Origin of the sequence: Streptomyces sp. NPDC005706 (genome assembly GCF_040631045.1) — a bacterium.
In the GTDB taxonomy this organism is placed as follows: Bacteria; Actinomycetota; Actinomycetes; order Streptomycetales; family Streptomycetaceae; genus Streptomyces.
In genome coordinates this window covers 55,518-113,188 of sequence record NZ_JBEXYS010000017.1, presented here as the reverse complement: position 1 = coordinate 113,188, position 57,671 = coordinate 55,518, and the positions used below count along the sequence as shown (strand labels likewise).

Below are 57,671 nucleotides of genomic sequence, written 5' to 3'. Positions count from 1 at the left end.
GGCGGCCGGCTCGATACTGCTCCAGCGCCTGCCGGCAGCGGGCGCTGCGGCGACGGGCGGCTTCGAACGTCACTGCTGCGGTCCCCACGGCCGGTGGCAGTGTCCTGCCGCCGGGGCTCGACTCCTTCGTCGGCCGGCAGCGCGAGCTCTCGTGCCTGCGCGCGCTCCTGAGGACTTCGCGCCTCCTTACGTTGACCGGTGCGGGCGGGGTGGGCAAGACCCGGCTGGCGCTGGAGTTCGCCAAGGGACTACCGAAGCGCTTCGCACGAGTCGACCTCGTGGAACTCGCCTCCCTCCAGGACGGCGCGCTGCTGACGCAGACCCTGGCCGCCGCGCTGGGGGTGGGCGAAGGAGCGGGCCGGCCCGGCGTCGACGTTCTGGTCCGGACGATCGGCGGCGCCCCCCGGGTGCTGATTCTGGACAACTGCGAGCATCTGGCCGAGCCGTGCGCCCGGCTGGCGGCAATCCTGCTGGGGCGCTGCCCCCGTCTGCGGATCCTGGCCACCAGCCGGGAGGCCCTGCGGGTGCCCGGAGAGAGCGTGTTCCGGGTCGGCGAGCTGTCCCTGCCGCCGGCCGACGCCGGAGACGATGTGACGGCCCTCATGCAGTCCGATGCCGTACGGCTCTTCGTCGACCGCGCCGCGAGCAGCTCCCCCGGGTTCACGCTCGATTGCGGCAACGGCCACCTGGTGGACGAGATCTGCCGGCGCCTGGACGGCCTGACGCTCGCCGTCGAACTCGCGGCCCGCCACGTCGGTGCGCTTTCGCTGAGCGACATCCTGGCGGGGCTGGACGACCAGTTCTCCCAACTGGACGTTCTGACCGGGGGAAGCCGAACCGGACCCCCACGCCACAGTGGGCTCGCCGCAGCGGTCGACTGGAGCCATCGACTGCTGGATCCGGCCGAGCAGGCGGTCTTCCGGCGTCTTTCGGTCCTCGTCGGCGGGTTTGATGTGGCTGCTGCGCAAATGGTCTGCGCCGGTGACGGCATAGGTCGGCGGCAGGTCTTCCGCATCCTGTGCGACCTGGAAGCGAAGTCGCTCGTCGTGCGTCTGCCGGGAGTGACGGCACCTACACGTTTCAGGCAGTTGAGTGCCATCCGCGTCTGCGCCCTGGACCGTCTGCGCGCATCCGGCGAGCTGCACGCCACCCTGCGCCGGGCGCTCGCGTGGCTGACCGAGCTGGCCGAGCGGGGCCGCGGGGACGTGTTCGCCGACCAGGCCGGCAGCCCGCTGGCGACGGAACGGGACAATCTCGCCTCGGTACTGGCCTGCAGCGCCGGCCACGGCGATGCCGTGCGGGTACGGCTGACACTGGAGCTGGCGCGTGTGCACTACCAGCAGGAACAGCCGTCGTCCGCCCGTGCGCTGCTCACTGGACTACTGCCGGGAGCCGGGGGCCGGGCACTGGGTGGGCAGGTGCCGGCGCTCGCCGCACGCGTGGCCTGCCAACAGGCTGATCCGGACGAGGCACTGCGCCTCGGCGAGCAGGCGGTGCAGAGCGAGCGGATGCGCCGTGACCCCGCCGGACTGGCCAACGCCCTGGACGCCCGGGCGGCGGCGCGGCTGTGCCGTGGTGAGTTCACCGAGGCCGTCGCGGATCTACGGGAGTGCCTTGAGGCCGTCGCTTCCCTTGGCAGGCCGCAGGACGCCGCCTGGTGCACCCATCACCTGGCGTGGGCGTTGCTCCAGGCCGGCGGGAAGCTGGAGGCCGACGAGCTGATGTCACGGTGCCTGCCCGTTCTGAGGGAGCAAGCGCCGTGGCCTCGGGCCGCGGCCGCGCTGCACACTGCGGGGGCCGTACGGCTGGCCCTGGGACAACTGCGCAGTGCGGAGACCTTGTTCGTCGAGGTGCTGCGGATCGTTCCGGGGGGCAGTTTCCACGCTCTGTACCCCGTGGAGGGCCTGGCCCTCGTGGCAGCGGAGAACGGTGACATGCAGCGTGCGCTGCGGCTGTACGAGGCGAGCGTGCGGGCGCGGCGCCGCTTGGACACCGAGCCCGAGGCTCCTTGGCGGCACATGATGGAACAAGCAGCGGCGCGTGCCCGGACACGGCTGTCGGCAGCGGCGCGGGAGACTGCTGTCGCCGGTGCCCGTGGGCTGCGTGGGGAGCGGCTGGTCGCGTACGCGCTCGGGGCAGGGAGCGGTGACCACCGAACGCGGCGTGATATCCGGGCCGCAGACGATCGGTTCCGGCTCACCGCAAGGGAGACCACGGTGGCTGAACTCGTCGCCGAAGGGTTGACCAACCGGCAGATCGCGGACCGGCTCGGCCTTTCGGTCCATACGGTCGCCACGCACCTTGACAAGATCCGCGACAAGCTGGGCCTGCGCTCCCGCACGCAGATCGCACTGTGGGCAGCCGCACGGACCGAGGCGGCAGGGTGACGGGGCCGGCCGACCCGGCTGCAAGCCACCAGGCTCGGTCCCCCCCGTCGGTGTGCAGTCCCGGCGTGCCGAGGTTGGACTGCCCGACCACGTTCGGCTGCACCCCTTCGCTCATGATCAGTCCGGCCGTGGCCCGCTGGGCGTAGCAGGTCGCCATCGACGGCGTCGCCAGACCGCCGGCGGCGGCACGGACACGAGGCATTGGAGCCATCACCAGCACCCGCAGTGCCAGCGGGCGGACGGCAGGCATGCCGGTTTACGTCGTTGCGCAGATAACCGTCCATGACCGTGAGCGCTGTCACGACAAGATCGTCATCATGTCCGAGGATCGGGCTGCTTTTGACGCATCGAGTGCCAGGAGATTTCCAAGGACCGCGTTGCCGCCACTGAGGGAGTCGTGCTGGTCGCCTCGGGCGTCGGACAGGGCCGAGGCCTCTGAGGGATCCGCTGCCGGTCCACTCCACCACCGTCGAGGCGCGGAGGCGCGGAGGCGCGGATGGGGTTCGCGGGGCGCAGGGCTTGGCCAGCGGCTAAGCGACTGCTTAGTATCTGCCCTGACGGGAACAGCCTGCCCGCGCCGCCCCTCACCCTCAGGAGTCCACCGTGATCCCACTGTTCTCCCTCTCCGGCAAAACCGCCCTCGTGACCGGGGGTTCCCGCGGCATCGGCCTGATGATCGCCCGGGGGCTGGTCGAGGCGGGAGCCAAGGTCTACGTCAGTTCCCGCAACGCGGAAGCCTGCGAGGAGGCCGTGCGCGGGCTCTCCGGTTCCGGCCAGGCGGTCGCGCTGGCCGCCGACCTGTCGCGCGAGGAGGAGTGCCACCGACTCGCCTCAGAGATCGGCGAGCGGGAGGAGCGGCTGCACATCCTGGTGAACAACGCCGGCGCCACCTGGGGCGCGCCCCTGGACGAGTTCCCGGTCAGTGGCTGGGACAAGGTGATGGACCTCAACCTGCGCAGCCCCTTCCTGCTCACCCAGGCCCTCCTGCCGAAGCTGCGCGCCGGCGGGTCGACGGAGGACCCTGCGCGGATCATCAACGTCGGCTCCATCGACGGTCTGCACGTCAGTCCGGTCTCGGCCTACTCCTACGCGGCCAGCAAGGCGGGCCTGCATCACTTGACCCGTGTGCTGGCCAAGGAGCTCGGGCCGCAGGGCATCACGGTGAACGCCATCGCGCCCGGTCCCTTCGAGTCGAAGATGATGGCCGCGACCCTGGACGCCATGGGCGAGGCGATCGCGCAGGCGGCTCCGCTGCGCCGGATCGGGCGGCCGGACGACATGGCGGGCGTCGCCGTCTATCTGGCCAGCCGTGCGGGTGCCTACGTCACCGGCGCCGTCATCCCCGTCGACGGCGGCCTGGGCACCACGGTCTGACCGGCCGGCGACACCTCTCCGCAAGGAACCCGAACCCGAGAAGAAGAGCACCATGGCCTCCCTCCTGCTTTCCCGCCGAGACCTCGACTTCCTGCTGCACGAGTGGCTCGACGTTGAATCCCTGACCGCGCGCCCCCGCTTCGCCGACCACTCGCGTGAAACGTTCGACGCGGTACTGGACCTCAGTGAGACGATCGCCGCCCGGCACTTCGCGCCGCACAACAAGAAGAACGACACCCAGGAGCCGCGCTTCGACGGCGAGCGGGTGCTCATCATCCCCGAAGTCGAAGAGGCCCTGAAGGTCTTCGCCGATGCCGGGCTGATCGGCGGAGGTATGGATCACGAGGTGGGCGGCATGCAGTTGCCCAGCGTGGTGGCCAACGCCTGCTTCGCCTGGTTCCAGGCAGCCAATGTGGGAACGGCCGCCTACCCCTTCCTCACCATCGGCAACGCAAACCTGCTGCTGGCCCACGGCACGCCCGGGCAGATCGACACCTATGTCCGCCCGATGGTCGAGGGCCGCTTCTCCGGCACCATGTGCCTGTCGGAACCGCAGGCGGGCTCCTCGCTGGCCGATGTGCGCACCCGCGCGGAACAGGCCGACGACGGCACCTACCGCCTGTTCGGCAGCAAGATGTGGATCTCGGGTGGCGACCACGAACTGACGGAGAACATCGTCCACCTGGTCCTGGCCAGGATCCCCGGCGGCCCGCCCGGGGTGAAGGGGCTCTCGCTGTTCATCGTCCCCAAGGTCTTGGTGGGGGCCGACGGGACGCTCGGTGAGCGCAACGACGTCGCCCTGGCCGGCCTCAATCACAAGATGGGGTATCGAGGGACGACCAACACGCTGCTGAACTTCGGTGAGGGCGCCTTCCGGCCCGGCGGGTCCCCCGGCGCCGTCGGCTTCCTGGTAGGGGAGCCCCACCGCGGACTGACCTACATGTTCCACATGATGAACGAGGCCCGCATCGGTGTCGGACTCGGTGCCACAGCGCTCGGTTACACCGGCTACCTGCACGCCCTGGACTACGCACGCACCCGGCCCCAAGGGCGCCCGCTCATGGCCCGGGACGCCACCACCCCTCAGATTCCGATCGTCGGGCATCCCGATGTCCGACGCATGCTCCTCGCCCAGAAGTCGTACGTCGAAGGCGCGCTGGCTCTCATCCTGTACTGCGGGCGGCTGCTGGACGACGAGCGCACCGCCCCGACCGCCGACGAACGGGCCAGAGCCGGATTTCTGCTGGACATGCTCACTCCCATCGCCAAGAGCTGGCCCTCCCAGTGGTGTCTGGAGGCCAACAACCTTGCCATCCAGGTCCACGGCGGCTACGGCTACACCCGCGAGTACAACGTCGAGCAGTTCTACCGGGACAACCGCCTCAACCCCATCCACGAGGGGACGCACGGCGTCCACGGCCTCGACCTGCTGGGCCGAAAGGTCGTCATGGACGGCGGCGCGGGGCTCCGCCTGCTCATCGAGACCATCTCGACGACGACCGCCCGCGCGGCGGCCGCGGACGACCAGGTCGCCCGCTTCGGACGACAGCTGGACGCCTCCCTCGCCCGCGTCGCCGCCGTGACACAGCGCCTGTGGGAGGCCGGGGACGCCGAGACCGCCCTCGCCAACGCCTCGGTCTATCTGGAAGCCGTGGGACACGTCGTGGTTGCCTGGATGTGGCTGGAGCAGATACTGGCCGCCGCCGGACACAGCGGCGCCTTCTACGAGGGCAAGCGCCGGGCGGGGCAGTACTTCTTCCGGTACGAACTGCCCAAGACAGAGGCGCAGTTCGCGCTGCTGGAAAGCCTCGACCGCACCACTCTCGACATGCCCGCGGACTGCTTCTGAGCTGGTCCCACCTTCCAGGCGTGGGTCTGGGCCGGTCATTCGTAAGATCGGCGGGACCCATGGGTTCTGGGTATGGCTGTGAGCTTGTCGCCGTTGGACGGCTCTGTGCGCGCTTCTCGGTCTGCCCGTCGCGGAAGTGACGCTCCACAGGCGTCCAGTCGCCGGGACGCTTGGACGGGGGCGCTTCTCGAACAGCCCTGACACGTCGTGATCGTTGCGACCGGCCGCACTTCCGCGGCACACCGTAAACCCGGGGCCGCCCTTGTCAACGACACCTGGGACGTGCTTGCCGGGGCGCGACGGCTGCAGGTACGTGATGGTCTACGACGACCAGGGCGGCAACCAGGCACTCGACGCGGTGGAGGCGCCCTCGTCCGAGGAGGCGTCACAGTCGAGATCGCCACACTCGAGGGCTCCATGGGGTCGCCAGGACCAGGGGGGGCCTGGAATTGGAACTCGTCGTGGACGGCTTCAAGTTCCATGAGCATCGTAGCTTCGATGCAGTCGTGGCCGACATGGGTAGCGATCCGGTTCAGGAGCTCTCCGCGGGGCTCTGGCCCCGGTCGTCATTGCGACGCCGACGTCGACGCAGACATACGCCGCGCCAGGCACTCGACATCGACTCGAATGGAAAGCCCGCCGAGATCACGTGACGCGCGTGCGCAGATGACTGGCGCGCCCGCCATAAAGTCAGCAACGGGTCAGTGTGAGCCCTCGAACACCCGGCGACAGCTGACCACACATGCCAAACGTTGTAGCCTCCGAACATCGCCCTTGACCTGCAAAAAGCAGGCAGGGAGCAGACGAATCGGGAGTTTCTTCGTGCTTCGTACCATGTTCAAGTCCAAGATCCACCGCGCCACCGTCACCCAGGCCGACCTGCACTACGTGGGATCCGTGACCATCGACGCGGACCTGCTGGACGCCGCCGATCTGCTGCCCGGTGAGCTCGTGCACATCGTGGACATCACCAACGGCGCCCGCCTGGAGACCTACGTCATCGAGGGGGAGCGCGGGTCCGGGGTCGTCGGGATCAACGGCGCGGCCGCCCACCTCGTGCACCCCGGGGATCTGGTGATCATCATCAGCTACGCTCAGGTCACCGACGCCGAGGCGCGGGAACTGAAGCCGCGGGTGGTGCACGTGGACGGCGACAACCGGATCGTCGAGCTCGGTGCCGACCCGTCGGCTCCGGTGCCCGGCTCGGACCAGCAGCGCAGCCCGCAGGCCGTTCGGGCCTGACCCGGGACGACGACCAGGAGCGTGCGTGCCCATGACTGACATCGAGATCCGCGACGACCGGGCGGCGGGCCGGCTGGAGGCCGTCGGCGACGGCGAAGTCGCCGGTCGCGTCGAGTACTTCGTCCTCGAGTCGCCCGCGCGCGCCCTGGTCCCGGTCCACACCATCGTCGAGCCGGCCCACGAGGGCAAGGGCATCGCCGGCTCCCTGGCCCGCGAGCTGTACGCCGTCGCCGAGCGCGAGGGCGTCCCCGTCGCCCCGCTGTGCCCGTACGTCGTGAAGTGGGCCGAACGCCACCCCGAGGTCGCCCCGCCGGCCGACCCGGAACTGCTCGCCGCCGCCAAGGACTGGCTGCGGGCCCACCCCGGCCGCTTCTGAGGCCGGCGGACCGGACCACCGAGGCTTCCGGCTCCACGATGCTCGCGCTTCTGCACACCTCACCCGTGCACGTCCCGGTCTTCGACGCCCTGCGCGACAGCGACCACCCGGAGCTGGAGCTACGGCACTTCGTCGACGAGGAGCTGCTGGAGCGGGCCCGGCGGGACGGCCCCGAGGCGGTCGGCGGGGATGTACGCCAGGTCCTCGGCCGCGCCGTGGGCGCCGGGGCGCGAGCGGTGCTGTGCACCTGTTCCACCATCGGCGGGGTCGCTGAGGCCCAGGCGGCCGCGGCCGGTGTGGCGGTGCTGCGGGTCGACCGGCCGATGGCGGCCGCCGCCGTGGCCGCGGGCCCGCGCGTCACCGTCCTCGCCGCCCTTCGCAGCACCCTCGGCCCCACCGCCGATCTCGTCGAGGAGGAGGCGCACCGGGCCGGCCGCCCCGTCTCCGTCCGCACCGTGCTGGTTGACTGGGCCTGGGACCACTTCACGGCCGGAGCCACCGAGGCGTACGTACAGCGGATCGCGGCCGCAGCCGACGCGGTCACCGACACCGATGTGATCGTCCTCGCCCAGGCCTCCATGGCCCCGGCCCAGCGCCTGACCTCGGCGCCGATTCCGGTGCTGTCCAGCCCCCGGCCGGGTCTGGCCGCCGGGGCCGCGGCCGTCGCGGCGGCGGTGCGAGAGCGCTGGGGCCGGGGCCGTTGAGTACCGGTCCGCGCCAGGCCAGGGGCTGTCGTCGCGGCGGCGGTGCGAGAGCGCTGAGTGCGGGGCTGCGCCAGGACAGAAGCTGCCCTCGCGGCGCTGGTGCGTGACCGCTGAGCACGACCAGGCTGTCCTCACGGCGCGGATGCGTGGCCGCTGGAGGCGGAGCGCCGCCGGGGCGGCGGTTCCGCGGTGGCCGTGCGGCAGCCGGCAAGTGCGAACCGCGCGCCCCGCGCCTCCACCCGGGCGCCTTCCGTGCCGCCGTCGGGTGAGTGGCCGAGCGGCGCTCGGGTAGGCGGGGGAGTAGTCCAGAGGCGACGACGTACAGCGACCGCCGGAGGCCATCCATGACGAGTCCGCACCCCGACCCCGTACCTCCCGGCCCGACCCCGGGCCCGGGTCCCACCCCGCCCGATCCGTACCCGAGCCCGGTACCGCCCCCCGCGCCGGGGCCCGAGCCGACGCCGCCGGGTCCGGGACCCGATCCCACACCGCCTCCGGCACCCCCGGCCCCCGGGCCGCCGGAGCCCTCACCGTCCCCGATCCCGCCGGGCCCCGAGCCGACCCCCAGTCCGGAACCCGGCCCGCCCCTCACCACCGGGACCTGAGAGGGGCGTGACAAGGGGCGCAGAACGGGCGCGGGAAACGGGGCGGGGACGGTAGCGCCCGCGGCGCCCACCGTCCCCGCCTCACATGCGCGGAGCGCTACGCCCCGACCTCCGACCGGTCCCCGCCCCACAGCGTGTGGAACGACCCGTCCTGGTCGACCCGCCGGTACGTGTGCGCCCCGAAGAAGTCCCGCTGCCCCTGCGTGAGGGCCGCCGGCAGGCGCTCGGCGCGCAGCGCGTCGTAGTAGGCGAGCGCCGCCGCGAAGCCGGGCGTCGGCACGCCTTGGCGGGTGGCCGCGATGATGACCTCGCGCCAGTCGTCCTGCGCCGCGGCGATCTCCTGGGCGAACGTCTCGTCCGACAGCAGGCTGGGCAGGTCCGGCCGGGCGTCGTACGCGGCGCGGATCCGGTCGAGGAAGGCCGCGCGGATGATGCAGCCGCCGCGCCAGATCGCCGAGACCGCGCCGAGGTCGATGTTCCAGTCGTACTCCTCGCTGCCCGCCGCGATCTCGTGGAAGCCCTGCGTGTACGACACGATCTTGGACGCGTACAGCGCCTGCTCCACCCGGTCCGCGAAGGCGGCGGCCTCCGCCTCGCCGAGCGGCGACGGCTTCGGACCGCCCAGGTCCTGGGACGCCTCGCGCAGCGCCGCGTGCCCCGACAGGGACCGGGCGAACACCGCCTCGGCGATGCCCGACACCGGCACGCCCAGGTCCAGCGCGATCTGCACGGTCCAGCGGCCGGTGCCCTTCTGCTCGGCCTGGTCGACGACCACGTCCACGAACGGCTTGCCGGTGGCCGCGTCCACGTGGGACAGCACCTCCGCCGTGATCTCGATCAGGTACGAGTCCAGGCGCCCGGTGTTCCAGGTGCGGAAGATCTCCGCGATCTGGGCGGGGGAGTACCCGGCGACATCGCGCAGGAGCTGGTAGGCCTCGCCGATGAGCTGCATGTCGGCGTACTCGATGCCGTTGTGCACCATCTTCACGAAGTGACCGGCGCCGTCGGGGCCGACGTGCGTGACGCAGGGGGAGCCGTCCTTCGCCTTCGCGGAGATCTTCTCCAGCATCGGGCCCAGCGAGTCGTAGGACTCCCGAGGGCCGCCCGGCATGATGCTCGGCCCGTTCAGCGCGCCCTCCTCGCCGCCGGAGACGCCCATGCCCACGAAGTGGATGCCCTGCTCGCGCAGCGCCTTCTCCCGGCGGCGGGTGTCCGCGAAGTGCGCGTTGCCACCGTCGATGATCATGTCGCCGGGCTCCAGCAGCGGCGCGAACTCCTCGATCACCGCGTCCGTCGGCTCACCGGCCTTGACCATCACGACCAGCCGGCGCGGGCGCTCCAGCGCCGCCACGAACTCCTTGGCGGTCTCGGCCGCGATGAAGTCGCCCTCGTCCCCGAACTCCTCCACCAGCGCGTGCGTCCGCGACGCCGTACGGTTGTGCACGGCGACCGTGTAGCCGTTGCGCGCGAAGTTCCGGGCGAGATTGCGGCCCATGACCGCGAGTCCGGTGACGCCGATCTGCGCTGAAGTGCTCATACCGCCTGCTCCCTAGCTGCCTCGTGTACTACGGCTCCGTCGGTGCGGACCCTCGCCCATCCTGACGTGCCGCTTCGGCGAGCGCACATCCGACCCGCCACGCTTGTTTACGCACGGAACACGGCAGTCGGCTCACCGCGGCCGCCGGCGCCGTCAAGAAGGGTCCGTTCCCGGCCACTTGCGACGGACAGGAGGCCGATTTCCCGTCTTGTCATGGCCTGTTCGCGGCGCTTACTTTTGCCGCTCCTGACGCATGCCGAGGGGAATTCGGACATGGCCGCACGCGGCCGGCATCGCCGGTACCAGCCGAACAGGATCAACCGCGCCTCACTCACCGTCACGGCGGGCGGCGCCGGACTCGCGATCCCGCTGGTCGCCGCGGGTACCGCCGACGCGGCCGACGCGGCCACCTGGAACAAGGTCGCCGCCTGCGAGTCCAGCGGGAACTGGCACATCAACACCGGCAACGGCTACTACGGCGGGCTGCAGTTCACCCAGTCCACGTGGGAGGCCTACGGCGGCGCCCGGTACGCGCCGCGCGCCGACCTCGCCACCCGGGGCCAGCAGATCGCCGTCGCCGAACACGTCCTCGACGGCCAGGGGCCGGGCGCCTGGCCGGTGTGCTCGGTACGGGCGGGGCTGAACCGGGGCGGCGCGGCCCCGGACGTCCACACGGACGGTGCCACGAGCCGCCCGGCGAAGACCGGGCCGACACGGGACACACGGAACACATGGGACACACGGGACACGCGGGACGTCCGTGACGTGAAGCCGCAGACGACACCGCAGTCCCGCGCGGGCCGGGCCGAGATGTACACGGTGGTGCGCGGCGACACCCTGTCCGGCATCGCGGGCGAGCACCACGTCCGGGGCGGCTGGCGGGAGCTCTACGAGGGCAACCGGGCCGTCATCGGCTCCGACCCCGACCTGATCCTGCCGGGCCAGCGGCTCGGCCTGCGCGCCACCGCCGCACCGGCGTCCGGCACACGCGCGCACACCGGCACCACACCCAAGTCCAAGCCCAGGTCGAAGTCCCCGGAGACGAAGGAACCTTCGAGGAAGAGACCCGCGGAGAAGAAGCCCGCCAAGCAGCGGGAACACCCCAGCAGGTCCGGGCACGCGGAGAAGAAGACCTCCCGGCATCCGGCGCCGGGCGGCGGACACTCGCTCGTCGCCCCGGTGCACGCCGGCATCGGCACCGGCTACCACGTGGCCGGGTCGCACTGGTCGAAGGGCTACCACACCGGCGTCGACTTCCTGGTGCCGACCGGCACCAGCGTCGAGGCGGCCGCAGCCGGGCACGTGGTGTCCGCGGGCTGGGGCGGCTCCTACGGCTACCAGGTGGTGATCCGGCACCCGGGCGGCCACTACACCCAGTACGCCCATCTGTCCGCGATCTCCGTTCGGGCCGGGCAGAGTGTCGGCACGGGCCAGCGCATCGGCCGGTCCGGGTCCACCGGGAACGTCACGGGCCCGCACCTGCACTTCGAGGTGCGGACCGGACCCGGCTTCGGCTCCGACGTCGACCCGATCGCCTATCTTCGGGCCGGCGGCGTCAGGATCTGACCCGCGAGCGGTAGGCGTTCAGGACGGGCAGCGGGGCGTAGATGTTCGCGCACAGCGGGACGTACGGCGTGTCGTCGAAGACGGGGGCCTCGGGCACCCGTACGTCCGCCAGGGCGGCCGGCGCCAAGTCGCCCTCCGGCAGAGCCGCGTGAGCGGAGACCACGTGCGCCGGACCCGCCTGCGCAGAGCCGTCCCGCGTCACGCCCGCCGGCGACGGGCCGTCCCGCATCACGCCCGCAGGGGTCAGGCCGTCCTCGTCCGGGCCCGTCTCCGCCGGCCCGGCCCCGGCGGCGGCCGGGGTGTGCTCCAGCCGCTCGGTGGTGAGCAGGATCAGGCCGCCCGCGGCCACCACCGCGCAGCCGAGCGCCAGCACGGTGCCCGTACTGCCGCGGCGGAACGTCTCGCCGAACATCAGGATGCCGACCGCCGCGGCCAGCACCGGATTCACCACGGTGGCCGTGGCCAGCGGCGCGGCGAGGCCGCCGCCCCGGTAGGAGGCCTGGGACAGCAGGACCCCGGCGGTCGCGAACGCGCCGATCACCGCGAGGGAGGGCAGATCGCCGAGGCTGATCCCGTCGCTCCAGTCGACCGCGACGGTCTTGGTGAACACCGACGACATGCCGAACGCCGTGCCGCAGGCGGTGGCGAGCAGCACGCTGCGCACGGCGGGGTGCCGGTGCACCGCCAGGCCCGCGCACGTCAGCGCCACGACCGCCCCGCCGGTGACCAGCGCGACGGCCACCCGCTGGGCCGAGTCGAGGGACCGTGCGTCGGCCGAGCCGACCAGGGACAGCAGGCCCGCGAGGCCCACCGTGGACATGACCGCGCCCCGCCAGGCGGCCGCCCCGGCGCTGCGGCCGACGAACAGCGCCGCCATGGGCAGGGCGAAGACGATGGTCAGCGCGCCCAGCGGCTGCACCAGGCTGAGCGGGCCGCAGGCCAGCGCCACGACGTGCAGCAGGCCGCCGAGGCCGTTCAGCGACAGCGCCGCCCACCAGCCGGCCCGGCGCAGCGGCACGTACGATCCGTCGGGGCACGCCACCGCGACCTGCTCCTGCACGATGGCCCCGCCCGCGTAGGCGACGGCGGAGACGAACGACAGCAGCACGGACAGCGCGAGGGCGCTCATCTTCGGCTCCTTCGCGCGGTGCGGGCCCCCTGGGCCCGGCGCGGCGTACGGTCGGCGGTCATGGCGGACACTCTGCCCGCCCGGGCCCGTCCCCGTCGTCGTCCCTGAGCACGCAATGGGTCCTACTGCCGATGGAGTACACCCCCGGCCCGATCATCCCCAAGGCGGGTGCGGGCGGGGGCCGGACCCGGTCTCCCGAGCCGCTACCGGGGGCTGGTAGTAGTGCTGTCCGTGGACCTCGACGCCGAACTCGCCGCGCTCCGCCCGCTGGGCGGCTTCTTCATGCTGCGCACCCGCGCGGACCCGGCCGGGCCGGCACCGGAAGGCCTCGCGACCCTCGCGGAGACGTACGCGTCGGCGGCGCCGGAGGCTCAACGCGACGCGCTGGCCCTCCGGGTCGCCACCGTCGCCGGCCGGCTGCGCGCCGCTGAGCCGCGGGTTTCCGCCTCCATCAGCCAGCAGGGGCTCGCCGCCCGGCTGTGGTCCGTGGCCCTGGGCTGCGCCGCGCTGTACGGCCGGGTGCCCGCCCTCGACCCGCGGCGCTTGCGCTGGGACCCGACCGCCACCGCCCCCGAGGACCTGTGGCTGACCGAGGTGCGCCCGCTGCCCGGGGACGCCGCCACGCTCGCGGACACCGTGCTGCACGGCCATCTGGAACCCCTAGGGGTGGCCCTGAGGGGCCGTTACGGGATCGCGTCCGGACTGCTGCGGGGCAACGCCGGCTCGGCGCTCGCGGGCGCGGCACGGGAACTGGACCGCTGGGCCCGCGCCAACGGCCGTACCGACGTGGCGGAGCGGGCCCGCGTCCTCACGGACGAACTCCTCGCCCATCCGCTCCTGCGCGGCACCGGTACCCGAACCACGGTGACGGCCTTCCGCCGCCGGAGCTGCTGCCTGTACTACCGGGTGCCCGGCGGCGGAGTCTGCGGCGACTGCTGCTTCACCCGGCCGCCGCGCTCTTCCCCGCGCGCCGTATCTGGGTGACCATGAAGTCGACGAACGGACGAGACCAGGGGGTTGTCGGGTGCGAGTGGGACTGCTGACCCGGGAATATCCCCCGGACGTGTACGGCGGCGCGGGCGTCCATGTGGAGTTCCTCGCCCGTGAACTGGCCTCGCTGGTGGACCTCGAGGTGCACTGCTGGGGCGAGGGCCGCGGCGTGGGCGTCGTACGGCACCGCCCCTGGTCCGTGCTCGACGGCTCGAACGACGCGCTGCGCACGTTCTCCGTTGACCTGTCCATCGCCGCCGCCCTCGAGGGCCGCGAACTCGTGCACTCCCACACCTGGTACGCCAATCTCGCCGGGCACCTCGCCAAACTCCAGTACGGTGTCCCGCACGTGGTCACCGCCCACTCGCTGGAGCCCCTGCGCCCGTGGAAGGCCGAGCAACTGGGCGGCGGGTACGCGCTGTCGAGCTGGACCGAGCGCACCGCGATCGAGGCCGCCGACGCGGTGATCGCCGTGTCCGGGGCCATGCGCGAGGACATCCTCGCCTGCTACCCGGCGCTCGACCCGGCCCGGGTGCACGTCGTGCACAATGGCATCGACACCGCCCTGTACCGCCCGGACCACGGCATCGACGCCCTGCTCCGGCACGGCGTCGACCCCACCCGCCCGTACGTCCTGTTCGTCGGCCGGATCACCCGCCAGAAGGGCGTGCCCCATCTGCTGCGCGCGGTGCGGGACATCGACCCCGGCACCCAGGTGGTGCTGTGCGCGGGCGCTCCCGACACTCCCGAGATCGACCGGGAGTTCCGCGAGCTGTACGAGGAACTGAGCCGGGTCCGCGCGGGCGTGCTCTGGATCCCGCAGATGGTGCCGCGCCCGGAGGTGATCCAACTCCTCACGCGGGCGGCGGTGTTCGTCTGCCCGTCGGTGTACGAGCCGCTCGGCATCGTCAACCTGGAGGCGATGGCCTGCGGGACGCCGGTGGTGGCCTCCAGGGTCGGCGGCATCCCGGAGGTCGTGGACGACGGCCGCACCGGCCTGCTGGTCGACGTGGACGACCACTTCGAGGCGAACCTCGCCCGGGCACTGGACTCCGTGCTCGGCGACCCGGCGGCCGCCGAGCGGATGGGCGAGGCCGGACGGCTGCGCGCGGTGGGCGAGTTCGGCTGGGACGCGGTGGCCCGGCGGACCGCCGGTCTCTACGAGGAGATCCTCAAGCAGGCTTAGTCCGGCCCGCTCGGGGCATCCATGTGGAACCAGGGGTGAGGGGAGCCGTCATGCGTCGTGGTGGGCCTTCGGTACTCGGGATCGTGCTGGCGGGCGGGGAGGGCAAACGCCTGATGCCGCTCACCGCCGACCGCGCCAAGCCGGCGGTCACCTTCGGCGGCACCTACCGGCTCGTCGACTTCGTCCTGTCCAACCTCGTCAACGCCGACGTGCTGCGCATCTGCGTGCTGACCCAGTACAAGTCGCACTCGCTGGACCGGCACATCACCACCACCTGGCGGATGTCCAGCCTGCTCGGCAACTACGTCACGCCGGTCCCGGCCCAGCAGCGCCTCGGCCCGCGCTGGTACCTGGGCAGCGCCGACGCGATCCTGCAGTCGCTGAACCTCGTGTACGACGAACAGCCCGAGTACGTGGCCGTGTTCGGCGCCGACCACGTCTACCGGATGGACCCGCGGCAGATGCTCCGCCAGCACATCGAGGGCGGCGCGGGCGTGACCGTGGCCGGCATCCGGGTGCCGCGCTCGGAGTCGTCCTCCTTCGGGGTGATCACACCCGGCCCGGACGGCCGTACCGTGCGGCGCTTCCTGGAGAAGCCGGCCGATCCGCCCGGTCTCGCGGACGACCCCCAGTGCGTGTTCGCCTCCATGGGCAACTACGTCTTCACCACCAAGGCCCTCGTCGAGGCGCTGCAACGGGACGCCGAGGACAGCCAGTCCGTGCACGACATGGGCGGCTCGATCCTGCCCCAGCTCACCGCCCGCGGTGAGGCGCAGCTCTACGACTTCAGCGAGAACCACGTCCCCGGCGAGACCACCCGGGACCAGGGCTACTGGCGGGACGTCGGCACCCTCGACGCCTACTACGAGGCGCACATGGACCTGATAGCCGAGCGCCCCGCCTTCAACCTGTACAACCGCCAGTGGCCCGTCTACACCCACTCGGGCCAGCTCTCCCCGGCGCGCTTCAACGCGGGCGGCATCGCGAGCGAGTCCATCATCAGCGCCGGATGCCTGATCCGCGGCCAGGTCACCCGCTCCGTGCTGTCGCCCGGGGTGCGCGTCGACCCGGGAGCGGTCGTACAGGGCTCGGTGCTGCACGACAACGTGCGCATCGGCCGGGGCGCGGTGGTGCGCGGTGCCGTCCTCGACAAGAACGTCGAGGTCCCGCCCGGCGCGACGATCGGGGTCAACCCCGAGCGGGACGCCGAGCTGTACACCGTGTCGAAGGGCGGCGTGATCGCCCTGGGCAAGGGACAGCGGGTGGACTGACCGACGCCCCGTCAGGGGCCCCGTCGCCGCGACGCGTTTCGCATCACCCTCCCGGAATGCCCGGGTTCGCCTCGTTCGCCCGCCACGATGCAGGCAACGATGTCGAACCTTCGGAGGTCATCCGACATGAGAGGGACCCGGCGCACACGGCTGTGCCTGGCCGGGGTGATGGCAGCCTCCACGCTGATCGCCACCCCCGCCGCACGCGCCGCCGAGCGGACCGACGGCCACCTCACCGACCTGGTCAACCCCTTCATCGGGAGCCAGGACGAGGGCAACACCTTCCCCGGCGCGGCCGTGCCCTTCGGCATGGTGCAGCTCTCCCCGGACACCGGGCACAACACCGGCTACGACTACACGCAGAACCGCGTCCGCGGCTTCTCGCTGGTCCATCTGTCCGGCGTCGGCTGCCGCATCGGCGGTGACCTGCCCGTACTGCCCACCACCGGCGACGTCACACAGACGGACTACACCAAGTACGCCCCGGGTTTCCGGCACGCGCACGAGGAGGCGAGCCCCGGCTACTACCGCGTCGGCCTCGACTCCGGCATCCGCGCCGAACTCACCGCGACCGCGCGCACCGGGGTGCAGCGCTACACCTTCCCCGCCACCGGCCGGGCCAACGTCCTGCTGAACGCGGCCCAGGCGCTGCACCGGCCGGGCGGCAGCAAGGTCGAGATCCTCGACGACCGCACCGTGCGCACGGAGATCACCGGACACGGATTCTGCCGGGACACCGGCCCGTACACCGTCCACACCATCACCCGCTTCAGCCGCCCGTTCACCGCCCACGGCACCTGGGACGGACCGAAGGTCACCGACGGCGCGCGCACCGGCCGCGGCGGTGCCTACGTCCGCTTCGACACCACGCGGGACCGTACCGTCGAGGCGACCACCGCCCTGTCGTACGTCGACGCCGCCGGAGCCGCCGCCAACCTGCGCGCCGAGGGCGGCCGGTCCTTCGACGCCGTGCGGCACCGGGCCCGCGAGCAATGGGAGCGGCGGCTCGCCACGGTCCGCGTCCAGGGCGGCGCCCCCGCGCTGCGCCGCACGTTCTACTCCTCGCTCTACCGCTCGTTCCTCGCGCCGAACGTCGGCGGTGACGCCGACGGCCGGTACCTCGGCTGGGACCGCCGCGTCCACCGGGCGCGGGGCTTCACCTACTACCAGAACTGGTCCCTGTGGGACACCTACCGCACCCAGGCCCAGCTCCTCGCCCTGCTCGCGCCCCGGGAGGCCCGCGATATGGCCCGGTCGGTGGTGCAGGTGGACGAGGACGGCGGCTGGCTGCCCAAGTGGGGCTACGGGCCGGTCGAGACGAACGTCATGAGCGGCGACCCGGTCACCCCGTTCCTGACCACCGCCTATCAGATGGGCCTGCTCAGGGGCTTCGAGGAACGGGCCTACCGGGCGCTCAGGAAGAACGCCGACGGCGTGCCGCCGGCCGGCTATCCGGGCATCGGCCGGGAGGCCAACGCCGAGTACATCGCGCACGGCTTCGCGCCCTACGTCTGGAACCGCCCGCTCGCCAAGATGGGCGACTCCGACTATCACCACGGCGCCTCCGTCACCCTGGAGTACGCCCTCGCCGACGCCGTGCTCGCCCAGATGGCCCGCGGCCTGGGACACCGGGCGGACGCCGACCGCTACGCCGCCCGCGCCCGGAACTACCGGACCGTCTTCGATCCCGCCACCGGCTTCTTCCGCCCCCGCGACGCCTCCGGCGCCTTCACCGGCACGTCCGACCCGGCCCGCGCCCCCGGATTCCACGAGGGCACATCCTGGCAGTACCAGTGGCTGGTCCCGCACGACCTCCCCGGCGTGGTCGGCCTGATCGGCGGCGAGCGCGCGGCCAACGACCGCCTGGACGCCTTCTTCGCCTACGACCGGCTGCTGGCCGATCCCGCGCGCACCGCCCGCGAGGTGTGGGTGCACGGTGACGCGTACGCCTACTACAACGCCGACAAGTACAATCCGATGAACGAGCCCGACCTCATCGCGCCCTACACGTACCTGTCCACCGGCCAGCCGTGGAAGACCACGGACGTGGTGCACGCGGCGCTGACCCTGTTCACCGACGGACCCACCGGCATGACCGGCAACGACGACCTGGGCACGATGTCCGCCTGGAACGTCCTGACCTCCATCGGGCTCTTCCCGGTCCAGCCCGGCTACGACACCTGGGGCCTGTCCACCCCGGTGTTCGACCGGGTCGACCTCACCCTGGACCGCCGCTACTGGCCCGGCGGGCGGCTCACCGTGACCGCCCCCGGCACCTCGGCCACCGAGCGCTACATCCAGGGCGTCCGCACGGACGGGACACCGCACGCGCGGACCTATCTGCGCACGGGCGCGCTGCGCTCCCTGCGCACGCTCGCGTTCACGGTCGGCCCGCACCCGTCGGAGTGGGGTACGGCTCCCTCGGCCGCGCCCCCCGTCCTGAAGTGACCTCGGCCGACCTCGGCCGTCTCGCGAGTCCCGCCCCTCTCGGCGGGGCGGGACTTAATCCGCCGTTAACTGTCCGTAGCACGATCGTACTTGACCGTAATCGCCTCTCGGGGATTGACTTCTGGTTCACCCCGTCGTCGACGTGCGAGGCAAGCCTTGACCTCCGACCCGCTCGCTCCCCTCGACCTTGCCTTCTGGAACATCGAGTCCGAACGGCACCCGATGCACCTCGGCGCGCTCGGCGTGTTCGCCGCGCACTCACCCACCGCGGGCGCGCACGCGGCCGACCTGCTCGCCGCCCGCGCCGCCGCCGTGCCCGGTCTGCGCATGCGCATCCGGGACACCTGGCAGCCGCTCGCGTTCGGCGGCGCCACCCGCGAACCCGCCCCGGACTTCGATCCGCTGGACCACGTACGCCTGCACGCGCCGACCGCCGACTTCCACGCGGTCGCGGGCGGGCTGATGGAACGGCCGCTGGAGCGCGACCGCCCGCCGTGGGAGGCGCATGTGCTGCCCGGTGAGGACGGCGTCTCCTTCGCCGTGCTGTTCAAGTTCCACCACGCCCTCGCCGACGGGCTGCGCGCGCTGAAGCTGGCCGCCGGTGTGCTCGACCCGGTCGACCTGCCCGAGCGTGCCCCCCGGGCGGTCGAGCCGCCGCGCGGCCCGCTCTCCGACGTCCTGTCCGACGTGCGCAGACTGCCCGGCCTGATGCCCGGTCTGGTCAGGGGCGCGCTGTCCGACGTGGGCCGGGCCCTTGACATCGGTGCCTCGCTCGCCCGGTCCACCCTCGGCATGCGCCCCTCGTCGGCGCTGACCTCGGCGCCCAGCGGCACCCGCCGCACGGCCGGCGTCGTCCTCGACATCGACGACGTGCACCGGGTCCGCAAGAGCGCCGGCGGCACCGTCAACGACGTGCTCATCGCCGTCGTCGCCGGTGCGCTGCGCCGCTGGCTGGACGCGCGCGGCGAGGACACCGAGGGAGTGGCGCCGCGCGCCCTCATCCCGGTCTCCCGGCGCCGTCCGCGTACCGCGCACCCACAGGGCAACCGGCTCTCCGGGTACCTGATACGGCTTCCGGTCGACGACCCCGATCCGCTGCGCCGGCTCGACAGCGTCCGCACGGCGATGGTGCGCAACAAGGACGCGGGACCGAACCGGGGCGCCGGCGCGGTCGCGCTGCTCGCCGACCACGTACCGGCCCTCGGCCACCGGCTCGCGGGGCCGCTGGTCGGGCAGGCCGCGCGGCTGTGGTTCGACATCCTGGTCACCAGCGTGCCGCTGCCGGGGTTCGGGCTGCGGCTGGGCGGTCACGACCTGACGGAGGTGTATCCGCTGGCCCCGCTCGCGCCGGGCCAGTCGCTGGCGGTCGCGATCTCGACGTACCGGGGCCACGTGCACTACGGCCTGGTGGCCGATGCCCGGGCCGTCCCCGACCTGGACGTGTTCGCCCGCGCGGTGTCGGAGGAGGTGCGGGACCTGCTCACGGTGTGCGAGGCCTGAGGACCGGCGACCGGCCGGACCCCGCGTCCGGCTTCGCCTCCGGGTTCGCGCCGGCCCGTGCGGCCGAGGCCCGCCCCGCCCCGGCCCGCCTCCGCGGCGGACTGGGGCGGAGCCGTACCGGGGCCGGCCGCCGGCGGAGCCTGCCGCGCGGGTGGCCGCCGGTGCCCTCGGCAGGGCCACGGCCGGCCGCAGGGCTGCCGGGCGGGACCGCGGGGCCGGCGAGGGGAGCGGCGTTGTCGCAGCTCACAGGGGTGAGGCGGCGAGCGGGGGCGGGGTCCGGGGGAGCGGTTTGGCCGTTGGGTGTGCCGCTACGTAAAATTCCCCGTTCGAAAGCGGGCGCGAGTCGGAGCGCTGCGCGGGTGATCAGGGAAGCGGCAGCGCGATGACGGTGACAGAGGACGGTTCCGTGTCCATGGAGGCAGCCATGGCCGTCCCCACGGACGCATCCATGGAAGAGGTGGTCCACGGACCCGGTATCGACCCCGAGCGGCTGGCGGTCTGCCTGAGCGTGCTCGATGAGCTCGACCGGCTCGACGTCGACCACCCCGACGCGATCGCGGTGCGCCGGGCCACCTCGCACATCTACCGTACGGTCAAGCAGCGCCGCCGCCAGGAGCGCCGCGCTGCCAAGACCGCGCACGACCGCGCGGTCACCGAGGCCACCGCCACCGGCTCCGCCGAGCGCATCGACGACGAGACCGAGGGCATCCTGCCCTCCTCGAAGACCGACGAGGGCCGGGTCGCGGGCATCCTCCAGCGGCCCCGCTCCTGCTACGTCTGCAAGCAGCGGTACGTCGAGGTCGACTACTTCTACCACCAGCTCTGCCAGAAGTGCGCCGACGAGAACCGGGCCAAGCGGGACGCCCGCGCCGACCTCACCGGCAAGCGCGCCCTGCTGACCGGCGGCCGCGCCAAGATCGGCATGTACATCGCGCTCCGGCTGCTGCGGGACGGCGCGCACACGACCGTCACCACCCGCTTCCCCAAGGACGCCATCCGCCGTTTCAAGGCGATGGAGGACTCGGCGGACTGGCTGCACCGGCTGGAGGTCGTCGGCATCGACCTGCGCGACCCGGCGCAGGCCGTGGCCCTGGCCGAGCAGGTCGCCGAGGCGGGCCCGCTCGACATCCTGATCAACAACGCGACGCAGACCGTACGCCGGCTGCCCTCCGCGTACGCCGCCCTGGTGGACGGCGAGAGCGCGCCGCTGCCCGCCGGCGAACTGCCCTCCCACCACGTCATCGGCGCCTTCAACTCCGGCGCCGTCGACGGCATAGCCGCGCTGCCCGTCGGCACCAGCGGCCTGGACGCCCAGAAGGTCGCGGACCTCGCCCTCGTCGCGGGCAACGCCAGCGTCGCCCGGCACCTCGAGGGCACGGCCATCGACGCGGGCGGCCTCGTCCCCGACGTGGTCGACACCAACACCTGGGTGCAGACCATCGAGCAGATCTCCCCGGTGGAGCTGCTGGAGACGCAGCTGTGCAACTACACGGCGCCGTTCATCCTCATCAGCAAGCTGCGCCCGGCCATGGCCGAGGCGGCGCGGCGGGCGGGCCGCGGGCGTGCCTACGTCGTCAACGTCTCCGCGATGGAGGGCGTCTTCAGCCGCGGTTACAAGGGCGCCGGGCACCCGAACACCAACGCCGCGAAGGCGGCCATGAACATGGTGACGCGGACCAGCGCCCAGGAGATGTTCGACACGGACGGCATCCTCATGACGGCCGTCGACACCGGCTGGATCACCGACGAGCGTCCGCACTACGAGAAGCTGCGGCTGGCCGAGGCCGGCTTCCACGCGCCCCTCGACCTGGTCGACGGCGCGGCCCGGGTGTACGACCCGATCGTGCGCGGTGAGGCGGGCGAGGACCTGTACGGCGTCTTCATGAAGGACTACGCGCCCGGTAAGTGGTGAACCCGCTCGCTCGGCAACCGGAGCACCCACTCGGACTCGAAGGCTCGTTCGCCCGATAGGCCGAGTGGGTGATTCGTTTAGGTCATCGAGCGCTGCGGTTTGTGGCAGTTAGCTGCATATTGAGAGGCATTGGGGGGTCGGGTGACTCCCAAGAGTTACACCTTGTTTGCACTCCCTATCGAGCGGCAGTCCGCTCATTTGGTTAATCTGGAAGGCGCGGACAGCAGTACCGGGTCCCACCCACACCCATCGTCCGTACCGGCGCCACCGCGTCCGAACTGGCCTTCCATCCAGACCCGAGCGGGCACGAGTGCCGGAGCGCAGCTGTGCGGTATGCCCCGAGGGTGAGCCCGACACATAAGGAGTGCGCGGTGACACCGGAGAAGACGAATCTCGACGAACGCCCCAAGGAACGCGGCGAGCGCGCCGGCCGGCGGCACGGCGAGCTGGGCAGCCTCGACGTGTGGGCCCGCTCCGCCCCCATCCGCCTCGCGGGCTACGAGGAAGACCTCGCCGAACCCCACATCCTGCCCAGCGTGGACTGACCGCCGGGCCGGAACCCGCTGGTCACCGCAGGTATGGGCGTGACAGGCTCACGCCCATACCGATCCGGGAGGCCCTCCTGGCCGCAGGAGCCGGCCCCGGCCGCACCCCGTACGGCTCGGTCAGACCCCGTCCGCCGCGTCAGGCAGCGGTGCCGTCCGGGCCCACGGGCGCAGTGTCTCCAGTTCCTCCGCCAGTGCCAGCAGATCCGCCTCCCGGCCCGGCCGCGCCACGAGCTGGACGGCGCACGGGGCGCCCGAGGGCAGGGTGCCGAAGGGGACCGACATCGCCGGCCAGCCGGTCAGGTTCCACGGCGGGGTAAACGGCGAGTAGGCGGTGTTCGCCAGGATGTTGCGCAGCCAGCCGCGCTCGTGCCAGGGAGCGGCCTCGGGGGAGCGACGGGCGAGCGCCGGGGTCAGCAGCACGTCGTGCTCGGTGAGGAACGGGGTCAGCCGGGCGCGCAGGCGTTCACGCTGGTCCCCGGAGCGGACCGACCGGACGAAGCGGCGGCCCACGGCCGCGTGCACCCGGGTCCGCCGGGCCAGCAGCGCCGGGTCCAGGCCCTCCGCGTCCACCGCCGTACCCGCCGTCCAGTGCCGCAGCGAGGTCACGCCGAGGGAGAGCGGATAGGGCGGCTCCGCGCGCCGGACCCGGTGGCCCGCCCCGGCCAGCGCCCCGGCCGCCTCCCGGACCGCGGCCGCGTACGGCCTGCTCACGCTCACCCCGGCGAGCGGGCTGCGCAGGGCCACGGCGATCCTGAGCGGCTTCTGCTCCGCGCGCCCCGGGAACCCGGTGTCCGCGAGGACCGCCAGCATCAGCCGCAGGTCCCCGACCGTGGTGGCCAGCGGGCCGTTCTCCGACATGCCGAACCAGTCGCCGTTGCCGATCCCGGCCGGCACCACCCCGTGCCCCGCCTTCAGCGTGACCAGCCCGCAGTTGGCCGCCGGGATGCGCAGCGACCCCATGCCGTCGTTGCCCAGCGCCAGCGGCACCAGGCCCGCGGCCACCGCCGCCGCGCTGCCGCCGGAGGAGCCGCCCGCCGTGCGGGCCGGGTCCCAGGGGTTGCGGGCGGTGCCGTGGACGCCCTCCGTGGTGCCGAAGACGCAGAGCTCGGGCACGTTGGTCAGGCCCACGACCACGGCGCCGGCCGCCCGCAGCCGGGCCACCGTCACATGGTCCTCGGCGGCCGGTTCGTCCGGCGTCGCGGCGGAGCCGTTGCGGTGCGACTCGCCGCGCACCGCCAGGTTGTCCTTCACCGCTACCGGCACCCCGGCGAGCGGCAGCCCGGCCAGGTCGGCCCGCGCCCCCACCTCGTCCGCCTCCGCGAGCGCCGCCTCGGCCCGCACGGCGCGGAAGGCCCCGATCCGGCCGTCGAGGCGCTCGATCCGCGCGAGGTGCTCCGCCACCACCTGTCGCGGCGTGACGTCCTTCTCGCGTACGGCCGCGGCGATGTCGGCGGCGGTCCGGCCGGCCCAGCTGGTCACGGGCACTCCCTGGCTACTCGTCGGTATGAATCAGGCGCGCAGGGAGAACTGTGCACGCTCGGACGCGGCACGTCGAGAGGCCGGAAGGAGCCGGCGCCCCGGCCGTCGGCGGCGCCGACTCGTGCGGTCCGGGGCGAGCGGGCCGACCGGGCCGTCCTCGCCCGCGTCCCTCGCCGCCACCGCGCCCGAAGCACCAGCGGCAGCCGCCGCCCCCTGATTCCGCCTCGCCGCCTCAAGTCGTCCGTGCGGTCGGCGAGTCGGGGCGGGAGGCGGACGCCGCCCCCGTACTGCCGCGCCCGGTGAGCCGGGGCACCGGCACACCCACCGAGCGCGTCGGCTCACCGTCCAGCAGCGCCATCAGCTCCCGCGCCGCGGTCCGGCCGAACTCGGCGCTGTCGCGGGACAGGGCGGACAGCCGCGGCGTGACCATGCGGCACAGGGCCGAGTCCTCCCACGACACCACCGACACGTCCCGCGGGACACGGAAGCCGAGTTCGGCCGCCGCGGCCAGACCCGCAACGGCCATCACGTCGTTGTCGTAGATCAGCGCGGTCGGGGGAGGCGAGCCGCCGAGGACCCGGCGGGTCACCGCGGCGCCCTCCGTGTCGGAGTAGTCGGTGGTCACCGAGCGGACCCCGGTGAGGCCACGGCGCTCCGCCTCAGCGCGCAGGGTCGCGATCCGGCGCTGAGTGTGCGCCAGGCCGGGCAGCCCCGCGATGTGCACGATCCGGCGGTGCCCCAGCGCCGCCAACTCGTCCACCACCGACGCCATCGCGCCGGCGTCGTCCGCCCAGACCGTGGACAGGCCGGGATGCCGGACGTCGGGCGCGCCGCCGATGACCACGGCGGGCAGGCCGAGTTCGTCCAGCAGGCCGGGGCGCGGGTCCTCGGCCCGCGGGTCGACGACCAGGACGCCGTCCACCCGGTGCTCCGCCCACCAGCGCCGGTACACCGCGCACTCGTCGGTCACGTCCGGCGCCACCTGGAAGAGCAGGCCCAGGTGGCGCTCGGCCAGCACCTCCTGGATGCCGGAGACGAGGTGCAGGAAGAAGGAGTCGACGCCCAGCGTGTCGGCGGGCCGGGCCAGCACGAAACCGACCGTGGCCGCCCCCTCCCCGGAGAGGGCGCGGGCCGCCGTGCTGGGACGCCAGCCCAGTTGCTCGGCGACCCGGCGGACCCGGGCGCGGGTGGTCTCCGAGACCCCGGGGCGGCCGTTGAGGGCGAAGGAGACCGCGCTCTCGGAGACTCCGGCGCGGCGCGCGATGTCCTTCATCGTCGGCCGGCGCGCGGGTGATCGCTTCTCCGGCAACGCTGTGCCCCTTCCCTCGACGGCCCGGTACCGGCCAACTGCTAATGCGCTTGAGTCCACTTACCCTAAAGCGCATTAGTGATCGGCGGCAATGGGTGGCAAGCGCCTTTCTGAGCAGGGGTTTTGAGTCACTAATGACTTTAGCGGAGTCGAATCCATTGACGCGTCCCGCAAACGCTGGGCACAGTCTGGCCCGGCACCTTCTGCCACATCCCCCCTGCAAAGGAGCCCAGTCGCCGTGCGCATCTCCCGCAGAACCTTCGCCACCGCCGCCGTAGCCCTCCTCCTGCCGCTGAGCGCCTGCGGCTCGGGCGGGGACGAGGGCGGCTCGACCGACGCCTCGGGCAAGGTGGAGGGCGACATCACCTTCCAGACCTGGAACCTGCGCGCCAACTTCAAGCCGTACTTCGAGGGCCTGATCGCGGACTTCGAGAAGCAGCACCCCGGCACCCGTGTGAAGTGGATCGACCAGCCCGCCGAGGGCTACGCCGACAAGATCAGCGCCGACGCCGCCGGCGGCACCCTGCCCGACGTCGTCAACGTCTCCCCGGACCTGGTCGCCCCGCTCGCCAAGGCCGGTCTCGCCCTCGATCTGGACAAGTCCGCGGGCACGTACAGGTCCGAGTACCTGCCCGGGGCCTGGGCCGGCCACCGGGTGCCGGGGCTCGACGGAACGTACGCCTTCCCCTGGTACCTGAACACCGGGCCGCTCTTCTACAACAAAGCCCTGTTCGAGAAGGCCGGACTCGACCCCAGCGCACCGCCGAAGACGTACGACGACCTCTTCACCGACGCCCGGCGGATCGCCGAGAAGACCGGCGGCAAGGTCGCCACGCTCGCCAACGTGCCCACCATCGAGGACTTCGGCCGGTACGGCGTGCCGCTGATGAACAAGGAGGGGACCGGCTTCGCCTTCGACGACGCCAAGGGGGTCGAACTCCTCACCGAGTACAAGCGGCTCTACGACGCCAAGGCGCTCGACCCGCAGGCGCTGACCGCCACCCCGGAGTCCTCCGGGAAGAAGTTCCTCACCCAGGCCGTCGCCATGAACCCCGGCAGCGCCCTGGACCTCGGCAACTTCAAGAAGCAGGCGCCCGGCCTCTACAAGAACATCGGGATCACCGACCAGATCACCAGTACCGGGCACGCCAACATGTACGTGATGGGCGTGATGGTCAACTCCCGTACGAAGCACACCCCGGCCGCGGTCGCCTTCGCGCACTTCGTCACCGACGCGCGCAACCAGATGTCCTTCGCCAAGAAGGGCGCCATCTTCCCGAGCACCGCCGGCTCCCTCGACGACCCGTACTTCAGCAAGGAGGACGGCACCGACGAGACGCGGGTACGCGTCGCCGCGGCCAAGTCGCTGAAAACGGCCGTCAACTACACGCCGGTGCTGTTCAGCGAGCAGATGAAGACCGCGCTGCGCAACGAGGTAGCCAAGGCGCTCCAGGGCAAGGAGAGTCCCGCGACGGCTCTCGACAACGCTGTCAAGGCCTGCGACCGGCTCCTGAAGCAGCAGGGCTGAGCAGCATGGCCACGCCTTCCACCACCTCCCGGATACGGCGGCAACTGCCCAGCAGCCCCTGGCTGTTCGCCGCCCCCGGGCTGCTGATCGCCGGCGCCTTCGTGCTCTACCCCTTCGTGTCGACCGTCGTGAACTCCTTCACCGACCGCCGCACCCTGATCCCGGGGCGCTTCGTGGGCCTCGCCAACTTCCGCGAGCTCCTCCACGACGACATGTTCTGGACCGGCCTGCGCAACAGCTTCCTGTACATCGCCGGTGTCGTACCCGCGCTGGTGATCCTGCCGCTGCTGCTCGCGCTGCTGGTGCGGCGCGACATCCCCGGCATCACCTTCTTCCGGTCCGCCTTCTACACCCCGGTGGTCGCCTCCATCGTGGTCGTCGGCCTGATCTGGGTGTGGCTGCTGGACGAGCGCGGCCTGGTCAACTCCCTGCTGGAGGCGGTCGGCATCGGGCGGGTCGGCTTCCTCAGCGACCAGTGGCTGCTCCTGCTCAGCGCCATGGCGGTGACGGTGTGGAAGGGGATGGGCTACTACATGATCATCTATCTGGCGGCGCTCGCCAATGTCCCGCGCGAACTGCACGAGGCCGCCGCCGTGGACGGCGCGGGAGCGGTCCGCCGCTTCTTCGCGGTCACGGTGCCCGCCGTGCGATCCACCATGGTGCTGGTCGCCGCGCTCTCCTCGGTCGCCGCGTTCAAGGTGTTCTCCGAGGTGTACCTGATGGCCGGCCCCAGCGGCGGCCCGGCCGGCGAGGACACCACCCTCGTCATGCTCGTCCAGCGCACCGGCACGGGGCTGACCGGACGCGTCGGCTACGCCTCCGCCCTCTCCGTCGTGGTGTTCGCCGTCACCGTCGCGCTGATGCTCCTCGTGCTGCGCGCCGACCGGAGGGAGGAGACATGAGCGTCCTGGAGAAGGCGGCGCGCACGCACCGCACACCCGGCCCGGCCCGCCCGGCCGTCACCCGGGCCCCCCGGGTCACCGACGAACACGGCCGCCGGGTCCGGCCCGCCGAGCTGGTCCTGCGCTACGTGCTGCTGCTCGCCGTCCTCGCCCTCACCGTCGGCCCCTTCCTGTGGCAGCTCTCCACGTCCCTCAAGGGCCCCACCGAGGACATCTTCGGCTCACCGCCGCGGTTCCTGCCCCGCCATCCCACCCTGCACAACTACACGCGGGTCGCGCACACCATCCCCGTCTGGGACTACGCCCTCAACTCGCTCAAGGTCGCCGCCACGAGCGTCGTGACCAACTGCGCGGGGTCGGCACTCGCCGGATACGCCCTGGCCCGCCTGCGCTACCGCGGCCGCAAAGCGGCGACCCTGGCCTTCGTGCTGGCGATGCTGGTCCCCGTGGAGGGCATCATCATCGCCCAGTTCACCACCATGCGGGAACTCGGCCTGAACAACACGCTCATCGGCGTCGTGCTGCCCGGTTCCGTCGCGGCGATGAACGTGCTGCTGATGCGCAACGCCTTCCGCAACCTGCCGTACGAGATCGAGGAGGCCGCCTACGTCGACGGCGCCGACGTCTGGCAGCGGTTCTGGCGCGTCGCGCTGCCGGCGGTGAAGGGCACCCTCGCCGTCGTCGCGATCTTCGCCTTCATGGGCGCCTGGGACGACTTCCTGTGGCCGCTCGTCGTGCTCAGCGACCCCGACAGGTTCACCCTGACCATCGGCCTCAACTACCTGCACGGCACCTTCGCGAACGACGAACGGCTGGTCGCCGCCGGCACCGTCATCGCCGTGGCCCCGCTCATCGCCCTCTTCGCCTGCCTGCAGCGGTACTTCTTCCGCGGGGTCGGCGAGGGAGCCGTCAAGGGCTGACCACACCGCCACCGAAGGCCCGCCGCGCCCGTACTCCACCGCAAGGACACCGTATGCCCCCTGCCGTGCGCTTCGGCGTCAACTACACCCCGAGCCAAGGGTGGTTCCACCACTGGCTCGACTTCGACCTGGACACCGTGCGCGCCGACCTGGACGCGATCGCGGACCTCGGCCTCGACCACATCCGCGTCTTCCCGCTGTGGCCCTACTTCCAGCCCAACCGCACCCTGATCCGCCCCCGCGCCGTGGCGCAACTGGTGGCGCTCGCCGACGCCGCCGCCGAACGCGGCCTGGACGTCAACGTGGACGGCCTTCAGGGCCACTTGAGCAGCTTCGACTTCCTGCCCGCCTGGACTCGCACCTGGCACCGGCGCAACCTCTTCACCGACCCGGACGTGGTCGACGGCCAGGCCGAATACCTGCGCACCCTCGCCACCGCACTGGCCGGCCGGCCCAACTTCATCGGCATGACCATCGGCAACGAGGTCAACCAGTTCGCCGCCGGACCCCACCCCGACCCCGACCGGATCACGGCGCGGGAGGCCGAACGGTGGCTGAGCACGCTGCTCGCCGCCTGCGCCGACGGCGCCCCGGACCGGCTCCATCTGCACGCCTCCTACGACGCCGCCTGGTACCAGGACGACCAGCCCTTCACGCCCGGGCACTCGGCCCGGCTCGGCGCCGTCACCGCCGTCCACTCCTGGGTGTTCAACGGCACCGCGCAGCGCCACGGCCGCACCTCCGTACCCGCCGAGCACCACGCCGCCTACCTGGTCGAGCTGAGCAAGGCCTGGGCGGAGGAGCCGCACCGGCCGGTCTGGCTGCAGGAGGTCGGGGCACCGGCGCCCCTGGTGGCCGCCGAGCACGCCGCCGCCTTCGCCGAGGCCACCGTGACCGGCGCGCTGGACTGCCCGGACCTTTGGGGCATCACCTGGTGGTGCTCGTACGACGTCTCGCGTGACCTCGCCGACTTCCCCGAACTCGAATACGGACTCGGCCTGTTCACCAACGACCGCAGACCCAAGGACATCGCCCGCGTGCTGGCCGCGGCCGCCCGCGGGCCCCGCACCCGCCCGGCGGTGCGCACCACGGCCCTCGTCGTACCCGCCGACCCGGGCCGCCGCTCCCGATGCGCCCCCGGCGGGCCCGTCTTCGAGGCCTTCTTCCGGCTCGTCGCCGACGGCGCCCGCCCGACCACCGTCCTCGACACCCGCGCCGACGACAAGGAACACCTCGCCGCGCGCGGCATCACCGAAGTCGTCACTCCCGACCAGGTACTCCCCACCCCACAAGGAGACGCTTGCTCGTGAACCCCACCAGACGCACCGTCCTGATCGCCGGCGCCGCCGCGGCCCTGCTCCCGGCCGCCCCCGCCCTGGCCGCCCCGGGAACCAGGGCCGCCACCGCGCCGTACGCCTCCTACTGGTACCCGGACTCCCTGCCCTCCGGCAGCCCGGGCAGCGGCGTCACCTGGCGCAGCCTGAAGGCCTGGCGTGCCGCCGACGACCCCGACCTCGCCTTCAACGCGGCGTCCGTGCCGCTCGCCGCCCGCTTCACGCCGACCCCGGCCAACACCACCGCCCGCTCCGGCCAGGCCCGCGTCCAGGCCCTGGTCTCCTTCGGGCCCACCTCCGCCAACCCCTCGCAGGGGTCGCCCACCGCCGACTACTACGCCCTCACCCACTGGGCCTACCTGGACGAGCTGGTGTTCTGGGGCGGCTCGGCGGGGGAGGGGCTGATCCTGGCGCCGAACGCGCCGGTCGTGGACGCCGCCCACCGGCACGGCGTACCCGTCCTCGGCAACGTCTTCCTGCCGCCCGCCGCCTACGGCGGGCAGCTCCGCTGGACCCGCGACCTGGTCCAGAAGGACGCCTCGGGGCGTCATCCGCTGGCGGCCCAACTCGTCGCGGTGGCAGCCGCGTACGGCTTCGACGGCTGGTTCCTGAACGCCGAGACGGGCGGCGGGGACAGCGCCCTCGGGACCGCGATGCTGGACTTCGTGACCGAGCTGAAGAGGCTCGCGGCGGCGAAGGGCCAGCGGGTGACATGGTACGACGCGATGACCGTGGACGGGGCGGTCAGCTGGCAGGGCGCGCTGAACGACCGGAACCAGGCCTTCTTCCGGGCCGCCGGTGACATGTTCGTCGACTTCCGGTGGAGCGCGGGCTCGCTGGCCGCCTCCGCCACCCGGGCCGGGCAGCTGGGTCGTGATCCGTACGAGCTGTGGGCCGGTGTCGACGTCGAGTCGAACGGGTCCGACTCGTCCGTGAACTGGGACGCGATCGTGCCGACGACGAAGGCGCACATCACCTCGATCGGCTTCTACCGGCCCGAGTGGACCCGCAACCACCTGCCCGCCGACCGGCGGGCCCCCGAGGACTTCCACGCGGCCGACGACCGCTTCTGGACCGGCCGGTCACTGGACCCCGCGCGGCCGGACGGCACCGATCCCTGGCGGGCACCGGCCGTGTCGGTGGCGGACCGGTCGACGGTGACCTCGGTGCCGTTCGCGAGCGTGTTCAACACCGGACACGGGCTGCGCTGGTACGAGGAGGGCGCCGTCACCTCGGACGCGCCGTGGAACCACCTCGGGCTGCAGGACCGGCTGCCGTCGCGGCGGTGGGTGGTGCGGACGGCGGGGCGGCGCCCGGACGTCTCCCTCGACTTCGGCGACGCGTGGCGGGGCGGCAGCAGCGTGCTGGTGGCGGGCGAGCTCGACGAGCCCGCGGTACTGGACCTGTACGCGACCCTGCTGCCGGTCACCGCCGGCACGGTTGTCGAGCTGACGCACCGGGCCGACGCTGGAGGTGTGAACGTCGAGCTGGCCGTCGCCACGGCGGAACCGGACGGCCCCGGTACGCCTCCGCCGTACACCTACCTGCCCGTGCGCCCGGTGAAGCCTGTGAACTGGGTCGACCGGGCTCATGCTGTCAACGCGGTCGATGAGGCCGGCACCTGGCAGACCTCGACGGTGCGGCTCACCGGGCTGTCCGGCACGGTCCACGCCCTCGGCGTGCGCCTGACCGCACCCGGCGGTGGCCCCGTGCGCTGGCGGCTCGGCCGCGTCGCCGTGCGCGACACCGCCGAGGCCCCCACAGCACCCACCGCCCTGCGGATCACCGCCGCCACCGGAGGCGACCTGCGCTTCGCCTGGAACACCGCGCCCCACGGGGCCCCGGTCCGCCACTACGAACTGCGCCGTCTCCTGCCCGACGGCACCCGCCGCTTCCTCGGCGGCACCTGCCAGCGCGCCCACTTCGCCACCGGTCTGCGACCCGAGCAGGGAGAGGCGGCCGCACGATTCGAACTGCGTGCCCTGGGGGAGCTGTACAACGCCTCGGCCCCCGTCACCGTCACCCACACCTGGTAGCCCGCCCGTGACCCGCACCCGGAACCCAGCAGGGAGCACCCCGCATGCATGACGACCGCAGCCTGGTCGAAGCCCGTCTCCGGCGCGTCCTCGACGAACGCGTCCGCCCCGCCGTGTACCCCGAGTCCGTGCCGCTGCGAGTCGCCGTCTGGCACGCGCCCGGCGAGCCCGTGCCGGTAGCGGACGGGCTCGCGGCCGAACCCGAGCCGATCGAGGTGGGCGCCCGGTGGGGCGCGCCCTGGGGCACCAGCTGGTTCCGGGTGACCGGGACCGTCCCCGAGGCCTGGGCGGGCCGGACCGTCGAGGCCCTGCTCGACCTCGGCTTCGACGAGAACATGCCCGGCTTCCAGTGCGAGGGCCTGGTCTACCGGCCCGACGGCACCCCGGTGAAGGGCCTCAACCCGCGCAACCAGTGGGTCAGGATCGGCGCCCCGGCGGAGGGCGGCGAGGAGGTGCGTCTGCACGTCGAGGCCGCCTCCAACCCGGTCATCCTCGACTACCGCCCCTTCCGGCCCACCCGGCTCGGCGACAGGGACACCGCCGGTCACGAGCCGCAGTACACGCTCACCCGCATGGACCTCGCCGTGTTCGACGAGACCGTGTGGCGGCTGGTGCAGGACCTGGAGGTGCTGGGCGAGCTGATGGCCGAGCTGCCGGCGGACTCGGCCCGGCGGCACGACATCCTGCGCGCCGTCGACGGGGCCCTGGACCTCGTCGACCTCCAGGACGTCAACGGCACCGCGGAGCGCGCGCGGGCCCGGCTCGCCGGCGTGCTGGCCGCCCCGGCCGTGCCCTCAGCCCACCGGATCAGCGCCGTCGGGCACGCGCACATCGACTCGGCGTGGCTGTGGCCGCTGCGGGAGACCGTGCGCAAGGTGGCCCGTACGACCGCCAACATGACCGCGCTGATCGAGGACGAGCCGGAGTTCGTCTTCGCCATGTCCCAGGCCCAGCAGTGGGCATGGGTGAAGGAGCACCGGCCCGAGGTGTGGGCGCGGGTGCGCAAGGCCGTGGCGGATGGGCGGTTCGTGCCGGCCGGCGGGATGTGGGTCGAGTCGGACACCAACATGCCCGGATCGGAGGCGATGGCCCGGCAGTTCGTGCACGGCAAGCGGTTCTTCCTCGACGAGTTCGGCATCGAGAACGAGGAGGCCTGGCTGCCCGACACCTTCGGCTTCGCCGCCGGGCTCCCGCAGATCATCCGGGCGGCCGGGTCCAAGTGGCTGCTGACCCAGAAGATCTCCTGGTCGCGGACGAACACGTTCCCGCACCACACCTTCCACTGGGAGGGCATCGACGGCACCCGGATCTTCACGCACTTCCCGCCGGTCGACACCTACAACTGCTCGATGCGGGGCGGCGAGATCGCCCACGCCGCACGCAACTTCAAGGAGAAGGGCAGGGCCCGGCACTCCCTGGCGCCCACCGGCTGGGGCGACGGAGGCGGCGGCACCACCCGCGAGATGGTCGCCAAGGCGGCCCGGCTGCGCGACCTGGAGGGCTCCGCGACCGTGGTCTGGGAGACGCCCCGGGCCTTCTTCGAGAAGGCCGAGGCCGAGTACCCCGAGGCGCCCGTCTGGGTGGGCGAGCTCTACCTCGAACTGCACCGCGCCACCCTCACCAGCCAGGCCATGACCAAACAGGGCAACCGCCGCAGCGAGCACCTGCTGCGCGAGGCCGAACTGTGGGCGGCCACCGCGGCGGTCCGCACCGGATTCCGCTACCCCTACGAAGAGCTGGACCGGATCTGGAAGACGGTGCTGCTGCACCAGTTCCACGACATCCTCCCCGGCTCGTCCATCGCCTGGGTGCACCGCGAGGCCCGGGCGACGTACGCGCGGGTGGCCGCCGAGCTGACCGGGATCGTCGAGGCCGCGCAGCGCGCGCTCGCGGGCGAGGGGACGACGCCCCTGGTGTTCAACGCCGCCCCGCACGCCCGCGCCGGCGTCCCGGCCGCGGGCGCGGCGGCCGCCCGGACGGACGGCGCCACGACGCTCGCTCCGCGCCCCGACGGCGGGCACGTCCTGGACAACGGCCTGCTGCGGATCGGGATCGACGCCCGCGGCCTGGTCGTCTCCGCGTACGACATCGCCGCCGACCGCGAGAGCGTCGCCCCCGGCCGCGCGGCGAACCTGCTCCAGCTGCACCCCGACTTCCCGAACATGTGGGACGCCTGGGACGTCGACGAGTTCTACCGGAACACGGTCACGGACCTCACGGACGCCGACTCGGTGACGGCGGGCGAGGACGGCGCCTCGGTGCGGGTCGTACGGTCCTTCGGGTCCTCGCGGGTCACACAGGTGCTGTCGCTGCCGCCGGGGGAGCGGCGGCTGCTGATCGACACCGAGGTCGACTGGCACGAGACGGAGAAGTTCCTGAAGCTGGCCTTCCCGCTCGACCTGCACGCCGAACGGTACGCGTCCGAGACGCAGTTCGGGCACGTCCACCGGCCCACGCACACCAACACCTCGTGGGAGGCGGCCAAGTTCGAGGCCTGCAACCACCGCTTCGTCCACCTGGAGGAACCCGGCTGGGGCGTGGCGCTGGTCAACGACTCCACGTACGGCCACGACGTGACCCGTACCGTCCGCACCGACGGCGACCGCGGTACGACGACCACGGTCCGCGCCTCCCTCCTGCGGGCCCCGCGCTTCCCCGACCCCGAGACCGACCAGGGCGTCCACCGCTTCCGGCACGCCCTGATCCCCGGCGCCGGGATCGCGGACGCGGTCCGCGAGGGCTGGCGGATCAACCTGCCGGAGCGGCGCGTCACCGGCGCCCACGAGGTCGCCCCGCTGGTCACGGTGGACGACGACGCGGTCGTCGTCACGGCCGTGAAGCTGGCCGACGACGGCAGCGGCGATGTCGTGGTCCGCTTCCACGAGGCCCACGGGGGCCGGGCCCGCGCCACCCTCACGGCCGGCTTCGAGATCACCGGAGTCACGGCGACGGACCTCCTGGAACGCCCGGCCGCCGGGAGTCCCGCTCCGGACCGGGACGGCGACCGGATCACCGTGCGGCTGCGGCCGTTCGAGCTGATGACGCTGCGGCTGAGCAGGCGCTGAGCAGGCGCTGAAGCAGGCGCTGACCGGGCGCCTCTGGCCACAGCGGCTCAACGGGCGCTGACCGGGCCCCCGGTCACCGGCTCGGGGGCGGACCGCTGCGGGCCCGGCTCACGGATCGAGCCGGGACCGCAGCCACTCCTCGACCTCGCCCACGTGCGCGGCCGCCGCCGCGCGGGCGGCCTCCGGGTCGCGGGCGGCGAGAGCGCGGTGGATGGCCGCGTGTTCGCGGCGGGTGCGGGCGATGGCGCCCTCTTCCTGGTAGCCGCGCCGGGCGCGGGCCCGGAAGGTGCGGGAGGACAGGCCCTCCAGGATGGCGGCCATCGTCCCGTTGCCCGCCGCCGCGATCTCGCGGTGGAAGGCCAGGTCGTGGGCGAGCATCACATACGGCGCTGCCGGGTCGCCCGCGCGGCCGTGGGCCCCGAGACGCGCCTCGCCCTCGACGCCAACCAGCGCTGGGACGTGGACGAGGCGATCCGCTGGACCGGCGCGCTCGGCGAGTTCACCCCCTACTGGATCGAGGAACCCACCAGCCCCGACGACATCCTCGGGCACGCCGCCGTCCGCCGCGCGGTGGCGCCGGTCAAGGTCGCCACCGGCGAACACGCCCACAACCGCGTGATGTTCAAGCAGCTGCTCCAGGCCGGCGCCGTCGACATCGTGCAGATCGACGCGGCCCGCGTCGGCGGGGTCAACGAGAACCTCGCCGTCCTGCTGCTCGCCGCGAAGTTCGGCGTGCCGGTCTGCCCGCACGCCGGCGGGGTCGGCCTGTGCGAACTCGTCCAGCGCCTGTCGATGTTCGACTACCTGGCGGTGTCCGGCACCACCGAGGACCGGGTCATCGAGTATGTCGACCACCTCCACGAGCACTTCCTCACCCCCGTGGAGATCCGGGACGGCCACTACACGGCCCCCACCGCGCCCGGCTTCTGCGCGGCCATGCGCCCGGAGTCCATCGCGCGGTACACCTACCCCGGCGGCACCTTCTGGTCCGCCGGCCCCGGCACCCGGGAGGGACGGGCGGCATGAACGACTTCGGGGCTGAGGGCCCTGGTGACCGGCGGCGCCTCCGGGATCGGCCGGGCCACCGCGGGCCTGCTCGCCGAACGTGGCGCCCGGGTCGCCGTCCTGGACCTCGACCCGTCCCCGGTACCGGCACCGCTGCTCGCGCTGACCGCCGACGTCACCGACGACGCCTCGGTCCGCGCGGCCGTCGCCCGGGCCGTGGAACTCCTCGGCAGGCTCGACGTCCTCGTCAACAACGCCGGCATCGGCGCCCAGGGGACCGTCGAGGACAACGGCGACGAGGAGTGGCGGCATGTCTTCGACGTCAACGTCCTCGGCATGGTCCGCACCGCCCGCGCCGCCCTGCCGCACCTGCGCCGCTCCGCGCACGCGGCGATCGTCAACACCTGTTCCGTCGCCGCCACCGCGGGCCTTCCCCAGCGCGCCCTGTACAGCGCCACCAAGGGCGCGGTGCACTCCCTGACCCTCGCGATGGCCGCCGACCACGTCCGCGAGGGCATCCGCGTCAACTTCGTCAACCCCGGTACGGCCGACACCCCGTGGATCGGCCGGCTGCTGGACGCGGCCCCCGACCCCGCCGCCGAGCGCGCCGCCCTGGAGGCACGCCAGCCCACCGGCCGCCTCGTCTCCGCCGCCGAAGTCGCGGGCGCCATCGCCTACTTGGCGAGCCCGATGTCCGGCGCCACCACCGGCACCGCGCTCGCCGTCGACGGCGGCATGCAGGGCCTCAGGCCGCGCCCGGCGGCCGGCCGGTGACCCCCCTGGGCCGCAGCGGCGTCGAGGTCACCCCACTCGGCTTCGGCGCCGCTGCCCTCGGCAACCTCTACGCCCCGGTCGACGACGAGCAGGCCCACGCCGCCGTCGAAGCCGCCGACGAACTGGCCCGGCTGCGCGCGCTGCCCGGCGGCCGCCACCTGAAGGGCATCCGCCACCAGGTGCAGGCCGAACCGGACCCGCGCCGGCTGCTGCGCGCCGACGTGCGGCGCGGCCTCGCCGCCGTCGCCGCCGCGGGCCTGGTGTACGACCTCGTGGTCCTGCCGCCTGCGCAGAGGCGGCGGCGCGCCTGCCCGGGCTCACCTTCGTGCTGGACCACCTGGGCAAGCCCCCCATCGCCGCCGGGGAGCGTGAACCATGGGAGACGTCCCTGCGCGCCTTCGCCGCGCCGCCCAACACCGTCGCCAAACTCTCCGGCCTGGTCACCGAGGCCCACCCGGCCTCCTGGACGCCCGACGACCTGCGCCCGTACACCGACGCCGCCCTGGACGCCTTCGGGCCCGAACGGCTGATGTTCGGCTCCGACTGGCCGGTCTGCGCCCTCGCGGCCGGCTACGCCCGGGTGTGCTGGACGGCACGGGAACTGACCCGGGACCTCGCCCCCGCGGAGCGCGCGGCCCTGTTCGAGGGCACCGCCCGCCGCGTCTACGGCCTCTGAGCCACTCCCGCGAGCCGCGTCGGCGGCAGGTACTCACGTACGAACGTCCGCTCCCAGCACGCCCCGGTCGCCCGCAGTTCCCGCCAGGTGGTGTAGCGGTAGCGGAAGAGGCGGGCCCGGACGAACCGGGGCGGGGTGTCCCGGGGGAAGGGGGAGCGGCGCAGCAGCCGCAGGGTGTCACGGTCGTTCTCCAGCAGCCGCTCCACCAGCCGGCCGAACCAGTCGCCGGCGTAGCCCGGGGACAGCGCGGCGAACCACATCAGCCAGTCCAGGCGCAGATGGTAGGGCGCGAAGAGGCGCGGCCAGTGCCGCGGGTCGCCGGGCTTGCCCCTGAACTCGTACTCCAGCCACCGCGAGTCCTCCCTCGGCGCGTCGTCCAGCGTGCCCTCGATCACCACCTCGTACCGGACCCGGCTGACGCTGCCGAACGCGCCGTAGGTGTTCACCAGGTGCAGCGGGTCGAAGGACCGGTTCATGACCTGGCGCCGGGAGACCATGTTCATCACCGGGTGGTAGCTGAGGAACAGCAGCAGCGCGGCGACGGCCAGCACGACGATGTCGTACCAGAGCGGGGCCGGGGGCACGGACGGCGCCGTCACCGGCAGCCGCAGCGCGGACAGCGCCAGCACGATGGTGATCCAGTTCAGCCAGGAGAAGTTCCCGGACAGCACCAGCCACAGCTGGGTGACGATCATCAGCGCGGCGGCGGCCGAGGCGACCGGCTGGGGGGTGAAGAGCAGGAAGGGCACCGCCAGCTGGGTGAGGTGGTTGGCGGCCACCTCCACCCGGTGCAGCGGCTTCGGCAGATGGTGGAAGAACCAGCTCAGCGGGCCCGGCATCGGCTGGGTCTCGTGGTGGTAGTCCAGACAGGTCAGCTTGCGCCAGCAGGCGTCGCCCCTGAGTTTGATCAGCCCGGCCCCGAATTCGACCCGGAACAGGATCCAGCGCAGCAGGAACAGCACGACCACGGGTGGCGCGATCTCGTCGTTGCCGAGGAAGGCCGCGAGGAAACCGGTCTCCAGCAGCAGCGACTCCCAGCCGAAGGAGTACCAGGTCTGCCCCACGTTGACGACCGACAGGTACAGCGCCCACGGCACCAGCCACAGCAGGATGCCGCCCCACAGCGGCAGAGCCGAGTCCACCCCGGCGAGCAGGGCCGCCGACACCGCGCAACCCGCCCAGGCGACGGCCGCGAAGAAGCGGTCCGAGTAGTGCAGCTGGAACAGGCTGGGCGCCCGCCGGAACGGCACCCGCTCGGTGAAGCGGGGGACCGGCAGCATGCCGCGCTCGCCCAGCAGGGCCCGGAACTGCAGGGCCGCCACCAGGAACGCGACGAGGTACACACCGGCCAGGGCCCGCTGGAGGACCAGCCTGCTCAGCCAGTAGTCGGGTGCCGTGAACCAGTCCACAACTGCGCTCCTGCCAGGGTCGTGGCCACCGCGACGAGGGTGCCCAGTGGCACGGGAAGGGCCCGTCACACCGTGTACCGCACGCCTCCGCCTGCGTAACGCGGGCGGGTGAGGCGGGGGCGGATTACCACTCGAAGAATCGGGCGAATGCTGGCAAGGTGGGCGCATGGCTGATCGGGGAGCGAGCGCCCTGTCTCTCCCGGAGGACTGGCCCGCCCACCCGGACCCGATCCTGGCGCTCAACAACATGGGCAGCTTCGACTGGGACCTGGACACCGGTCTGTTCAGCATGGACGCCCAGGCGCACGAGATCTTCGACCTGCGCCCCGACGAATACGACGGCCGACCCGAAACCCTCTCCGTGCGGGTGCCTCCCGCCGAGGCGCACCGCCTGGACGCGCTGGTGTCCCTGGCCATCAAGGACGGCAGCGAGAACTACGGCGCGTACTTCCGCCTCCGCCGCCGTGACGGCAGCCTGCGGTGGACGCACACCCAGGGCTACATACGGCGGGACGAGACCGGCCGTCCGCGCCGGATCATCGGGATCGTCCGGGACGCCACCGAGGAGCTCAGCGAGAGCGCGGGCCGCCAGGACGCCGCCGCCCTGGACGCCGCGCGGCGCGAGCAGACCAACGTCGTCCAGATCGCCACCGCAGCCCTCGCCCACGCCCGCACCGTGCGGGACGTCATCGACGTCGTCACCGACACCCACGGACTGACCCTGCTCGGCTCCAGGAGCCTGGTCCTCGGGCTGGTAGAGGCGGGCCGCATCCGGCTGGTCGCCGAGGGCCCCGCGGGCAGCTTCGTACCCGGCACCCGGGTCACCCGCACGGACGAGCAGTACCCGATGAGCGAGGCGGTGCGGACCCTCAGCCCGTGCTTCATCGAGTCACCGGAGGAGTTCGCCGAGCGATTCCCGCTGCTCTGGCCGCACATCACCGACCTGCGGATCACCTCCGCCGCCTATCTGCCGCTGATCGCCCAGGCCCGCCCGATCGGCGCGATGGGCCTGCTCTACGACGACCGGCGCGGGTTCTCCCCGGAGGAGCGCAACGTACTCGTCGCCCTCGGCAGCAGCATCGCCCAGAGCCTGCAGCGGGCCATGCTCTACGAGCAGGAGAAGGACCTCGCCCAGGGCCTGCAGCAGGCCATGCTGCCCCGCACCATCCCCAGTGTGCGCGGCGCCGACGTCGCCGTCCGCTACCGCGCCGCCGCCGTCGGCGGCACCCTCGGCCGGGACATCGGCGGCGACTGGTACGACCTGATCCCGCTGCCCGGCGGAAGGGTCGGCGCGGTCATCGGCGACGTCCAGGGCCACGACACCCACGCGGCCGCCGTGATGGGTCAGCTCAGGATCGTGCTGCGCGCCTACGCCGCCGAGGGCCACACCCCGGCCACCGTCATGGCCCGCGCCTCCGTCTTCCTGCGCGAACTCGACACCGACCGCTTCGCCACCTGCCTGTACGCCGAGGCCGACCTGTCCACCGGAGTCGTCCAGGTGGTCCGCGCCGGGCACATCGACCCGCTGGTCCGGTACGCCGACGGCACCTGCCGCCGCGTCCCGGTCGAGGGCGGTCTGCCGCTCGGGCTGTCCGCCGAGTTCGGCCGGCTGGAGTACCCCGTATCCACCCTCGAACTCGATCCCGGCGACACGCTCCTGCTGTGCACCGACGGGCTCGTCGAACAGCCCGGCACCGATCTCGACGACGGCGTGCGCACCCTGACGGACCTCATCGCCGGGGGCCCCGAGGACGTGCGCGCGCTGGCCAACCGGCTGATAGCGGCGGCCGAGGAACGAGGCGGCGACGACGACGTGGCCCTTCTCCTGCTGCGCCGCCGGGCCCTGGAGGCCCCAAGGGCCGGGGGCCGCTTCCAGCAGCACGTGGCGCCCGGAGACCCGGAGGCGCTCACCCAGGCCCGGCACCTGATCCGCGCCGCCGTCCGCGGCTGGGGCGCACGGGACCGCGCCGACGAGATCGAACTGGTCGCCGACGAACTGATCACCAACGCGCTGATGCACACCGAGGGCGCCGCGATCGTCACCCTGCGGGTCCTGGAGGGCAGCGACCGGCGGCTGCGGGTCGAGGTCGAGGACTCCTCCAGCGCCCTGCCGCGCCGCCGGGACGCGGGCGAGAACGGGGTCTCCGGCCGAGGGCTGCTCCTCGTCGACCGGCTCGCAGACGTGTGGGGCGTGGAGGCGCGCGGCGGCGGCAAGGCCGTGTGGAGCGAGTTCCAGGTGCCGAAGCGGCCGGCCGCGTGACCGGCGAGGCGTTGTCGGTGCCGGATGGCACTCTGGAACCATGCCGGAACTGCCCGAGGTAGAAGCGCTGAAGGACTTCCTCACCGAGCACCTGGTCGGCCGACGGGTGGTGCGGGTGCTGCCGGTCGCCATCAGCGTCCTGAAGACGTACGACCCGCCGGTCACCGCGATCGAGAACAGCGAGTTCACCGCCGTGCGGCGGCACGGAAAGTTCCTCGACCTGGCGACGGGCGACGGGCTGCACCTGGTCACCCACCTGGCCCGCGCGGGCTGGCTGCAGTGGCGGGACCGGCTGCCCGACGGCCCGCCACGGCCGGGCAAGGGCCCGCTCGCGCTGCGCGTCGCACTGGAGACGGGGGAGGGCTTCGACCTCACCGAGGCCGGCACCCAGAAGCGCCTCGCGGTGTACGTGGTCCACGATCCGCGGGAGGTCCCGGGCGTCGCCCGGCTCGGCCCCGATCCGCTCGCCGCGGACTTCGACGCGGACCGCCTCACCGCCCTGCTGAAGGACGAGAGACGGCAGCTCAAGGGCGCGCTGCGGGACCAGTCCCTGATCGCGGGCGTCGGCAACGCCTACAGCGACGAGATCCTGCACGCCGCGAAGATGTCCCCGTTCAAGCTCGCCGCGTCCCTGACCCCGGAGGAGACCGGGCGGCTCCACGAGGCCCTGCGCGGCACCCTCACCGAGGCGGTCGAGAGATCGCGCGGCCTTGCCGCCGGGCGGCTGAAGGCGGAGAAGAAGAGCGGTCTGCGGGTCCACGGCCGCACCGGTGAGCCCTGTCCGGTCTGCGGCGACACCATTCGAGAGGTCTCCTTCAGCGACTCCTCGCTCCAGTACTGCCCGACCTGCCAGACGGGCGGCAAGCCGCTGGCCGACCGCAGACTCTCCCGGCTGCTGAAATGAGGCGGCCCGCTCACCGAGGGGGGACGCCCGACCGTCGCCGGCCGGGGCACTAGCGGGGTGTGAGTGACACCAGCGGCTGCCCGTCCGTGGTGCGCACGTCGTAGCGGGCGATCTGGTCCGGGTGCATCGAGGAGCCGGCCATGGTCGTGGTCGTCCCGCGGTCGTGGGCGCCCACCGTCCAGCCGGAGACCGTCTGCTCCGAGCCGTCCCGGCCGACGACCACGAGCCGGCAGGAGTGCGGCCCCGAGCCGTCCTTCACGTCCAGCCGCATCCGGCTGCCCAGGTCCCCGTCCTCCGTGGTCACCTGCGCCCACACCCCGGTGCCCGGATCGGTCGCCGCGGTCACCCGGGCGGCCGGGTCCCCGTGCGCGGAGTGCAGCACGAATCCCGGTCCGGCCACCGCCAGCACCACCGAGGCCGCCAGGCCGTACAGGAAGTGGCGGCGCCGGGCGCGGTGCCGGAGCGCCAGTTCACCGAGGAGCCGGTCCAGCAGCCGGGGACCGGGCTGGGCCATGGGGTGCACGAAGCGCGGCGTGGCCCGGCGGTACAGCATCAACTGCCGTGCGGCGGGACCGAATTCGGTCACCTGTGCCGCGCACCGGGGGCACTCCATGAGGTGGTCCTCGAAGCGGAAGGCCTCCGCCTCGTCCAGCACGCCGAGCGAGTAAGCGCCGACGTCGCGATGCCTTTCCAGGGACCTCATGCCGAATCCTCGTGCCGATGGGTGCGGGTGGGGTTACTCCGTGCTCCCATCCGTACGCACCCGACAACCGAATCACTCAAGGCGCACACCGAATCGTGACCAAGAGATTCGGAGCGGACCGCCCCGCGGATTGGTGGGATTTCCAGAAAACCTCAGGAACTCGCCATCGAGGAGGTCGGGGCGGTGCCGGGGCCTCAGAACAGGTGGATGGCGAGGTGGCCGAGGGGCAGTCCGAGCCGCCAGGCAGGGGTCCACACCTTGGGTCCGTCGTCCTCGCCGGACACCGAGCCGCCGCCCGGCACCGCGTCCAGGTCGGGCGCGAGCAGTTCGGTCTCCTCCAGCCAGCGCCAGGCGTCGGCGGCCAGCGCCAGATCGGGTGAGGGTGCGGCGACCGCGGACTCCTCGGCGGCCAGCTCCGCCATCCGCAGGCCCACCCACTCCTGCCACGGCTGGTCGTACGCCGTCAGCGACAGCCAGTTCTCCAACTGCGAGATCACCCGGATGCCGGAGAGCTCGCCGTCGGTGTCGGAGAGGAAGACGGTCAGTGCCAGGGCGTCTCGTCCGGCCCGGAACTCGAAGGACGTCGGCGGCATCAGATCGCCGGTGCGCAGCAGCTCGTCGGCGATGTACTCGGCGTACAACCAGGCCATCGGGATGGCCAGTTCACCACCATCGCCGACGCTGCCGTCGGTGCTCTCGTGACCTCTGTGCGGCATCCCTTCCTGCCTTCCTCCGGTGCGTGCGCTCGCCCGAACCTCCGGGCCCGGCCACGAGCCCGGCCCCCGTCCGGAAACACGGATGAGGACAGCTGATGGCCCGAACGGGGTTCTCAGCAAGGCGCTTTACCGAGGTTTGACCCGGCGGCCGGTTTCACCGCAGGTCGGCCGCATAACCCGGAAGGACCCCGCGCAGGGCGCGCAGCGCGTAGTATGCGCGGGACTTCACGGTACCGGGTGGGACGCCGAGGGTCCGCGCGGCCTCCGCCACACTGGCCCCGCGGAAATACACGAGTACCAGTACGTCACGGTGGGCCGGCGTGAGTGTCTTCACAGCCTCCCGGACGTCCAGCGCCGCGGCGGCCAGCTCGGCGTGGTCGGCGGTCACCCGCGCGTTCTCCGGCACCTCGTCGCCGACCTCCGGCGGCCGCGCCTGGCGGGCCCGCCGCGCGTCGATCGCCAGCCTGCGGGCGACGGTCAGCAGCCAGGGCCGTACCGAGTCGAACCCGGCCGCGTGCAGGGCCTCCGGATGCTGCCAGGCGCGCACCAGCGTCTCCTGCACGAGGTCCTCGGCGCGCTGCCGGTCTCCGTCGCTCAGCCTGAGCAGCAGCGCGAAGAGAGGGCCGCCGTGCTCGCGCTGGAGTGCGGCGAGCTCGTGCTCGGCGGTCGTCGTCCCGGGGGGAAGTGAGGTTCCGGCCGTCATGGCCGTATGGCAGCGCAGGGCGCCGCCGGGGGACAGGGGGCGCGCGCCGCTCTGCGACGGACGGTCCGATCGCGTCGGTGAGCGGTCGCGCGAGCGGTGCGCGCACCGGCGCGGGTGGCATCGGATGGGCTAATTCCGGTGCTCCGTTTGTTTGCGCCGGGAGCCGGATTCATACCCATATGCCGTCAAAGCTTTGCCGGTGGACGAGACGTCCGCAGTGACGACGATGCTGGGGTGAACCGATGATCGCACGCAGGCATCAGGTGGCGCTGGCGCTGACCGCCCTGCTCGCCGCCGGGGCCGCCTGCCTGAACCAGGAACGGCAGGAGCCCGTCGCGGCGGGCCGCCCGGCACCGCCGGCCGCCCGCGCCGTCACGCTCGTCGCCTCCGGTGACGTGCTCGCGGACCGTTCGGTCGCCGAACGGGCGGGCTACGACGCCGGCGGCCACGGCCACGACTACCGCCCGATGCTCGCCGGCGTGGAACCCCTCGTGCACGGGGCCGATCTGGCGCTGTGCCACCTGGGGTCCGTCACCGGCGACGGCACCGCGGACGCCGGCGCCGCGTCCCCGCCGCAGCTCGCCGCCGGCCTCGCCGCGACCGGCTACGACGGCTGCGCCACCGCCTCCGAGCGCGCCCTCGACGACGGCGCCCCCGGTGTCCAGCGCACCCTGGACGCCCTGGACCGGGCCGGCCTGCGGCACACCGGGACCGCCCGCACCGAGGCCGAGTCCCGCTCGGTCACCCTGTACCGGGCGGGATTCGCCAGGATCGCGCACCTGTCGTACACCTACGGCACCGACGGCCGGCCGTTGCCGTCCGGGCAGCCCTGGGCCGTCAACCCGCTCGACGGCGACCGGATCGTCTCCGACGCCCGCGCCGCCCGGCTGGCGGGCGCCGATCTGGTCGTCGTCTCCGTGCACTGGGGCACCCAGTGGCAGGACGCCCCCGACCGGACCCAGCTCGGCCTGGCGAAGGCACTGACGGCCTCGACGACCAACGGCCGCCCGGACATCGACCTGCTCCTCGGCACCCACGCCCACGTCCCGCAGCCCTACCAGAAGGTCAACGGCACCTGGGTCGTCTACGGCCTCGGCGACCAGATCGCCGGCGAGATGTTCAACGACAGAGGCGTGCGGGACTCGCGTGGCAACGAGTCCACCACCGCCCGTTTCACCTTCGCCCCGCCCGCCGCGCCCGGCGAACGCTGGCGGGTCACCAAGGCCGAGTTCGTCCCGCAGATGTACGACGTCGACGCCGGGCGGGTGCTGGACCTCAACCGGGCCATCGCCGGCGGCGCCGAGCTGGAAGGGGTGCGGGACCGCGTCCGGGACGTGGTCCTCAGCCGCGGAGCCGCCGGGGACGGGCTGGTCATGGCGGACTGATCAGTCGGCCGGCCGGCGCTCGGCCAGCACCGAGCGCCGGTAGGAGTAGCCGAAGTAGATCACGCAGCCGATCAGGAACCACACCGCGAACCGCACCCAGGTCTGCCACTGCAGGAACGTGATCAGCCAGATGGAGAAGAGGACTCCGAGCGCCGGCAGGAACGGCATCCACGGCGTGCGGAAGCCGCGCGGCAGGTCCGGCCGCCGGTAGCGCAGCACGATCACCGCCGTGCACACCACCACGAACGCCAGCAGGATGCCGATGTTGGTCAGCTCGGCCGCCTCACCGATCGGGACGAACCCGGCGATGAGCGCGGACGCCACTCCGACGATCCAGGTCACCCGGGTCGGCACGTGCCGGGTCGGGTGTGTCTTGGCGAACCACCGGGGCAGCAGCCCGTCCCGGGACATCGAGAACCACACGCGGGTCACGCCCAGCATGAACGTGAACATTACGGTGAGGATGCCGATGATCGCGCCCACCGCGATCACGTCGGCCAGCCCGCTCAGCCCGACCGACTTGAACGCCGTGGAGAAGCCGCTCTCCGGGTCGATGTCCTTGTAGTTCTGCATGCCGGTCAGCACCAGGCAGGCCGCGACGTACAGCACCATCGAGATCGCCAGCGAGTAGAGGATCGCCTTCGGCATGTGCCGCTGGGCGTCCTTGGACTCCTCGGCGGCGGTCGACATGGCGTCGTAGCCGAACACCGCGAAGAACACGGTCGCCGCGCCGGTGAAGGCCCCGCTGATGCCGAACGGGAAGAACGGGTGGTAGTTCGCCGTGGTGATGTGGAACACGCCCACCCCGATCACCAGCAGCACCACCAGCACCTTCAACGCCACCACGAACGTCTCGAACCGGGCGGCGCTGCGGATGCCCAGGGTCAGCAGCCACGCGATCAGCAGGCACAGCACGGCCGCGAACAGGTCCACCCGGTGCCCGCCCCCCGTCCCCGGCGCGCCCAGCATCCAGGCGGGCAGGTCGGCGCCCATCTCCTCGACCAGGAAGCTGAAGTAGCCGGAGATGCCGATGGCGACCACCGCCACGATGGCCGTGTACTCCAGCAGCAGGTCCCAGCCGATGAACCAGCCCGCGAACTCGCCGAGCACCGCGTACCCGTAGGTGTACGCCGAACCCGCCTTCGGGATCATCCCCGCGAACTCGGCGTACGACAGGGCGGCGCAGGCGCTCGCGACACCGGCGATGAGGAACGACAGCAGGACCGCGGGCCCGGCCGTCTCGTTGGCCACCGTTCCGGCCAGCGTGAAGATGCCTGCGCCGATGATGCCGCCCACCCCGATGGCGGTGAGCTGCCACAGGCCGAGCGACCGCTCGAGCCCGCCGCCCTCGCCGACCTCGGTCTCCTCGATGTGCTCGATGGGTTTGCGGCGGAGAATTCCTTCACCCATTCGGAGCTTGGCCATACGTTCCACCTCTTCGCCGACGGCAAACGGCTGACGGCGGATCATGATGGCTCAGTGGCGCCCCTTACGGAAGACGCCACGCACGGCCGCCCGGCCCCGGTCCGGGGCCGGGTTTTTGATCCGGGGGGCCTCCGTTCGCTTTGATGGCGGGAATCAACGGGAGGTTTCCGCATGGGGCGGCGGTTCGGGTGGCTGTGGGCCGCGTACGCGGTGAGTGCGCTGGGCACCTATCTGGCCTTCGACGCGTTCTCGGTGATCGCGGTCCTCGCGCTGCACGCGGGGCCCGCCGAGGTGGCGCTGCTCGCCGCGACCGGGCCGGCCGTGGGAGCGGTGGCAGCGGTGCCACTCGGACCGTGGGTCGATCTCCGGCTCAAGCGGCCGGTGATGATCGCGATGGACCTGATCAGGTTCGCCGCGCTGCTCACCATCCCCGCCGCCTACGCGCTCGGCGGCCTCGGGCTCGGCCAGATGCTGCTCGTGTCCGTCGTCGTGGCGGCCGCCGACATCACCTTCAACGCGGCCTCCGGCGCCTTCCTGAAGGCGCTCCTCCCGGCCGACCGGCTGCTCGGCGCGAACGCCCGCTTCGAGTCCGCCAACTGGACCGCGCTCGTCCTCGGGCCACCCCTCGGGGGCGCCGCGATCGGCCTGTTCGGCCCGGTCACCACGGTCGTGGCGAACGCGGTCAGCTTCCTGCTGTCGGCGCTCGGCATCCGGGCCGTCGGCGCCGGCGAGCCCCGCCCCGAGCGCGGGAAGGGGGAACGCCTGCGGGCGGGCGACCTGCTCGACGGCTGGCGGCACATCCTGTCCAACCCGGAGCTGCGGCCGCTGTTCTTCAACAACCTCGCGGCCAACGCCCTGATCATGGTCGCCGCACCGCCGCTGGCCGTCCTCATGCTGGGCCCGCTCGGCTTCTCCCCCTGGCAGTACGGCCTCGCCTTCGCCGTGCCCTGCCTGGGCGGTCTCCTCGGCTCCCGGCTGGCCCGGCCGCTGGTCACCCGGTACGGGCAGTGGCGGGTCCTGCGCGGCGCGACCGTCCTGCGCGCCGTCTGGCCGCTGGGCCTGGCGTTCGTCGGGCCCGGGCTGCCCGGACTGCTGCTGGTGATGGCCCTCGAACTCGGTGTGATCACCTGCTCGAGCGTCTACAGCCCCGTGTACGCGACCCGGCGCCTGGAGTGCACCCCGAACGACCGGGTCGCCCGTACCCTCTCCGCCTGGTCGATCACCGGCAAGGCCACCACGGCCGCCCTGACCGCCCTCTGGGGCCTGCTGGCGACGTTCACCGGCCCCCGCGCGGCCATCGCCCTGGCGGGCGCGCTGCTCCTCGCGACCCCGCTGCTGCTGAGGCAGCCGGCTACGGAACGACCGTCACCGGCCAGCGTCCCGCCTTCACCAGCCGCACCGCCACCGAGCCGATGATGCGGTGGCCGGCCTGCTCCGAGGCCCCCACCACCACCGCGTCGGCCTTGAGTTCGTCGGCGGCCTTCACCAGGCCGTTGTAGGGGTCGCCGCGGAAGGTGTGGAACTCCCACCGGATGTCGAATATCCCCCGGACCCGTTCGGCCGCCTCCCGGATGTAGGTGACCAGGTCCTCGGCGATCTCGTCGGTCGTCTCCGCCACCGGCGCCCCGAGCGCGGCCCCGGCCGCGAGCACCGGCTGCACGTACACGACGGCCAGCAGCGCGTGCTGCCGGCGGGCCAGACCGCCCGCGTACGCGGCGGCGCGCAGCGAGGAGTCGGAGCCGTCCACCCCGACCACGATGACCTTCGGTCCGTCGGTACCCCGCTCGAACTGGTGCGCGTGCTGTTCGTGCTGTTCCGTCACGGCCCGAGGCTATCGGAAGCACCCCCTCCGGCCGAAGCACGGGTTCACGGGGCCGGTTGGCGCCACCCGCGCCACCCGCGAGTGTCCCGCGGCCCGCGGTTCGCGCCGCCGTGCGGGCGACGGGCCGCGCGCCCGAGCGGTCGGCGCCCGGCGCCCGCCCCGAGCGCTCGGCGCCCGCACGGTGCCCGGCCCGAGCATCCGGCGGTTCGTGCCCCCGGGCCGCCCGACCGGCGGCCGGGTCAGTGCGGTCCCTCGGCCTGCTGCTCCCACGCCGGCCGGCGCCACGGCCCGGCGGGTCGCCGTGTCTCGTGTGCCCCTGGGGGGCAGCGCGGGTCAGCAAGCGCCGCGGCCCGCCCCTGGGCCCCCGAGCGGCCGCTGGTTCACACGGCCGTGCGGCCGACGATTCACGCCACCGGGCACCACCGGGCCACGCCGCGGCCCCCGCGCCGCCGCCCCGCACGGCAACCGGCCACGCGGCCGTGCGGCGCCGTTCGCTCGACGGGCGGCCCGACCGGGGTCTTCCTACAGTCGGAACCATGACTGCCACCGCCGGGCCGGCCGCACGGAGGGCTGCCGGGGGGCCGGGTCACCCGCCCGCCGGCGGGCACCTCGGACGGGTGCCCGAGGCCTTCGCGGCCTTCTTCGCCGCGCTCGGCCTGCTGTGCGCCCTGCTCGCGTTCGTCGCCCCGCTGCGCCGCGTCCTGCGCCCGGTCGTCCGGGCCCTCGACCTGCTCCTGGTCCCGATCAGCGCCAACCTCGCCTACGCCGTCTTCCTGTTCCTGCTGGCCGGCGCCACCGCCGCCCGCAAGAAGGTCGCCTGGTGGCTGGTCGTCGTCTATCTGGGGCTGCTGGTCCTCAGCGACGCCCTCGGTCTGGCCCTCGGCCTGTACGGTCAGTCGCTGCCGTCGCTGGTGCTGTGCGCCCTGCTGCTGCTCGTGCTGGTGGCGGCCCGGGGGGAGTTCTGCGCCGCCTCCCGGCGCGGAGCCGTGTGGCGGGCCCTGGGCGTACTGCTCGGCGGCCTCGCGGTGGCGATCCTGCTCGGCTGGGGCCTGGTCTCGCTGTTCCCCGGCACCCTGCCGCAGGACCAGCACCTCGCCTGGGCGGCGGACCGGGTATGCGGCGGCCTGGTCTCCAACAGCGCGTACGACGGCCGCCCGCCGCGCCGGGTCACCTTCGTGCTCGGTCTGCTCGGCGCCCTCGCTCTGCTGAACGCGGCGGCCACGCTGTTCCGTTCGCAGCGCCTGGAGGCGGCCCTGCACGGCGACGAGGAGGACCGTGTCCGGGCGCTGCTGAGGGCCTACGGAGACCGGGACTCGCTCGGCTACTTCGCCACCCGCCGAGACAAGGCCGTCGTCTTCTCCACCAGCGGCAAGGCCGCCGTCACCTACCGCGTCGAGGTGGGCGTGTGCCTCGCCAGCGGCGACCCGGTCGGCGACCCCGAGGCCTGGCCGCACGCCATCGCCGCCTGGCTGGACGTGGCTCGCCGGCACGCCTGGGCGCCCGCCGTGATGGGTGCCTCCGAGGACGGCGCCCGCGCCTACGCACGCGCGGGGCTCGGCGCCCTCCAGCTCGGCGACGAGGCGATCCTGCACGTACCCGGATTCGATCTGGACGGCCGGGACATGCGCGTCATCCGGCAGGCCGTGCACCGCGTCCGCCGCACCGGCGCCACCTGCCGGGTCCGCCGCCACGCCCAGCTCACCGACCGGGAGACGGAGGAGATCGTCGCGAAGGCCGACGCCTGGCGGGACACCGAGACCGAGCGCGGCTTCTCCATGGCCCTGGACCGGCTCGGCGACGCCGCCGACGGCGACTGCCTGCTGGTGGAGGCCCTCGGCGACGACGGCCGGCTCCTCGCGCTGCTCTCCTTCGTGCCCTGGGGCCGCGACGGCGTCTCCCTGGACCTGATGCGCCGTGACCGCGCCGCGCCCAACGGCGTGATGGAGTTCATGGTCACCGAACTCTGCGCGGCCGCCCCCAAACTGGGAGTGCACCGGGTCTCCCTCAACTTCGCCGTCTTCCGCTCCGTCTTCGAGGAAGGCGCCCGCATCGGCGCCGGACCGGTCCTGCGGCTCTGGCGCCGGCTCCTGCTGTTCTTCTCCCGGTGGTGGCAACTGGAGGCCCTGTACCGCTCCAACGCCAAGTACCACCCGCAGTGGTATCCGCGCTTCATCTGCTACGGCGACGCCGCCTCCCTCGCCCGCATCGGCCTCGCCTCCGGCATCGCCGAAGGATTCGTCTCGGTACCTTCCTTGCGCAAACTCCGCCGAAAGGGGCACCCGAAGACCTGGCGGCGGCCCGCCACCACCGAGGGGCCGCCGTCCTCGACGGCGCTCGGCCTCGACGGAGGGGACGAGGCCGGAGCCGCCGCTCCGGACGCGGGCCTGCCCGACCAGGTCCGCGTCCGGCACCACACCCTCGACCGGCTGCGCGCCACCGGCACCGACCCGTACCCGGTCGGCACGCCCCGGCCCACGCACGCCCTCGCCGACGTCCCGCAGGGGCAGGAGGTCACGGTCGCCGGCCGCGTCATGCTGGTCCGCGACTTCGGCGGCATCGTCTTCGCGGTACTGCGCGACTGGTCCGGGGACCACCAACTCGCCCTCACCCGCGACCGCTGCGGGCCCGCCCTCGGCCGCTTCCGGGCCGACACCGACATCGGCGACCACATCACCGCCACCGGGCGCGCGGGACGCAGCGACAAGGGCGAGCCCACCGTCTTCGTACGTGCCTGGCAGCTCACCGGGAAGTGCCTGCACCCGCTGCCCGACAAGCGCCACGGCCTCACCGACCCCGAGGCCAGGGTCCGCCGCCGGCACCTCGACCTGCTCACGAGCCCCGATGCCCGCCGCGTGGTCCGCGCCCGCTCCGCGGCCGTACAGGCGCTGCGCCAGGGCCTGCTGGACCGCGGCTACCTCGAGGTCGAGACGCCGATGCTCCAGCGGATCCACGGCGGCGCCAACGCCCGCCCCTTCACCACCCACATCAACGCCTACGACCTCGACCTGTACCTGCGCATCGCGCCCGAGCTGTACCTGAAGCGGCTGTGCGTGGGCGGCCTCGAGAAGGTGTTCGAACTGGGCCGCACCTTCCGCAACGAGGGCGTCTCCTACAAGCACAACCCCGAGTTCACGATGCTGGAGGCCTACCAGGCGCACGCCGACTACGACGTGATGCTCGACCTGACCCGGGAACTCATCCAGGGCGCCGCGACCGCCGCCTTCGGCGCCCCGGTCGCGCACAAGGGCGGGCGCGCGTACGACATCTCCGGGGACTGGCCGGTCAGGACGGTGTACGGCGCGCTCTCCGAGACCCTGGACGAGGAGATCGGCCCCGGCACCGAACTCCTGCGGCTGCACCGGCTCTGCGACCGCGCCGGCGTGCCGTACACCGCCGACGACGGGCCGGGCGACGTCGTCCTGGAGATGTACGAGCGGCTCATCGAGGAACGCACCCTGCTGCCCACGTTCTACAAGGACTTCCCGACCGAGGTCTCCCCGCTCACCCGGCAGCACCGCACCGACCCCCGGCTCGCCGAACGCTGGGACCTGGTCGCCTTCGGCACCGAACTGGGCACCGCCTACTCCGAGCTGACCGACCCCGTCGAACAGCGCCGCCGGCTCACCGCCCAGTCCCTGCTGGCCGCCGGGGGAGACCCCGAGGCGATGGAACTCGACGAGGACTTCCTGGACGCCCTCGAGTACGCGATGCCGCCCACCGGAGGCCTCGGCATCGGCGTCGACCGGCTCGTCATGTTCCTCACCGGCCTCACGATCCGCGAGACCCTGCCCTTCCCGCTGGTGCGCCACGGCCGGCGGCCCTCCTGAAGATCGTTCCCGGGGCGCCGGGCGTTGCGCCGTACGGGTGTATTACCGCCGCCGCAGCGGTGTCGTTGTGGTGCGGCGGCGGGGTGCCGGGCGACTGATGAGTCATGCAGAAGGATCAGTTGTTCACACGGCGCCGCATGCTGCTCGCCGGGACCGCCGCGCTGGGCGCCGCGGGCACCGCGGGAATCGTCCTGGCCGGCGGCGGGGAGCCGGCCCGCACCGCCGCACCGGTCGCCGGTCCGCAGGCCCGCCAGCAGCTCAAGTCCTCGGCCTTCCGGCTCCAGCCGCTCACCGGATACGGCCCGCCGCGCGCGGCGCCCCGCAAGCCCAAGGTCCGGCACGAGCCCATCCTGCGCATCTCCGGACGCGGCCGGCAGATGATGCTCACGTTCGACGACGGCCCCAACCCGGCCTACACCCCGCACATCCTGGACACCCTCGCCAAGTACGACGTACGGGCGATGTTCTTCGTCTGCGGGGAGTGCGTCGTGGACAACCGCGAACTGCTGGCCAGGATGGCCGACGAGGGGCACGTCGTCGGCAACCACACCTGGACGCACCCCCTGCTGACCAGTCTCAACCGCAAGGAGATCCGCTCCGAGATGGAGCGGACCAGCGACGTCATCGAGGACAGCTACGGCGAGCGCCCCCAGTGGTTCCGCGCGCCCTACGGCGCCTGGAACCGCGCCGCCTTCCAGATCGGTTCCGACCTGGGCATGGAGCCGATGGCCTGGACGGTCGACACGACCGACTGGGAGACACCCGGCACCGGCACCATCATCGAGCGGGTGGAGGACGGCGCCGCCCCCGGCGTCGTGGTGCTCTCCCACGACGCCGGGGGCGACCGTTCGCAGAGCGTCAAGGCGATCCGGGAGTACCTGCCCCATCTGCTCGACTCCGGTTACCACCTCACCGTGCCGCCCCGACGCCTCACCTGAGGGCGCGTCCGCCCGCCCGGCGGCGGCTCACTCGACCGCGACCAGGCGGGCGAAGACGACGACGTTGCCGTCGTAGCCGTGCTGCTTGGTGAAACCGCCGCCGCAGGTGATCACCCGCAGCTCCGGGGCGCCCTTCGAGCCGTACACCCGGTTGCCGGGGAAGCTGCTCTTCGCGAAGACCTCCACGCCGTAGATCTCGAACACGGGGGTCTTCCCGTCCTGACGCCGGACCTCGATCCGGTTGCCCTTCTTCAGGGCCCCGAGCCCGTAGAACACGGCGGGGCCCTGCTGGTTGTCGACGTGCCCGACGATCACCGCGGTGCCCTTCTCCCCGGGGGACACGGCGCCGGTGAACCAGCCCGCCAGGTTGGGGTTCTCCGGCGGCGGGGCGCCGACCCAGCCCTGGGTGTCCAGGCCCACGGGCTGGACGGGCGCGTCGACGCGGATCGCCGGGATCCGGACCTGGTCGGCCGGTGAGAACGCCAGCGGGGTCACGGCGGCCGCCGCCGCGGCCGGGTCCTGCTCCGGCGTGGCACGGCTGTCCGCGGCCGCCGCCGACGCGGGCTGCGGCGGTCCGACGTCGAACTCACCCGAGCCATTGCGGATGAGCGCCAGACCGGTCAGCAGAACAAGCGCTATCACGCCCCACGGGGCGCGCTTGCGCCGCCGCTCCTCCTCTTCGGCCAGCTCGGCCAGCTCGGACGCAGACATTCGCCATCCCCTCTCGACGCGGCGGTCACCACGCCTTCGCGCATGGGAAAACGCTAAGTCCCGCGCGAGGGGCGGGCGACGGGACGGCGGGCGAACGGGTGGCCCGTCACCTCGCCGGTGCGCCATCCGAGTTGCAGCGGAAAGGATTTTTCTGATGGGCCGTGACCTGCATGAATATCTGCTTGTGTGGTTTTCCGTCGGCGTGTCCGATCACCAGAACGGACCATTCTCGATGTGCGGGCGTGTTCCGGGCGCCTGAGGGTCTTGTCGGGAGGTGCTTTCTCGCCGATCGCCCGGGAACCGGACCCGGGGTGCCTCCCGCGGAGGATCACATGCGAAACCAACGTGCCCTGGGGGCCGCGTGCGCTGCGGTCGCCGTACTCGGGCTTGCCACCGCCCCCGTGGCCGTCGCGGACGGCTTGGGCAACGGGGGCGGCCCGTCGGACACCACCGGGACCGGGAACACCGGGTCGGTGGTGATCCCCGGAGCCGGAAACGGAAACTTCAACGGGGTCCTCCCAGGGAACGGACTTCTCCCCGGGAACGGATTTCTCCCCGGGAACGGGAACTTCCCGGGGAACGGCAACTTCCCCGGCAATGGCAACTTCCCAGGGAACGGGAACTTCCCCGGGAACGGCAACTTCAACGGCAGCCTGAACGGCAACTTCAACGGCAATTTCAGCGGCCACGTCAACGGCCGCATCGGCGATGGCCGGGGAAACTTCAACAACGGCAACGGCCCGTTCAACAACAACCCGTTCAACAACAACCCGTTCAACAACGGCAACAGGCCCAACAACGGTCTCGGCAACAACAGCAACAACACCCCCTTCGGCAGCAACAACGCCGGCCAGGGCGACCCACGCCCCAACAGGTGGCCCTCCGGCGGCGTCAGGGCAGGCCTCGGCGGCGGCAGCTCCACCGGTGCCACCCCGACCGACATCGCCATCGGCGGCGGGCTGGTGGCCGCCGCCACCGTGTTCGGAGGCGGCACGTTCTGGCTGCGCCGCCGGCCCGGCAAGCGCGTCTGACCGGCCCCGGCTCCCGCCCCGCCGCGGCCCGGCCCCGGACGGCCCTCTCCTCGCCCCGGTCCCGTTCGGTGACCGGGGCGAAGTCCCGCGGCGGCCCCTTTCGGACGGGAGACCCTAGTTCCCGGCACCCGGGATCAGGGTGAGGAACGGCTCGGCCGTCGCCGCGATACCCCGGCTGTAGGGGGCGTCGAAGTCCCAGATGAGGAACAGCATGAAGGCGATGGTCGCGGAGAACAGCCCGGCCAGCACCAGCTCACGCGCGGTGCGCCGGATCTGCAGGGCGAAGACCATGCCGATGGTGATCACCGCCCCGCTGAGGAGGCCCCACCACACGACGGGCGGCATGGTCGGGCCGGTCGAGTCGGCGCGCGCGTTGCGTGCCTGGTCGGCGGCGGCCATCTGGTCCAGCACCGGCTGGTACGCCTGCGCCTCGAAGTCGTTCGCGGGCTTGTAGTCGGTCACGTCGTGGCGGACCCGCGCCAGCAGCGCGCCGCCCCGCTCGGTGACCTGACCGCGCTCGGTCATCGACCGCCACTCGGTGGTCACCACGTACCGGGCGTACGCGTCGACGTCGGTCCGGATGCGGTCGCGGACGTCCGGCGGGTAGACCCGGACCCGCTCGGAGATCTCGTGCAGCGCCTGGGCCTCGGCCTGCACATGGTCCTGGGCGGCGCTGCGCGCCTCCCACACGCCCGCGATGGCCAGGCCCAGGACGATCGCGTACACCACGCCGATCCACATCGTCATGTACTCGATGACGTCCGGGGTCTCATTGGGGTCCTCGTCCTCGGGAGCCCTCTTGTGCCGTACGAGGGTGATGACGACCACGACGGCACAGGCCCCCAGCATGGCGAGGACGAGAACAAGCCAATCCGACAACGGTGCCTCCAGAGGTGAGCGGCCGGCGCCTCAGCGCGGGCGCAGCGCCGCGACGGCGACGATCGCGGGCACGGTGATGAGCAGGACGTAGGTGACCGGTGAGGTGGGGGAGGGGGCTGTGTGGCGGGCCGGCCGCGGGCGGTACGCCGGGTAGCTCACCGGTGTCGCGGAGGGCCGTGGGGCGGGCTCGGCGGACGGGGTGGGCCGCGGCGCCGGTGGCGGGGCGGGCGGGGGAGCGGGCCTGAACCTGGGCGGGGGTGCGGGCGCCGCCGGGGCGGGCCCGGCGGGCGGCCGCGGCTTCGGCGGGGGCTTGGGCACCGGTGTCGGCGTCGGCGTCGGCGTGGGCTTGGGCGGAGGGGTCGGCGTGGGCGTGGGCGTAGGCGTGGGCGTGGGCGTGGGCGTCGGAGTGGGCGTGGGCGTGGGCGTCGGAGTGGGGGTCGGCGGGCACGGGGGCGTCGGTTCCGGGCACGGCGGGACGGTGGGCCAGTGGCCGCCGCTTCCCGCCACGGCCACCGCCACCGTGCCGTCCGGGCCCGCCGAGGCGTAGGCACAGGCGTCGGCCGACGCCGTCCCGGCCGGGCAGCCCACCAGGGTCCAGGTCAGTGCCACCAGGGCCAACACCCGTGTGACGGGCGCGCATCGGGTCGCTTCGGGTCCTTGCACGACGAAGATCATGAGGCGCGGAGCGGGACCGTACTCCGCAGTGCCCGGGGATTGATCCGAAGGGATGACAAAACACCATCAATGGTTTGACAGGATGAAACGCCTCAACTGGCTGGGTCGAGCGGCTTCGCGTCCCCCGCTCCGGGGGCCTCGTCACAGGAAGCGAAAAGAATTTCGCGCCCGGGTTGAACGCTCCCGCCCCTTCGCCGCGTACCCATGGCCGTGCGGCGGCGCAGCAGAGCGCTGCAATATCCAGGCGAATTATGGGAGTTGACGATGAGGACCTCCTGGCGGACCGCCTCACTGGTGGCTACGGCCGCTTCGGTGCTGGCACTGACGACGGCGTGCGGTCAGGACAACACCACGACCCCCGCGTCGGCGGCCCAGAACGTGGGCGCCACGGCGGCGGCGGGCGACTACGGCAGCCCGGCCGGTACGGGTACGGGCGCCGGCAACGGCTACGGCGCCGACGGCAACCAGAGTTCCGCTTCCCCGAGCGCGGTGGCCCCCGCGGGCAAGCTGACCGTGGCCGCCAATCCCGACCTGGGCAATGTGCTGACGGACGGATCCGGCCTCACCCTCTACCGGTTCGACAAGGACACCGCCAACCCGCCCAAGTCGAACTGCGCCGGCGACTGCGCCA

The 57,671-nt window shown here is 72.8% G+C and carries 43 protein-coding genes and 4 pseudogenes (2 of these 47 cut by a window edge); 32 read left to right on the top strand and 15 right to left on the bottom strand.

The features are described from left to right. Positions 1–2,387 carry the 3' portion of a LuxR C-terminal-related transcriptional regulator gene (locus ABZ478_RS25385; RefSeq protein ID WP_359552948.1) on the top strand. The gene continues 202 nt to the left of window position 1, outside the view, so the window shows 2,387 of its 2,589 coding nt (coding positions 203–2,589); its start codon lies beyond the left edge, outside the window; it ends in the stop codon at positions 2,385–2,387. A gap of 46 nt (positions 2,388–2,433) precedes the next feature. On the opposite strand, the pseudogene ABZ478_RS25380 reads toward ABZ478_RS25385, so the two are convergent. Next, positions 2,434–2,637 (bottom strand): annotated as a pseudogene (locus ABZ478_RS25380) (hypothetical protein); the annotation flags it as partial. A gap of 353 nt (positions 2,638–2,990) precedes the next feature. Between ABZ478_RS25380 and ABZ478_RS25375 the strand changes: the two are divergent. The 5 genes from ABZ478_RS25375 (at position 2,991) to ABZ478_RS25355 (ending at position 7,932) form a co-directional block, all read left to right on the top strand. Further along, positions 2,991–3,761 (top strand): SDR family oxidoreductase, encoded by a 771-nt coding sequence (locus tag ABZ478_RS25375; protein WP_359552947.1) that lies wholly within the window; start codon positions 2,991–2,993, stop codon positions 3,759–3,761. Positions 3,762–3,813: 52 nt separating this feature from the next. After that, positions 3,814–5,610, top strand: coding sequence for an acyl-CoA dehydrogenase (locus ABZ478_RS25370; RefSeq protein ID WP_359552946.1), 1,797 nt, complete (start codon positions 3,814–3,816; stop codon positions 5,608–5,610). Between the two features lie 822 nt (positions 5,611–6,432). Further along, the gene (gene panD, locus ABZ478_RS25365) at positions 6,433–6,852 is read left to right on the top strand and encodes an aspartate 1-decarboxylase (protein ID WP_359552945.1); all 420 of its coding nucleotides are present in this window, start codon (positions 6,433–6,435) and stop codon (positions 6,850–6,852) included. Between the two features lie 31 nt (positions 6,853–6,883). Continuing rightward, the gene (locus ABZ478_RS25360) at positions 6,884–7,228 is read left to right on the top strand and encodes a GNAT family N-acetyltransferase (protein WP_359552944.1); all 345 of its coding nucleotides are present in this window, start codon (positions 6,884–6,886) and stop codon (positions 7,226–7,228) included. 38 nt (positions 7,229–7,266) lie between these two features. Further along, positions 7,267–7,932 (top strand): aspartate/glutamate racemase family protein, encoded by a 666-nt coding sequence (locus tag ABZ478_RS25355; RefSeq protein ID WP_359552943.1) that lies wholly within the window; start codon positions 7,267–7,269, stop codon positions 7,930–7,932. Positions 7,933–8,634: 702 nt separating this feature from the next. Here ABZ478_RS25355 and gndA read toward each other — a convergent pair. Then, entirely contained in the window at positions 8,635–10,074 is a 1,440-nt protein-coding gene (gene gndA, locus ABZ478_RS25350; protein WP_359552942.1) for an NADP-dependent phosphogluconate dehydrogenase, read from the bottom strand. A 273-nt stretch (positions 10,075–10,347) separates the two neighbouring features. Here gndA and ABZ478_RS25345 point away from each other — a divergent pair, with 273 nt between their 5' ends. Then, positions 10,348–11,640 carry a transglycosylase family protein gene (locus tag ABZ478_RS25345; RefSeq protein ID WP_359552941.1) on the top strand — a complete coding sequence of 431 codons (1,293 nt, stop codon included), beginning with the start codon at positions 10,348–10,350 and terminating at the stop codon, positions 11,638–11,640. Here the strand turns inward: ABZ478_RS25345 and ABZ478_RS25340 are convergent. Continuing rightward, the gene (locus ABZ478_RS25340) at positions 11,630–12,769 is read right to left on the bottom strand and encodes a DMT family transporter (RefSeq protein WP_359552940.1); all 1,140 of its coding nucleotides are present in this window, start codon (positions 12,767–12,769) and stop codon (positions 11,630–11,632) included. The genes ABZ478_RS25345 and ABZ478_RS25340 overlap by 11 nt on opposite strands. Before the next feature lie 231 nt (positions 12,770–13,000). Between ABZ478_RS25340 and ABZ478_RS25335 the strand changes: the two genes are divergently transcribed. From ABZ478_RS25335 to ABZ478_RS25305, 7 genes are all read left to right on the top strand, one after another. After that, positions 13,001–13,753, top strand: coding sequence for a (2Fe-2S)-binding protein (locus tag ABZ478_RS25335; RefSeq protein ID WP_359552939.1), 753 nt, complete (start codon positions 13,001–13,003; stop codon positions 13,751–13,753). A 40-nt stretch (positions 13,754–13,793) separates the two neighbouring features. After that, positions 13,794–14,945 (top strand): glycogen synthase, encoded by a 1,152-nt coding sequence (gene glgA / locus ABZ478_RS25330; protein ID WP_359552938.1) that lies wholly within the window; start codon positions 13,794–13,796, stop codon positions 14,943–14,945. 50 nt (positions 14,946–14,995) lie between these two features. Further along, positions 14,996–16,216: a glucose-1-phosphate adenylyltransferase gene (gene glgC, locus ABZ478_RS25325; RefSeq protein ID WP_359552937.1), complete on the top strand. Its 1,221-nt coding sequence runs from the start codon at positions 14,996–14,998 to the stop codon at positions 16,214–16,216. Between the two features lie 126 nt (positions 16,217–16,342). Then, positions 16,343–18,664 (top strand): GH92 family glycosyl hydrolase, encoded by a 2,322-nt coding sequence (locus ABZ478_RS25320; RefSeq protein ID WP_359552936.1) that lies wholly within the window; start codon positions 16,343–16,345, stop codon positions 18,662–18,664. Between the two features lie 156 nt (positions 18,665–18,820). Continuing rightward, positions 18,821–20,164, top strand: a complete 1,344-nt coding sequence (locus ABZ478_RS25315) for a wax ester/triacylglycerol synthase family O-acyltransferase (protein WP_359552935.1) — start codon at positions 18,821–18,823, stop codon at positions 20,162–20,164. A gap of 424 nt (positions 20,165–20,588) precedes the next feature. After that, a complete protein-coding gene (locus tag ABZ478_RS25310) occupies positions 20,589–22,076 on the top strand; it encodes an SDR family NAD(P)-dependent oxidoreductase (RefSeq protein ID WP_359552934.1) in 1,488 nt (495 codons plus the stop codon). A gap of 344 nt (positions 22,077–22,420) precedes the next feature. Then, a complete protein-coding gene (locus tag ABZ478_RS25305; protein ID WP_359552991.1) occupies positions 22,421–22,621 on the top strand; it encodes a hypothetical protein in 201 nt (66 codons plus the stop codon). A 120-nt stretch (positions 22,622–22,741) separates the two neighbouring features. On the opposite strand, the gene ABZ478_RS25300 is transcribed toward ABZ478_RS25305, so the two are convergent. Next, positions 22,742–24,103 (bottom strand): amidase, encoded by a 1,362-nt coding sequence (locus ABZ478_RS25300; RefSeq protein ID WP_359552933.1) that lies wholly within the window; start codon positions 24,101–24,103, stop codon positions 22,742–22,744. Positions 24,104–24,335: 232 nt separating this feature from the next. After that, entirely contained in the window at positions 24,336–25,412 is a 1,077-nt protein-coding gene (locus ABZ478_RS25295) for a LacI family DNA-binding transcriptional regulator (protein ID WP_359552932.1), read from the bottom strand. 238 nt (positions 25,413–25,650) lie between these two features. Here ABZ478_RS25295 and ABZ478_RS25290 point away from each other — a divergent pair, with 238 nt between their 5' ends. The 6 genes from ABZ478_RS25290 to ABZ478_RS25265 are packed head-to-tail and all read left to right on the top strand — an operon-like array spanning position 25,651 to position 35,197. After that, the gene (locus ABZ478_RS25290; RefSeq protein ID WP_359552931.1) at positions 25,651–26,940 is read left to right on the top strand and encodes an extracellular solute-binding protein; all 1,290 of its coding nucleotides are present in this window, start codon (positions 25,651–25,653) and stop codon (positions 26,938–26,940) included. Between the two features lie 5 nt (positions 26,941–26,945). Further along, the gene (locus ABZ478_RS25285; protein ID WP_359552930.1) at positions 26,946–27,842 is read left to right on the top strand and encodes a sugar ABC transporter permease; all 897 of its coding nucleotides are present in this window, start codon (positions 26,946–26,948) and stop codon (positions 27,840–27,842) included. Beyond that, complete coding sequence (locus tag ABZ478_RS25280) at positions 27,839–28,762, top strand: carbohydrate ABC transporter permease (protein WP_359552929.1); 924 nt, start codon at positions 27,839–27,841, stop codon at positions 28,760–28,762. The genes ABZ478_RS25285 and ABZ478_RS25280 overlap by 4 nt, the downstream gene beginning before the upstream one ends. A 53-nt stretch (positions 28,763–28,815) precedes the next feature. Beyond that, positions 28,816–30,072, top strand: a complete 1,257-nt coding sequence (locus tag ABZ478_RS25275) for a glycosyl hydrolase (protein ID WP_359552928.1) — start codon at positions 28,816–28,818, stop codon at positions 30,070–30,072. Next, the gene (locus ABZ478_RS25270; protein WP_359552927.1) at positions 30,069–32,132 is read left to right on the top strand and encodes an endo-beta-N-acetylglucosaminidase; all 2,064 of its coding nucleotides are present in this window, start codon (positions 30,069–30,071) and stop codon (positions 32,130–32,132) included. Before ABZ478_RS25275 ends, ABZ478_RS25270 begins: the two co-directional genes overlap by 4 nt. Positions 32,133–32,176: 44 nt before the next feature. Beyond that, entirely contained in the window at positions 32,177–35,197 is a 3,021-nt protein-coding gene (locus tag ABZ478_RS25265; protein WP_359552926.1) for a glycoside hydrolase family 38 C-terminal domain-containing protein, read from the top strand. Between the two features lie 108 nt (positions 35,198–35,305). Here the strand turns inward: ABZ478_RS25265 and ABZ478_RS25260 are convergent. Continuing rightward, a pseudogene (locus ABZ478_RS25260) lies at positions 35,306–35,575 on the bottom strand (FCD domain-containing protein); the annotation flags it as partial. 3 nt (positions 35,576–35,578) lie between these two features. Here ABZ478_RS25260 and ABZ478_RS25255 point away from each other — a divergent pair. From ABZ478_RS25255 to ABZ478_RS25245, 3 genes and pseudogenes are all read left to right on the top strand, one after another. Continuing rightward, a pseudogene (locus ABZ478_RS25255) lies at positions 35,579–36,223 on the top strand (enolase C-terminal domain-like protein); the annotation flags it as partial. Positions 36,224–36,247: 24 nt separating this feature from the next. Then, positions 36,248–36,976, top strand: a complete 729-nt coding sequence (locus ABZ478_RS25250) for an SDR family oxidoreductase (RefSeq protein WP_359552925.1) — start codon at positions 36,248–36,250, stop codon at positions 36,974–36,976. A 113-nt stretch (positions 36,977–37,089) separates the two neighbouring features. Next, positions 37,090–37,652, top strand: a pseudogene (locus tag ABZ478_RS25245) (amidohydrolase family protein); the annotation flags it as partial. On the opposite strand, the gene ABZ478_RS25240 reads toward ABZ478_RS25245, so the two are convergent. Beyond that, positions 37,640–39,061, bottom strand: coding sequence for a lipase maturation factor family protein (locus ABZ478_RS25240; protein WP_359552924.1), 1,422 nt, complete (start codon positions 39,059–39,061; stop codon positions 37,640–37,642). The pseudogene ABZ478_RS25245 and the gene ABZ478_RS25240 sit on opposite strands and share 13 nt — an antisense overlap. Positions 39,062–39,227: 166 nt before the next feature. On the opposite strand from ABZ478_RS25240, the gene ABZ478_RS25235 reads away from it, so the two are divergent. Continuing rightward, a complete protein-coding gene (locus ABZ478_RS25235; protein WP_359552923.1) occupies positions 39,228–41,321 on the top strand; it encodes a SpoIIE family protein phosphatase in 2,094 nt (697 codons plus the stop codon). A 40-nt stretch (positions 41,322–41,361) separates the two neighbouring features. Beyond that, a complete protein-coding gene (locus ABZ478_RS25230; protein WP_359552922.1) occupies positions 41,362–42,225 on the top strand; it encodes a DNA-formamidopyrimidine glycosylase family protein in 864 nt (287 codons plus the stop codon). 49 nt (positions 42,226–42,274) lie between these two features. Here ABZ478_RS25230 and ABZ478_RS25225 read toward each other — a convergent pair whose 3' ends face one another. From ABZ478_RS25225 to ABZ478_RS25215, 3 genes are all read right to left on the bottom strand, one after another. Continuing rightward, on the bottom strand, positions 42,275–42,928 hold the full coding sequence (locus ABZ478_RS25225; RefSeq protein ID WP_359552921.1) for a zf-HC2 domain-containing protein: 654 nt from the start codon (positions 42,926–42,928) through the stop codon (positions 42,275–42,277). Positions 42,929–43,122: 194 nt separating this feature from the next. Further along, positions 43,123–43,644, bottom strand: a complete 522-nt coding sequence (locus tag ABZ478_RS25220; protein ID WP_359552920.1) for a hypothetical protein — start codon at positions 43,642–43,644, stop codon at positions 43,123–43,125. A 154-nt stretch (positions 43,645–43,798) separates the two neighbouring features. Next, positions 43,799–44,347 carry a sigma-70 family RNA polymerase sigma factor gene (locus ABZ478_RS25215; protein WP_359552919.1) on the bottom strand — a complete coding sequence of 183 codons (549 nt, stop codon included), beginning with the start codon at positions 44,345–44,347 and terminating at the stop codon, positions 43,799–43,801. Positions 44,348–44,589: 242 nt separating this feature from the next. Between ABZ478_RS25215 and ABZ478_RS25210 the strand changes: the two genes are divergently transcribed. Further along, complete coding sequence (locus ABZ478_RS25210; protein ID WP_359552918.1) at positions 44,590–45,732, top strand: CapA family protein; 1,143 nt, start codon at positions 44,590–44,592, stop codon at positions 45,730–45,732. On the opposite strand, the gene ABZ478_RS25205 is transcribed toward ABZ478_RS25210, so the two are convergent. Further along, entirely contained in the window at positions 45,733–47,157 is a 1,425-nt protein-coding gene (locus tag ABZ478_RS25205; RefSeq protein ID WP_359552917.1) for an amino acid permease, read from the bottom strand. It abuts the gene before it with no gap. Between the two features lie 171 nt (positions 47,158–47,328). Here ABZ478_RS25205 and ABZ478_RS25200 point away from each other — a divergent pair, with 171 nt between their 5' ends. Further along, positions 47,329–48,573: an MFS transporter gene (locus ABZ478_RS25200; RefSeq protein ID WP_359552916.1), complete on the top strand. Its 1,245-nt coding sequence runs from the start codon at positions 47,329–47,331 to the stop codon at positions 48,571–48,573. Here the strand turns inward: ABZ478_RS25200 and ABZ478_RS25195 are convergent. Beyond that, positions 48,509–48,979 carry a universal stress protein gene (locus tag ABZ478_RS25195; protein ID WP_359552915.1) on the bottom strand — a complete coding sequence of 157 codons (471 nt, stop codon included), beginning with the start codon at positions 48,977–48,979 and terminating at the stop codon, positions 48,509–48,511. The two genes, ABZ478_RS25200 and ABZ478_RS25195, sit on opposite strands and share 65 nt — an antisense overlap. Positions 48,980–49,515: 536 nt before the next feature. Here ABZ478_RS25195 and lysX point away from each other — a divergent pair. Continuing rightward, positions 49,516–52,806, top strand: a complete 3,291-nt coding sequence (lysX, locus tag ABZ478_RS25190; RefSeq protein WP_359552914.1) for a bifunctional lysylphosphatidylglycerol synthetase/lysine--tRNA ligase LysX — start codon at positions 49,516–49,518, stop codon at positions 52,804–52,806. 104 nt (positions 52,807–52,910) lie between these two features. After that, a complete protein-coding gene (locus ABZ478_RS25185) occupies positions 52,911–53,744 on the top strand; it encodes a polysaccharide deacetylase family protein (protein WP_359552913.1) in 834 nt (277 codons plus the stop codon). Between the two features lie 27 nt (positions 53,745–53,771). Here the strand turns inward: ABZ478_RS25185 and ABZ478_RS25180 are convergent, their stop codons facing one another. After that, the gene (locus ABZ478_RS25180) at positions 53,772–54,455 is read right to left on the bottom strand and encodes a class F sortase (protein ID WP_359552912.1); all 684 of its coding nucleotides are present in this window, start codon (positions 54,453–54,455) and stop codon (positions 53,772–53,774) included. Between the two features lie 332 nt (positions 54,456–54,787). On the opposite strand from ABZ478_RS25180, the gene ABZ478_RS25175 reads away from it, so the two are divergent. Continuing rightward, positions 54,788–55,486, top strand: a complete 699-nt coding sequence (locus ABZ478_RS25175) for a hypothetical protein (protein ID WP_359552990.1) — start codon at positions 54,788–54,790, stop codon at positions 55,484–55,486. A 114-nt stretch (positions 55,487–55,600) separates the two neighbouring features. Here ABZ478_RS25175 and ABZ478_RS25170 read toward each other — a convergent pair whose 3' ends face one another. Then, positions 55,601–56,365: a hypothetical protein gene (locus tag ABZ478_RS25170; RefSeq protein WP_359552911.1), complete on the bottom strand. Its 765-nt coding sequence runs from the start codon at positions 56,363–56,365 to the stop codon at positions 55,601–55,603. A gap of 30 nt (positions 56,366–56,395) precedes the next feature. Next, the gene (locus ABZ478_RS25165) at positions 56,396–56,524 is read right to left on the bottom strand and encodes a hypothetical protein (protein WP_358936994.1); all 129 of its coding nucleotides are present in this window, start codon (positions 56,522–56,524) and stop codon (positions 56,396–56,398) included. A gap of 205 nt (positions 56,525–56,729) precedes the next feature. On the opposite strand from ABZ478_RS25165, the gene ABZ478_RS25160 reads away from it, so the two are divergent. Beyond that, complete coding sequence (locus ABZ478_RS25160) at positions 56,730–56,912, top strand: hypothetical protein (protein WP_359552910.1); 183 nt, start codon at positions 56,730–56,732, stop codon at positions 56,910–56,912. Between the two features lie 392 nt (positions 56,913–57,304). Continuing rightward, positions 57,305–57,671, top strand: the 5' end (the start) of a protein-coding gene (locus tag ABZ478_RS25155) for an SCO0930 family lipoprotein (protein WP_359552909.1). 596 nt of this gene lie beyond the right edge of the window; 367 of the gene's 963 nt are visible here — the first part of the coding sequence; its start codon is at positions 57,305–57,307; its stop codon lies beyond the right edge, outside the window.

What these genes read in the sequence shown, in the direction of transcription:
- ABZ478_RS25370 (WP_359552946.1), top strand. Translation starts at nt 3,814, where the DNA reads ATGGCCTCCCTCCTGCTTTCCCGCCGAGACCTCGACTTCCTGCTGCAC.
- ABZ478_RS25360 (WP_359552944.1), top strand. Translation starts at nt 6,884, where the DNA reads ATGACTGACATCGAGATCCGCGACGACCGGGCGGCGGGCCGGCTGGAG.
- ABZ478_RS25355 (WP_359552943.1), top strand. Translation starts at nt 7,267, where the DNA reads ATGCTCGCGCTTCTGCACACCTCACCCGTGCACGTCCCGGTCTTCGAC.
- gndA (WP_359552942.1), bottom strand. Translation starts at nt 10,074, where the DNA reads ATGAGCACTTCAGCGCAGATCGGCGTCACCGGACTCGCGGTCATGGGC.
- ABZ478_RS25345 (WP_359552941.1), top strand. Translation starts at nt 10,348, where the DNA reads ATGGCCGCACGCGGCCGGCATCGCCGGTACCAGCCGAACAGGATCAAC.
- ABZ478_RS25340 (WP_359552940.1), bottom strand. Translation starts at nt 12,769, where the DNA reads ATGAGCGCCCTCGCGCTGTCCGTGCTGCTGTCGTTCGTCTCCGCCGTC.
- glgC (WP_359552937.1), top strand. Translation starts at nt 14,996, where the DNA reads ATGCGTCGTGGTGGGCCTTCGGTACTCGGGATCGTGCTGGCGGGCGGG.
- ABZ478_RS25320 (WP_359552936.1), top strand. Translation starts at nt 16,343, where the DNA reads ATGAGAGGGACCCGGCGCACACGGCTGTGCCTGGCCGGGGTGATGGCA.
- ABZ478_RS25310 (WP_359552934.1), top strand. Translation starts at nt 20,589, where the DNA reads ATGGCCGTCCCCACGGACGCATCCATGGAAGAGGTGGTCCACGGACCC.
- ABZ478_RS25285 (WP_359552930.1), top strand. Translation starts at nt 26,946, where the DNA reads ATGGCCACGCCTTCCACCACCTCCCGGATACGGCGGCAACTGCCCAGC.
- ABZ478_RS25280 (WP_359552929.1), top strand. Translation starts at nt 27,839, where the DNA reads ATGAGCGTCCTGGAGAAGGCGGCGCGCACGCACCGCACACCCGGCCCG.
- ABZ478_RS25275 (WP_359552928.1), top strand. Translation starts at nt 28,816, where the DNA reads ATGCCCCCTGCCGTGCGCTTCGGCGTCAACTACACCCCGAGCCAAGGG.
- ABZ478_RS25265 (WP_359552926.1), top strand. Translation starts at nt 32,177, where the DNA reads ATGCATGACGACCGCAGCCTGGTCGAAGCCCGTCTCCGGCGCGTCCTC.
- ABZ478_RS25235 (WP_359552923.1), top strand. Translation starts at nt 39,228, where the DNA reads ATGGCTGATCGGGGAGCGAGCGCCCTGTCTCTCCCGGAGGACTGGCCC.
- ABZ478_RS25230 (WP_359552922.1), top strand. Translation starts at nt 41,362, where the DNA reads ATGCCGGAACTGCCCGAGGTAGAAGCGCTGAAGGACTTCCTCACCGAG.
- ABZ478_RS25225 (WP_359552921.1), bottom strand. Translation starts at nt 42,928, where the DNA reads ATGAGGTCCCTGGAAAGGCATCGCGACGTCGGCGCTTACTCGCTCGGC.
- ABZ478_RS25220 (WP_359552920.1), bottom strand. Translation starts at nt 43,644, where the DNA reads ATGCCGCACAGAGGTCACGAGAGCACCGACGGCAGCGTCGGCGATGGT.
- ABZ478_RS25215 (WP_359552919.1), bottom strand. Translation starts at nt 44,347, where the DNA reads ATGACGGCCGGAACCTCACTTCCCCCCGGGACGACGACCGCCGAGCAC.
- ABZ478_RS25210 (WP_359552918.1), top strand. Translation starts at nt 44,590, where the DNA reads ATGATCGCACGCAGGCATCAGGTGGCGCTGGCGCTGACCGCCCTGCTC.
- ABZ478_RS25205 (WP_359552917.1), bottom strand. Translation starts at nt 47,157, where the DNA reads ATGGCCAAGCTCCGAATGGGTGAAGGAATTCTCCGCCGCAAACCCATC.
- ABZ478_RS25200 (WP_359552916.1), top strand. Translation starts at nt 47,329, where the DNA reads ATGGGGCGGCGGTTCGGGTGGCTGTGGGCCGCGTACGCGGTGAGTGCG.
- lysX (WP_359552914.1), top strand. Translation starts at nt 49,516, where the DNA reads ATGACTGCCACCGCCGGGCCGGCCGCACGGAGGGCTGCCGGGGGGCCG.
- ABZ478_RS25185 (WP_359552913.1), top strand. Translation starts at nt 52,911, where the DNA reads ATGCAGAAGGATCAGTTGTTCACACGGCGCCGCATGCTGCTCGCCGGG.
- ABZ478_RS25180 (WP_359552912.1), bottom strand. Translation starts at nt 54,455, where the DNA reads ATGTCTGCGTCCGAGCTGGCCGAGCTGGCCGAAGAGGAGGAGCGGCGG.
- ABZ478_RS25175 (WP_359552990.1), top strand. Translation starts at nt 54,788, where the DNA reads ATGCGAAACCAACGTGCCCTGGGGGCCGCGTGCGCTGCGGTCGCCGTA.